This window comes from Streptococcus fermentans (assembly GCF_040888305.1).
Lineage (GTDB): Bacteria > Bacillota > Bacilli > Lactobacillales > Streptococcaceae > Streptococcus > Streptococcus fermentans.
Window position 1 is genome coordinate 1 of sequence record NZ_JBFNFG010000002.1, and the last position, 57,671, is coordinate 57,671.

Annotated in this window: 57 protein-coding genes and 2 pseudogenes (1 of these 59 running past the window's edge); 49 read left to right on the forward strand and 10 right to left on the reverse strand. The window is 38.7% G+C overall.

Annotated elements, in window-relative coordinates; translation table 11 throughout:
• Positions 1–233 precede the first annotated feature (233 nt).
• From AB2B50_RS02335 to AB2B50_RS02445, 23 genes are all read left to right on the forward strand, one after another.
• Positions 234–2,321, forward strand: coding sequence for a Cna B-type domain-containing protein (locus tag AB2B50_RS02335; RefSeq protein ID WP_320692309.1), 2,088 nt, complete (start codon positions 234–236; stop codon positions 2,319–2,321).
• A 216-nt stretch (positions 2,322–2,537) separates the two neighbouring features.
• Positions 2,538–3,245 carry a glucosamine-6-phosphate deaminase gene (locus AB2B50_RS02340; protein ID WP_049508421.1) on the forward strand — a complete coding sequence of 236 codons (708 nt, stop codon included), beginning with the start codon at positions 2,538–2,540 and terminating at the stop codon, positions 3,243–3,245.
• A gap of 603 nt (positions 3,246–3,848) precedes the next feature.
• Entirely contained in the window at positions 3,849–4,025 is a 177-nt protein-coding gene (rpsU, locus tag AB2B50_RS02345; protein WP_000048054.1) for a 30S ribosomal protein S21, read from the forward strand.
• 187 nt (positions 4,026–4,212) lie between these two features.
• The gene (gene hprK / locus AB2B50_RS02350) at positions 4,213–5,148 is read left to right on the forward strand and encodes an HPr(Ser) kinase/phosphatase (protein WP_320692310.1); all 936 of its coding nucleotides are present in this window, start codon (positions 4,213–4,215) and stop codon (positions 5,146–5,148) included.
• Positions 5,141–5,929 (forward strand): prolipoprotein diacylglyceryl transferase, encoded by a 789-nt coding sequence (lgt, locus tag AB2B50_RS02355; RefSeq protein WP_049504378.1) that lies wholly within the window; start codon positions 5,141–5,143, stop codon positions 5,927–5,929. Before hprK ends, lgt begins: the two co-directional genes overlap by 8 nt.
• 1 nt (position 5,930) lies before the next feature.
• Positions 5,931–6,314, forward strand: a complete 384-nt coding sequence (locus tag AB2B50_RS02360) for a DUF948 domain-containing protein (RefSeq protein ID WP_414168104.1) — start codon at positions 5,931–5,933, stop codon at positions 6,312–6,314.
• A gap of 15 nt (positions 6,315–6,329) precedes the next feature.
• On the forward strand, positions 6,330–6,725 hold the full coding sequence (locus AB2B50_RS02365) for a YtxH domain-containing protein (RefSeq protein WP_320692311.1): 396 nt from the start codon (positions 6,330–6,332) through the stop codon (positions 6,723–6,725).
• Between the two features lie 86 nt (positions 6,726–6,811).
• Positions 6,812–7,942 (forward strand): radical SAM family heme chaperone HemW, encoded by a 1,131-nt coding sequence (hemW, locus tag AB2B50_RS02370; protein WP_320692312.1) that lies wholly within the window; start codon positions 6,812–6,814, stop codon positions 7,940–7,942.
• A gap of 4 nt (positions 7,943–7,946) precedes the next feature.
• Positions 7,947–8,675 (forward strand): acyl-[acyl-carrier-protein] thioesterase, encoded by a 729-nt coding sequence (locus tag AB2B50_RS02375; RefSeq protein ID WP_320692313.1) that lies wholly within the window; start codon positions 7,947–7,949, stop codon positions 8,673–8,675.
• Between the two features lie 21 nt (positions 8,676–8,696).
• On the forward strand, positions 8,697–9,491 hold the full coding sequence (locus AB2B50_RS02380; RefSeq protein WP_320692314.1) for a TIR domain-containing protein: 795 nt from the start codon (positions 8,697–8,699) through the stop codon (positions 9,489–9,491).
• Positions 9,481–10,254, forward strand: a complete 774-nt coding sequence (locus AB2B50_RS02385) for a TIGR01457 family HAD-type hydrolase (RefSeq protein WP_070458355.1) — start codon at positions 9,481–9,483, stop codon at positions 10,252–10,254. Before AB2B50_RS02380 ends, AB2B50_RS02385 begins: the two co-directional genes overlap by 11 nt.
• Positions 10,244–10,867, forward strand: a complete 624-nt coding sequence (locus AB2B50_RS02390; protein ID WP_320692315.1) for a TIGR01906 family membrane protein — start codon at positions 10,244–10,246, stop codon at positions 10,865–10,867. The genes AB2B50_RS02385 and AB2B50_RS02390 overlap by 11 nt, the downstream gene beginning before the upstream one ends.
• Before the next feature lie 209 nt (positions 10,868–11,076).
• Positions 11,077–11,478, forward strand: coding sequence for a Spx/MgsR family RNA polymerase-binding regulatory protein (locus AB2B50_RS02395; RefSeq protein ID WP_000631256.1), 402 nt, complete (start codon positions 11,077–11,079; stop codon positions 11,476–11,478).
• Entirely contained in the window at positions 11,479–11,757 is a 279-nt protein-coding gene (locus AB2B50_RS02400; protein ID WP_001041984.1) for a UPF0223 family protein, read from the forward strand.
• Positions 11,747–12,514, forward strand: coding sequence for an inositol monophosphatase family protein (locus tag AB2B50_RS02405; RefSeq protein ID WP_049548254.1), 768 nt, complete (start codon positions 11,747–11,749; stop codon positions 12,512–12,514). The genes AB2B50_RS02400 and AB2B50_RS02405 overlap by 11 nt, the downstream gene beginning before the upstream one ends.
• 6 nt (positions 12,515–12,520) lie before the next feature.
• The gene (locus AB2B50_RS02410; protein ID WP_320692316.1) at positions 12,521–13,834 is read left to right on the forward strand and encodes an RsmF rRNA methyltransferase first C-terminal domain-containing protein; all 1,314 of its coding nucleotides are present in this window, start codon (positions 12,521–12,523) and stop codon (positions 13,832–13,834) included.
• A 109-nt stretch (positions 13,835–13,943) separates the two neighbouring features.
• The gene (locus AB2B50_RS02415) at positions 13,944–14,822 is read left to right on the forward strand and encodes a phosphate ABC transporter substrate-binding protein PstS (protein WP_320692317.1); all 879 of its coding nucleotides are present in this window, start codon (positions 13,944–13,946) and stop codon (positions 14,820–14,822) included.
• Complete coding sequence (pstC, locus tag AB2B50_RS02420; RefSeq protein ID WP_049509826.1) at positions 14,822–15,739, forward strand: phosphate ABC transporter permease subunit PstC; 918 nt, start codon at positions 14,822–14,824, stop codon at positions 15,737–15,739. Before AB2B50_RS02415 ends, pstC begins: the two co-directional genes overlap by 1 nt.
• The gene (pstA, locus tag AB2B50_RS02425) at positions 15,729–16,613 is read left to right on the forward strand and encodes a phosphate ABC transporter permease PstA (protein WP_045763362.1); all 885 of its coding nucleotides are present in this window, start codon (positions 15,729–15,731) and stop codon (positions 16,611–16,613) included. Before pstC ends, pstA begins: the two co-directional genes overlap by 11 nt.
• A gap of 10 nt (positions 16,614–16,623) precedes the next feature.
• The gene (gene pstB, locus AB2B50_RS02430) at positions 16,624–17,427 is read left to right on the forward strand and encodes a phosphate ABC transporter ATP-binding protein PstB (RefSeq protein WP_045763361.1); all 804 of its coding nucleotides are present in this window, start codon (positions 16,624–16,626) and stop codon (positions 17,425–17,427) included.
• 12 nt (positions 17,428–17,439) lie between these two features.
• Positions 17,440–18,198, forward strand: a complete 759-nt coding sequence (gene pstB / locus AB2B50_RS02435; RefSeq protein WP_223338828.1) for a phosphate ABC transporter ATP-binding protein PstB — start codon at positions 17,440–17,442, stop codon at positions 18,196–18,198.
• Between the two features lie 11 nt (positions 18,199–18,209).
• Entirely contained in the window at positions 18,210–18,863 is a 654-nt protein-coding gene (gene phoU, locus AB2B50_RS02440) for a phosphate signaling complex protein PhoU (protein ID WP_045763359.1), read from the forward strand.
• Positions 18,864–19,020: 157 nt separating this feature from the next.
• Positions 19,021–19,836, forward strand: a complete 816-nt coding sequence (locus AB2B50_RS02445; protein ID WP_320692318.1) for an ABC transporter substrate-binding protein — start codon at positions 19,021–19,023, stop codon at positions 19,834–19,836.
• Between the two features lie 19 nt (positions 19,837–19,855).
• On the opposite strand, the gene AB2B50_RS02450 is transcribed toward AB2B50_RS02445, so the two are convergent.
• Entirely contained in the window at positions 19,856–21,130 is a 1,275-nt protein-coding gene (locus AB2B50_RS02450; RefSeq protein ID WP_320692319.1) for an aminotransferase-like domain-containing protein, read from the reverse strand.
• 330 nt (positions 21,131–21,460) lie between these two features.
• On the opposite strand from AB2B50_RS02450, the gene budA reads away from it, so the two are divergent.
• From budA to AB2B50_RS02515, 13 genes and pseudogenes are all read left to right on the forward strand, one after another.
• Positions 21,461–22,189, forward strand: coding sequence for an acetolactate decarboxylase (gene budA / locus AB2B50_RS02455; protein ID WP_049530890.1), 729 nt, complete (start codon positions 21,461–21,463; stop codon positions 22,187–22,189).
• 12 nt (positions 22,190–22,201) lie between these two features.
• Positions 22,202–22,954, forward strand: coding sequence for a YhfC family intramembrane metalloprotease (locus AB2B50_RS02460; protein WP_320692320.1), 753 nt, complete (start codon positions 22,202–22,204; stop codon positions 22,952–22,954).
• 117 nt (positions 22,955–23,071) lie between these two features.
• Entirely contained in the window at positions 23,072–23,977 is a 906-nt protein-coding gene (gene murB, locus AB2B50_RS02465) for a UDP-N-acetylmuramate dehydrogenase (protein WP_049509777.1), read from the forward strand.
• Between the two features lie 161 nt (positions 23,978–24,138).
• A complete protein-coding gene (locus AB2B50_RS02470; protein ID WP_045763348.1) occupies positions 24,139–25,296 on the forward strand; it encodes an ABC transporter ATP-binding protein in 1,158 nt (385 codons plus the stop codon).
• Complete coding sequence (locus tag AB2B50_RS02475; RefSeq protein WP_000754116.1) at positions 25,277–26,083, forward strand: ABC transporter permease; 807 nt, start codon at positions 25,277–25,279, stop codon at positions 26,081–26,083. Before AB2B50_RS02470 ends, AB2B50_RS02475 begins: the two co-directional genes overlap by 20 nt.
• Entirely contained in the window at positions 26,080–26,853 is a 774-nt protein-coding gene (locus AB2B50_RS02480; protein ID WP_045763347.1) for an ABC transporter permease, read from the forward strand. The genes AB2B50_RS02475 and AB2B50_RS02480 overlap by 4 nt, the downstream gene beginning before the upstream one ends.
• Entirely contained in the window at positions 26,850–27,920 is a 1,071-nt protein-coding gene (locus AB2B50_RS02485; RefSeq protein ID WP_049508863.1) for an ABC transporter substrate-binding protein, read from the forward strand. Before AB2B50_RS02480 ends, AB2B50_RS02485 begins: the two co-directional genes overlap by 4 nt.
• Positions 27,921–28,083: 163 nt before the next feature.
• On the forward strand, positions 28,084–28,467 hold the full coding sequence (locus AB2B50_RS02490) for a DUF3021 family protein (protein WP_239682029.1): 384 nt from the start codon (positions 28,084–28,086) through the stop codon (positions 28,465–28,467).
• Between the two features lie 251 nt (positions 28,468–28,718).
• The gene (locus tag AB2B50_RS02495) at positions 28,719–29,204 is read left to right on the forward strand and encodes an LURP-one-related/scramblase family protein (protein ID WP_320692321.1); all 486 of its coding nucleotides are present in this window, start codon (positions 28,719–28,721) and stop codon (positions 29,202–29,204) included.
• A gap of 16 nt (positions 29,205–29,220) precedes the next feature.
• Positions 29,221–31,839, forward strand: a complete 2,619-nt coding sequence (alaS, locus tag AB2B50_RS02500; protein ID WP_320692322.1) for an alanine--tRNA ligase — start codon at positions 29,221–29,223, stop codon at positions 31,837–31,839.
• A gap of 116 nt (positions 31,840–31,955) precedes the next feature.
• Entirely contained in the window at positions 31,956–33,341 is a 1,386-nt protein-coding gene (locus AB2B50_RS02505; RefSeq protein ID WP_320692323.1) for a hypothetical protein, read from the forward strand.
• A 5-nt stretch (positions 33,342–33,346) separates the two neighbouring features.
• Entirely contained in the window at positions 33,347–34,018 is a 672-nt protein-coding gene (locus tag AB2B50_RS02510) for a hypothetical protein (RefSeq protein WP_320692324.1), read from the forward strand.
• A pseudogene (locus tag AB2B50_RS02515) lies at positions 34,000–34,179 on the forward strand (DHHA1 domain-containing protein); the annotation flags it as partial. The gene AB2B50_RS02510 and the pseudogene AB2B50_RS02515, both read left to right, overlap by 19 nt.
• Positions 34,180–34,225: 46 nt before the next feature.
• On the opposite strand, the pseudogene AB2B50_RS02520 reads toward AB2B50_RS02515, so the two are convergent.
• Positions 34,226–35,072 (reverse strand): annotated as a pseudogene (locus AB2B50_RS02520) (IS630 family transposase).
• Between the two features lie 89 nt (positions 35,073–35,161).
• Positions 35,162–36,508 (reverse strand): NADP-specific glutamate dehydrogenase, encoded by a 1,347-nt coding sequence (gene gdhA, locus AB2B50_RS02525; protein ID WP_320692326.1) that lies wholly within the window; start codon positions 36,506–36,508, stop codon positions 35,162–35,164.
• 229 nt (positions 36,509–36,737) lie between these two features.
• Here gdhA and AB2B50_RS02530 point away from each other — a divergent pair, with 229 nt between their 5' ends.
• The 6 genes from AB2B50_RS02530 to AB2B50_RS02555 all read left to right on the forward strand — a co-directional run bounded on the left by AB2B50_RS02530 (position 36,738) and on the right by AB2B50_RS02555 (position 41,816).
• Positions 36,738–37,673 carry a dihydroorotate oxidase gene (locus AB2B50_RS02530; RefSeq protein ID WP_320692327.1) on the forward strand — a complete coding sequence of 312 codons (936 nt, stop codon included), beginning with the start codon at positions 36,738–36,740 and terminating at the stop codon, positions 37,671–37,673.
• Positions 37,674–37,705: 32 nt separating this feature from the next.
• A complete protein-coding gene (gene holA, locus AB2B50_RS02535) occupies positions 37,706–38,743 on the forward strand; it encodes a DNA polymerase III subunit delta (protein ID WP_320692328.1) in 1,038 nt (345 codons plus the stop codon).
• A 69-nt stretch (positions 38,744–38,812) separates the two neighbouring features.
• The gene (sodA, locus tag AB2B50_RS02540) at positions 38,813–39,418 is read left to right on the forward strand and encodes a superoxide dismutase SodA (protein ID WP_006150800.1); all 606 of its coding nucleotides are present in this window, start codon (positions 38,813–38,815) and stop codon (positions 39,416–39,418) included.
• 151 nt (positions 39,419–39,569) lie between these two features.
• Complete coding sequence (locus AB2B50_RS02545) at positions 39,570–40,478, forward strand: LysR family transcriptional regulator (RefSeq protein WP_320692329.1); 909 nt, start codon at positions 39,570–39,572, stop codon at positions 40,476–40,478.
• A complete protein-coding gene (gene lspA / locus AB2B50_RS02550; protein WP_320692330.1) occupies positions 40,475–40,936 on the forward strand; it encodes a signal peptidase II in 462 nt (153 codons plus the stop codon). The genes AB2B50_RS02545 and lspA overlap by 4 nt, the downstream gene beginning before the upstream one ends.
• Positions 40,926–41,816, forward strand: coding sequence for an RluA family pseudouridine synthase (locus AB2B50_RS02555; protein ID WP_320692331.1), 891 nt, complete (start codon positions 40,926–40,928; stop codon positions 41,814–41,816). The genes lspA and AB2B50_RS02555 overlap by 11 nt, the downstream gene beginning before the upstream one ends.
• Positions 41,817–42,001: 185 nt before the next feature.
• Here the strand turns inward: AB2B50_RS02555 and ffh are convergent, their stop codons facing one another.
• The 3 genes from ffh to AB2B50_RS02570 are packed head-to-tail and all read right to left on the reverse strand — an operon-like array spanning position 42,002 to position 44,135.
• Positions 42,002–43,567, reverse strand: a complete 1,566-nt coding sequence (ffh, locus tag AB2B50_RS02560) for a signal recognition particle protein (protein ID WP_320692332.1) — start codon at positions 43,565–43,567, stop codon at positions 42,002–42,004.
• A gap of 17 nt (positions 43,568–43,584) precedes the next feature.
• Positions 43,585–43,800, reverse strand: coding sequence for a 2-oxoglutarate:acceptor oxidoreductase (locus AB2B50_RS02565; RefSeq protein WP_320692333.1), 216 nt, complete (start codon positions 43,798–43,800; stop codon positions 43,585–43,587).
• A gap of 2 nt (positions 43,801–43,802) precedes the next feature.
• Entirely contained in the window at positions 43,803–44,135 is a 333-nt protein-coding gene (locus tag AB2B50_RS02570; RefSeq protein ID WP_320692334.1) for a putative DNA-binding protein, read from the reverse strand.
• A 153-nt stretch (positions 44,136–44,288) separates the two neighbouring features.
• Here AB2B50_RS02570 and rnc point away from each other — a divergent pair, with 153 nt between their 5' ends.
• The 4 genes from rnc to AB2B50_RS02590 all read left to right on the forward strand — a co-directional run bounded on the left by rnc (position 44,289) and on the right by AB2B50_RS02590 (position 49,981).
• Positions 44,289–44,987: a ribonuclease III gene (gene rnc, locus AB2B50_RS02575; protein ID WP_320692335.1), complete on the forward strand. Its 699-nt coding sequence runs from the start codon at positions 44,289–44,291 to the stop codon at positions 44,985–44,987.
• On the forward strand, positions 44,978–48,517 hold the full coding sequence (smc, locus tag AB2B50_RS02580; protein ID WP_320692336.1) for a chromosome segregation protein SMC: 3,540 nt from the start codon (positions 44,978–44,980) through the stop codon (positions 48,515–48,517). The genes rnc and smc overlap by 10 nt, the downstream gene beginning before the upstream one ends.
• 87 nt (positions 48,518–48,604) lie before the next feature.
• Positions 48,605–49,264, forward strand: a complete 660-nt coding sequence (locus AB2B50_RS02585) for a trimeric intracellular cation channel family protein (protein WP_320692337.1) — start codon at positions 48,605–48,607, stop codon at positions 49,262–49,264.
• Positions 49,265–49,402: 138 nt separating this feature from the next.
• Complete coding sequence (locus AB2B50_RS02590) at positions 49,403–49,981, forward strand: HD domain-containing protein (RefSeq protein ID WP_320692338.1); 579 nt, start codon at positions 49,403–49,405, stop codon at positions 49,979–49,981.
• A gap of 225 nt (positions 49,982–50,206) precedes the next feature.
• Here AB2B50_RS02590 and AB2B50_RS02595 read toward each other — a convergent pair whose 3' ends face one another.
• Positions 50,207–50,674, reverse strand: a complete 468-nt coding sequence (locus AB2B50_RS02595; RefSeq protein WP_320692339.1) for an 8-oxo-dGTP diphosphatase — start codon at positions 50,672–50,674, stop codon at positions 50,207–50,209.
• A 333-nt stretch (positions 50,675–51,007) separates the two neighbouring features.
• On the opposite strand from AB2B50_RS02595, the gene AB2B50_RS02600 reads away from it, so the two are divergent.
• The 3 genes from AB2B50_RS02600 to ftsY are packed head-to-tail and all read left to right on the forward strand — an operon-like array spanning position 51,008 to position 54,057.
• A complete protein-coding gene (locus AB2B50_RS02600; protein WP_320692340.1) occupies positions 51,008–51,799 on the forward strand; it encodes a Cof-type HAD-IIB family hydrolase in 792 nt (263 codons plus the stop codon).
• Positions 51,799–52,617, forward strand: coding sequence for a Cof-type HAD-IIB family hydrolase (locus AB2B50_RS02605; protein ID WP_320692341.1), 819 nt, complete (start codon positions 51,799–51,801; stop codon positions 52,615–52,617). The genes AB2B50_RS02600 and AB2B50_RS02605 overlap by 1 nt, the downstream gene beginning before the upstream one ends.
• Before the next feature lie 3 nt (positions 52,618–52,620).
• Positions 52,621–54,057: a signal recognition particle-docking protein FtsY gene (gene ftsY / locus AB2B50_RS02610; protein ID WP_320692342.1), complete on the forward strand. Its 1,437-nt coding sequence runs from the start codon at positions 52,621–52,623 to the stop codon at positions 54,055–54,057.
• A gap of 39 nt (positions 54,058–54,096) precedes the next feature.
• Here ftsY and zwf read toward each other — a convergent pair whose 3' ends face one another.
• The 3 genes from zwf to AB2B50_RS02625 all read right to left on the reverse strand — a co-directional run.
• Positions 54,097–55,584 (reverse strand): glucose-6-phosphate dehydrogenase, encoded by a 1,488-nt coding sequence (gene zwf / locus AB2B50_RS02615; protein ID WP_320692343.1) that lies wholly within the window; start codon positions 55,582–55,584, stop codon positions 54,097–54,099.
• Positions 55,585–55,940: 356 nt separating this feature from the next.
• On the reverse strand, positions 55,941–56,681 hold the full coding sequence (locus AB2B50_RS02620; protein WP_049503260.1) for an amino acid ABC transporter ATP-binding protein: 741 nt from the start codon (positions 56,679–56,681) through the stop codon (positions 55,941–55,943).
• On the reverse strand, positions 56,681–57,671 hold the end of the coding sequence (locus AB2B50_RS02625) for an ABC transporter substrate-binding protein/permease (RefSeq protein ID WP_320692344.1). The gene runs 1,184 nt beyond the window's last position; only the last 991 of its 2,175 coding nucleotides appear in the window; its start codon lies beyond the right edge, outside the window; it ends in the stop codon at positions 56,681–56,683. The genes AB2B50_RS02620 and AB2B50_RS02625 overlap by 1 nt, the downstream gene beginning before the upstream one ends.

The following is a 57,671-nucleotide window of genomic DNA, read 5'->3' on the forward strand; positions in this document are numbered from 1 at the left end:
ATAATATCTATAGGGGATTTACCCACTACAAATATTATAGAGCCTTTATAATTTATTTAAGAAACCGAAAACTTTGAATAAATATAAATCTTTAAAATTAATTAAACACATAGTCAGTAATTGTACATTTTTCAAATAAGTATGGTATAATTTGATAAGACAATCAGATGTTTTCTAATCGTAAAGGAGGTTATTATGAAGCATAAATTGTCTAAATGTTTAACATTTTTTTAATGTTTTTGCTAATAGGCTTATCAATAGTTAAATTATCAAAAACAGTTCAAGCGGATTCGGTGACGGGTTATAATCTTGATACTAAGATTATTCATGAGAGATCTGGCCTTGAATTGAGTGATAATGTGGAAGTTATTGCTGGGGAACGTTTAATCGCAACTTATCAATTAACTTTTCCAGATAATCAGAATATCTCTGAGAATGATCAATTGATTTTAGATATTCCTAGAGAGCTCAGATTGATTACAAATTTGACCTTTGAAGTTACAAATAGTAAGGGTACGAAGGTTGGTGTTGCTCATACAGATCCTAGTACAGGAAAAGTTACGGTAACTTTTACAGATTATTTTTCTAAGAGACCTGAGAATAAAGAGCTTTCTTTACAATTTAATTTAACGATTAATCGAGAAGTCGTTAAGGAGAGTCAACCAGTTACTGTTACCATTGGTCATAAGACTTATAGCTTCAAGTACAAACAAGATAGTGGTGAAGCAGGCGACTATGAGATGAAATACGGTTATCAAGATGATACAGATCCAAGTATTATTAAGTGGCGTATTCTCTTGAATGCCAATCAAGATATGATTCGTGGGATGACAATTACGGATACTTTTGGTAATGGACAAACCTTAATTCCTGAATCATTTAGAGCTGTTCGTTATGATACACAACCTACAAAAATTCGTAATGAGGCTCATATTCTCACGTTAGAGCCATCAGATAACTTTTCAAACAAGGCAGTATTCACTAAAAATGCTCAAGGAGGAATCACAGGCTTTACGATTCCATTTGGAGATAACTATCATTGGGCAATGTATATTGAATACTCTACTAAATTACCAGATGGAGTTCCTGCAGGTTCATTAGTATCGAATAATTTGGCATGGTCTGCCACAAATTTTAAGACACGTAGTATGGTACGTGAAGTCCGTCTAGAGTCAGGATCAGGTTTTGGTAACGCTGAAAAATCAGAAACAGTTATCTTAAAGGCTCACAAAACTTTAAAAGGGAAAACACTAGAAAAAGATCAGTTTAACTTTGCACTTTATGATGCTGCAAACCCTAGTGAACCTCTTCAAATTGTAAAAAATGCTGAAGATGGAAGTGTAACCTTCAATGCTATTAAGTATAAAAAAGAAGGAGTTTACAACTATATCATTCGTGAAGTTCTTCCTGAAAGCACTGATAATTACGATTATGATAGCCATGAACTAAAGGTTACTGTAACAGTAACGGATGATGATGGTATCAAAATGGGAACAGTGTCTTACGGTGAAGAGGAAACTACATTTACCAATATTTACCGAGGAACTACAAGTATAAAAGGTAAGAAAATATGGGATGATGCTGATAATAAAGCTGGCATCCGTCCCGATGTTATAACTGTTCGTCTATTGGCTAATGGTAAAGAAGTAGCAAGTAAATCAGTAAAATCAGAAGAGAATTGGAACTTTATCTTTGAGCAGCTACCTAAAAATGATGCTGAAGGAAATGCAATTGTTTATACTGTAGCAGAAGATAAAGTTGCAGGATATACGACTGTTATTGATCAGAAAAACTATATTATCACTAATACACATGTCCCTAATATTCCTGATATTCCTGAAGTGACAGAATTAAAAGTCAGCAAGCTTTGGGAGGATGCTGATAATAAAGCAGGAAAACGCCCAAATAGCATTAAGGTACAACTCTATGCTGATGGAAGTAAAGTAGGGCAAGAAGTTATTTTAAACGAAGATAATAATTGGACTCATACTTTTACAAATCTTCCGAAATATATAGCAGGAAAAATGATTAGCTATACAATTAGTGAGGTCAATGTTCCTGAGGGATATGTATCAAAAACAGTTCGAGAAAAGGAAACGAACCTAGTCTTGATTAACACTTATCAACCACCAGTGCCTCCAGGTCCAGTAACGCCTCCAGGTCCAGTAACACCTCCAGCACCAGTAACATCGTCAACGCCTGAAAAGAAAAAGGCTAATGAGTTACCGAAAACAGGTGAACAGAAAACTACAGTCTTAATCGTTTTAGGAGTAGCACTTGGTTTAGTTGGATTGAGTTTGGTTGCCAAACGTAAAAAATAGTATAAGAAAAAAATCATTTTCTAAAATATAATCAGGAAGTGCTTCTGATAGAAGATTTAAGAGAGGACGTCAAACTCCTCTCTTTTTTTGCTTAAGGGTAGAACTCTTAATTGATTTGTTTAGTATATTTATATTTCCAACAAAAATAAACCGTTTTCACTTGACAAAAATTGGTCTATACCATATAATGAAATAAAGAATATGGAGGACAAAATTATGAAAGTTATTCAAGTGGAAAATCCAATTGAAGGTGGAAAAGTTGCTTTTGATATCTTAAAAGAAAAATTGGAAAACGGTGCACAAACATTAGGGCTTGCAACAGGAAGTAGCCCTCTGGAATTTTACCAACGAATCGTTGAGAGCGATCTTGATTTTTCAAATCTCACAAGTGTAAACTTGGATGAATACGTAGGTCTTGATGGGGATAATCCTCAATCATACCGTTACTTTATGCAAGAAAATCTATTTAACAAGAAACCGTTTAAAGAAAGTTTCTTGCCACGTGGTGTCAAGGATAATGCAGAAGCAGAAGTAGAACGCTACAACCAAATTCTTGCTGACCATCCAGTTGACCTACAAATTTTAGGAATTGGTCGCAATGGTCATATTGGCTTTAATGAACCAGGCACACCATTTGATAGCCAAACTCACCTTGTAGAGCTTGACCAGTCTACAATCGAAGCTAACGCGCGCTTCTTTGAGAAGATTGAAGATGTTCCAACACAAGCTATTTCAATGGGGATTAAAAATATTTTGGATGCTAAATCTATCCTTCTCTTTGCTTATGGGGAATCAAAAGCAGAAGCTATCGCTGGAACTGTTGAAGGTCCTGTGACAGAAAGTCTTCCAGCAAGCAGCCTGCAAAACCATCCAGATGTGACTATTATCGCAGATGCAGCAGCACTCAGCTTGTTAAAGAAATAAGATTTTTATCATTAAAGACCATTCGATCCTATGGATTGGGTGGTTTTTTGGTCTGGATATGTTCAAAAATGAATACAGTTTTTCTGAAAGTGGTACAATAGTTCTAATAGTAGGGTGTATGATAGATTTTCCCTTGAAAAGAAGAATATATAATCTCCATTTTTTGAGAATTATTAATTCTTGAAAAAGAAATGTTATAGGTATTGATATGAAGAAGACAAATTTGATTGTTCTGCACTTTCTGCTTTTTGTCAGTATTTAGCAAAGATAGAAGCTATCAGTTTAGCTCAACTAAAGGATTTACATTTTATTCAAGAGCAGATACTTAAACATCTTGTCTGGCATTTTGATAGTCAGGATCTGTATATCATTTCTGATTTACCGTCAGATTATGGGAAATATCTAGATTCCATTGAGTGTGAAATAAATGAATTATTTGGCCGTCTGGAATGAATTTTATAAGTTGGGAACTAGGTTAGGTGTAAGGGGTAAATTTTGTAAAAATTAAATTGAATGATTTGGGAGAATTTCATTTTTTTCTTGACAATTTTCTTTATTCCGTGTAAAATAGAATAGATCTTGAACTTGAAGGGAGTGAAAAAAATGTCTAAAACAGTAGTACGTAAGAATGAATCTCTTGACGATGCTCTTCGTCGTTTCAAACGTGCAGTTACTAAAGCTGGTACTCTTCAAGAAACACGCAAACGTGAATTCTATGAAAAACCTTCTGTAAAACGCAAACGTAAATCAGAAGCAGCTCGTAAACGTAAAAAATTCTAATTAATAAGAAAGGCTAGACTTGTCTAGTCTTTTTTTGTTAGCTTCTAAGAGTCTGTTTAATCCCTTTTGATTGTTAAAATTATAAAGGTTACTTTCTTAAATAAATACCTCAAATACTGTTAAAAACATAAACTTCCTACTACAATTTGATATAATAGTAGGGAGAACTCGATTGAAGGAGAAAATTATGTCGGTTTTAGTCAAAGAAGTGATTGATAAGCTCAGACTAGACATTGTCTATGGTGAGCCAGAATTACTTGAAAAAGAAATCAATACAGGCGATATTTGTCGTCCAGGTCTCGAAATGACAGGTTATTTTGATTACTATACCCCAGAGCGGATTCAACTATTGGGGATGAAAGAGTGGTCTTATCTGATTAGCATGTCTTCTAATAATCGCTACCATGTTTTGCAGAAATTGTTCCAACCGGAAACACCTGCAGTTATTGTTGCGCGTGGTTTAGTGGTTCCAGAGGAAATGCTAAAGGCTGCTAGAGAATGTAAAATAGCTATTTTAACGAGTCGTACAGCAACAAGTCGTCTGTCTGGGGAATTGTCAAGTTACCTAGATTCTCGTTTGGCTGAGCGTGAAAGTGTACATGGTGTCTTGATGGATATCTATGGTATGGGTGTGTTAATCCAGGGCGACAGTGGTATTGGTAAGAGTGAGACAGGTCTAGAACTCGTGAAACGAGGACACCGTTTGGTGGCTGATGACCGTGTAGATATCTATGCTAAGGATGAAATGACTCTCTGGGGTGAACCAGCTGAAATCTTGAAGCATTTACTTGAGATTCGTGGTGTTGGTATTATAGATGTGATGAGTCTTTATGGTGCCAGCGCAGTTAAGGATTCTTCACAAGTTCAGTTAGCTGTCTATCTTGAAAATTATGACACGCAAAAGACTTTTGATCGCCTAGGCAATAATGCTGAGGAATTGGAGATTTCTGGAGTATCCATTCCACGTATCCGCATTCCTGTAAAAACAGGACGTAATATTTCTGTAGTTATCGAAGCAGCAGCGATGAATTATCGTGCTAAGGAAATGGGCTTTGATGCTACTCGCTTGTTTGAAGAAAGATTGACAAATCTGATTGCAAAGAACGAGGTGAAAGATGATTGATCCAATCGCTTTTCAAATTGGTCCTTTAGCTGTTAGATGGTATGCACTCTGCATTGTTTCAGGTCTTGTTTTAGCGGTATATCTTGCCAGTAAAGAAGCGCCTAAAAAGAAGATTTTATCTGATGATATTTTGGACTTTATCTTAATTGCCTTTCCTTTATCCATCATTGGTGCTAGACTCTACTATGTTATTTTTAGATTTGATTATTATAGCCAACATCTGGGAGAGATTTTTGCTATTTGGAATGGTGGTCTTGCGATTTATGGTGGTTTAATTACTGGAGCGATTGTTCTCTATATCTTTGCTGATCGCAAATTAATCAATACTTGGGATTTCTTAGATATTGCAGCTCCGAGCGTCATGATTGCTCAGAGTCTAGGGCGTTGGGGAAACTTCTTTAACCAAGAAGCTTATGGAGCAGTCGTTGAAAATCTTGATTACTTACCTGATTTTATTAAGAATCAGATGTATATTGATGGCTCTTACCGCCAACCGACCTTCTTATACGAATCTATCTGGAATCTGATCGGTTTTGCCTTGATTGTCATTTTTAGACGCCGATTAAAGAATATCCGTCGTGGTCATATCACTGCTTTTTATCTAATTTGGTACGGATTTGGACGTATGATTATCGAGGGCATGCGTACGGATAGTCTCATGTTCTTTGGACTCCGAGTATCCCAGTGGTTGTCTGCCCTATTGATTGGCCTCGGTATTTATATCATCTTTTATCAAAATCGGAAAAAAGCACCATTTTATAATGTAAAAAAGGAGAATTAAAATGTTAGAAGTGGCTTATATTATTGTGGCGATTGCCTTGGTTGTATTTTTAGTTTATCTGATTATTACCCTTCAAAAAGTTGGTCGTGTAATTGATGAAACTGAAAAAACTGTTAAAACTTTAACATCAGATGTAGATGTAACTCTTCATCAAACAAATGAATTGCTTACAAAGGTCAACGTTCTTGTTGATGATATCAATGTCAAAGTTGCTACAATTGATCCCCTCTTTACAGCTGTTGCAGACCTCTCTGTTTCTGTTTCTGACCTAAATGAACAAGCACGTGTTTTGAGTAAAAAGGCATCATCTGCAGGTTCAAAAACATTAAAGACTAGTGCAGGCTTATCTGCCGTTCGTGTTGCAAGTAAATTTTTTAAAAAATAAAAAAGGAGTTGACTAATGGGAAAACTATCATCTATCCTTTTAGGAACAGTTTCAGGTGTTGCAGCTGCCTTGTTTCTAACAAGTGACAAAGGAAAACAAGTTAGAAGCCAAGCACAAGAATTTTTAGAAGATCTAAAAGAAGATCCTGAGTATGCTAAAGAGCAGGTTTATGAAAAATTAACGGATGTCAAAGAACAAACCAAAGAATTTGTTCTTAAAACAAAAGAGCAGATTGAATCTGGGGAAATTACTCTTGACACTGTTCTTGATAAAGCAAAATATCATGCTCAACAAGCGACTGAAGCTTCAAAAGAAACCTTGAATCATTTTAAATCACAACTGGAAGAGAAAGTAGTTGTGGAAGAAAAAGAAACTGGTCAAGAAATTGTCATCGAGCTTCAAGAAAATTAACATAGAATCACCATTTCTTGGTTTTCTAGAAAATCAAGAATGGTGATTTTTTTCTTGAGTGAACTCTTTGTGGTATAATAAATACTATGCAGAAGAAACCGACATCAGCCTATGTGCATATTCCGTTTTGCACACAGATTTGTTATTATTGTGACTTTTCAAAGGTCTTTATTAAAAATCAGCCAGTAGACAGCTATCTAGAGCATCTACTGCAAGAATTTCATTCTTATGATATTCAAAAATTGCGTACACTCTATATTGGTGGTGGGACACCGACAGCCTTGTCTGCTTCTCAATTGGAAGTTTTGTTAGAAGGATTGACTAAAAATCTGGACTTATCAATGTTGGAAGAGTTGACCATTGAGGCTAATCCTGGTGACCTGGATGCTGATAAGATTGCTGTCTTGCAAAATTCTGCAGTTAATCGTGTATCACTAGGAGTTCAGACCTTTGATGACAAAATGCTGAAAAAGATTGGGCGTAGTCATACGGAAAAGGATATTTATGAAAATATCGATCGTCTCAAACTTGCTGGTTTTGATAATATTTCCATTGACCTGATTTACGCTCTTCCTGGTCAGACTATGGACCAGGTCAAGGACAATGTTGCCAAGGCCATCGCTTTGGATATTCCCCACATGAGTCTCTATAGCTTGATTTTGGAAAACCATACGGTCTTTATGAATCGTATGCGTTGCGGGAAATTACCACTTCCTAAAGAAGAAGTAGAAGCTGAAATGTTCGAATATATCATTGCTGAATTAGAGAGTGCTGGTTTTGAGCATTATGAGATTTCTAATTTTTCTAAACCAGGATTTGAAAGTCGCCATAATCTTATGTACTGGGACAATGCTGAGTATTATGGTATAGGTGCAGGTGCGTCTGGCTATGTAAACGGTGTTCGCTATAAAAACCATGGGCCTATCCGCCATTATCTAAAGGCAGTAGAAGAAGGCAATGCTCGCATCAATGAGGAATATCTGAGTCTAAGGGAACAAATGGAGGAAGAGATGTTTCTTGGACTTCGCAAGAAGACAGGTGTTTCCATGAAACGATTCGAAGAAAAATTTGGTACATCTTTTGACAATTTATATGGTCAAGTTGTAAGAGATTTGTGTCATCAAGGTCTTTTACAAGTAGAAGGTCAACAAATACGAATGACAAAAAAAGGTCTCTTTTTAGGAGATACAGTAGCAGAACGATTTATATTGGAGTAGAATTATGGGCTTAACTTATCAAATGAAGATGAAAATTCCTTTTGATATGGCTGACATGAATGGTCATATCAAACTACCAGACGTTATCTTGCTGTCCTTACAGGTATCAGGGATGCAGTCAATTGAGCTGGGAGTGAGTGATAAGGATGTTTTAGAACAGTATAATCTAGTCTGGATTATCACTGATTATGATATCGATGTTGTACGTTTACCTCAATTTGCTGAGGAAATCACCATTGAAACGGAAGCCTTGACTTACAATCGTCTATTTTGCTACCGCCGTTTTACTATTTATGATGAAGCTGGTCAAGAAATCATTCGCATGGTAGCTACCTTTGTCCTTATGGATCGTGATAGTCGGAAGGTCCACCCTGTAGAACCAGAAATTGTCGCCCCTTATCAATCTGAGTTTTCTAAGAAACTTCTTCGCGGGCCAAAATACGCAGAGCTGGAAGAAGCGATTAGCAAAGATTACCACGTTCGTTTTTATGACTTGGATATGAATGGCCACGTCAATAACAGCAAATATCTAGACTGGATTTTTGAGGTCATGGGGGCAGATTTCCTAACCAATCATATTCCTAAAAAAATCAACCTCAAGTATGTCAAGGAAGTTCGACCAGGTGGTATGATCACTTCAAGTTACGAATTGAATCAACTAGAAAGCAACCACCAAGTCTCAAGTGATGGTGACATCAATGCTCAGGCAAAGATAACTTGGCAAGAAATATAATATAATTTTAAGGAGAAAGAAATGAGAATATTTTTAAGTTGGTCTGGATATAGAAGTAACTATTTGGCGAAGTGTTTTAAAGAATGGCTTCCCAATGTTTTACAATATGTCGAACCCTACATGTCAGAAAAAGATATAAAACTTGGAGAGAGGTGGGGGAAAAGCATAGAAGAAAACTTACGTTCTAATGATTTTGGTCTGGTGTTTATAACACCAGAAAATATAGATGCACCATGGATAAATTTTGAAGCAGGTGCACTATCAAAATCGTTGCAATCTCGATTAGTTCCGATTTTGTATGATACACAAGTTACTATTCTAAATAATGGTCCTCTTAAGCAATTTCAATCGTCAAAAGAAGTTTCAAAAGAATCCATTAAGCAGCTAATTCTGGATATAAATGAGTTTGCTGAAGAGACTGAACGTTTGAAAGAAGAACGTTTGGAATCAGCATTTGAGAAGTGGTGGGAAGATTTAGAGGAAAATTTAAATAAGACACCTGAAAATACTGAAGATAAAGAGCAAAAAATCCCTTCAAATGAGGAAATGTTAAATGTTATATTACATGAGATCAAGAATTTAAGAGAGCTTAATAGAAATCCTATAAGAAGGCTCCCTAATATATTTAATATTCCAATTGAACTATTAGATGATTTGGAAAAAATTAAGTTTGATCTTTCTAAGATGAAAGACGCAGTAGAATTTGATATTGATGAATCAAAGATTGAAACATTAGATATTGATATAGCTAAAATTTCAAAGGCTATATCTTATCTACAGAATTATAGACGAGAAACGAGAATAAATGACTTATAAAGGATATTTAATTGATTTAGACGGAACAATCTATAAGGGAAAAGATAGAATTCCAGCAGGTGAAGCTTTTGTTCATGAGTTACAAAAAAGAGAGATTCCTTATCTTTTTGTAACAAACAACACCACTCGTACACCTGAAAGTGTTCAAGAGATGCTAGCCAATCAGTTTAACATTGACACGCCTGTATCGACGATCTATACTGCAACTTTAGCTACAATTGATTACATGAATGACCTAGGACTTGAAAAGACAGTCTATGTCATCGGAGAAGCAGGCCTAAAGGAGGCCATTCAAGCAGCAGGGTATGTCGAAGATAAAGAGAATCCAGCCTATGTGGTTGTTGGTTTGGACTGGCAAGTAGACTATGAAAAATTTGCTACTGCAACCCTAGCTATCCATAAAGGTGCTCATTTTATCGGCACCAACCCAGATTTAAATATTCCAACGGAACGTGGACTTTTACCTGGTGCCGGTTCTCTGATTACTCTTCTTGAAGCAGCAACTCGCGTAAAACCAGTTTATATTGGAAAACCAAACGCGATTATTATGGACAAGGCTGTTGAACACCTAGGACTTGAACGCCAAGAAATTGTCATGGTGGGAGATAATTATCTTACTGATATTCGAGCTGGTATTGACAATGGCATTCCTAGTCTTTTGGTAACGACAGGATTTACAAAACCTGAAGAAGTAGAGGATTTGCCAATTGCACCAACTCATGTCCTCTCAAGTCTAGCGGAGTGGAATTTCGATGAAAACTAAGTTTACTTTTGTAGGAAGTATTCTCTTTCTCCTCTCGCTTGCGATTTTATTGACTATTTACCTGGCTTGGTTGATTTACCCTCTGGAGATTTCTTGGTTAAACTTGACAAATCGTGTTCATCTGCAACCTCAGACCATCCAGCATAATTTTAATGTTTTGATGGATTATTTGACCAATCCATTAAATCAAGCATTGGGAATGCCAGATTTTCCTTCATCAGCTTCTGGCATCCATCATTTTGCAGTTGTGAAGGGATTCTTCCATCTAGCGCAAGGAGTAGCGATAGTTACCCTACCGATTTTCTATCTTTTTTGGAAGCAAGTCATTCAGAAAGGTTTTCTGCCACTCTATCGTAGAGCACTCTTAATCATACTTTCTCTACCTTTGGTTCTTGGTTTAGTTGGTGTCTTCATTGGATTTGAGCAGTTCTTTACTTTGTTTCACCAAATTCTTTTTGTAGGTGATGATACCTGGTTATTTGATCCGGCAAAGGATCCAGTCATTCTTATCCTACCAGAGGACTTTTTCCTCCATGCCTTTCTTCTATTTTTCTGCTTGTATGAATTGATTTTTGGATTTATGTACCTTCAGAGTCGAAAAACAAATAGATAAGTGAAGAAAAGTATTACTGATTCCAAATAAAATGTAGGAAAAACTATCGTTTATAACATGAATATTTCTATATTTAAGCAAAACATTCATATGTGATTCCCAAAAACCTATTTTTCTTGAAAAAGTAGGTTTTTTTACGGAAATAACTAGTCAAGCGCTTTATTTTTTTGTATAATAGAAATAGAAAAGTATGTAAAGAAGAGGAAAGCATGATTACACTATTTTTATCACCGAGTTGTACATCATGTCGTAAAGCAAAGGCCTGGCTTGAGAAGCATAAAGTGCCCTTCCAAGAGCATAATATTATGACCAGCCCTTTAACGAGAAAAGAACTGCAACACATTCTTTCCTTGACCGAAAATGGTACTGATGACATCATCTCGACTCGTTCAAAGATTTTTCAAAAATTGAATATTGATGTAGAGAGTATCTCAGTATCGGAGTTGCTTCATTTAATTGAGCAGTATCCAAGTCTTTTGCGTCGTCCGATTATTATTGATGCCAAGCGGATGCAAATCGGTTTTAATGAAGATGAGATTCGTGCTTTTCTCCCTCGTAGTTACCGTAAACAAGAACTGAAAGAAGCTACATTGAGAGCTGGTATTAATTAGATGAATAAACAGTATAGTTACCCACTAGATTTGTCGTGGAGCACTGAAGAACTTGCTTCAGTGCTTTCTTTTTTTAATGATGTTGAAGCAGCCTATGAGACTAAGGTAGAAGCAAAGAAACTACTAGATTCCTACAAGGGATTCAAAGCGGTTGTTCCAAGCAAGAGTGAAGAGAAACGCTTGGGCCGTGAATTTGAATCTGCAAGTGGTTATTCCTTCTATCGAGTTGTCCAATTAGCCAAAGAACAAGGGGAAGGGAAGATTTCGCTTGGAAAATAAATTTGTATTTGCCAAAGAGATTGTCAAGGAAGCAGGAGACTATATTCTAGCTCACATGCAGGAAGAATTGCATATTGAGAGAAAATCATCTCCTACAGACTTGGTGACTCGTTTGGACAAGGAAGTTCAGAATTTTTTGGTTGATAGGATTCGTTCGCATTATCCTGATGACCAATTTTGTGCAGAAGAGGGCTGTCTGCGTGCTTCAGTTGGATATGGATCTGTTTGGGTCATTGATCCCATTGATGGTACTAACAACTTTGTCGCACAAGGTGAAGATTTCGCCATTATGGTAGCGTATTTTGAAAACGGTGTGGGTCAGTTTGGGATCATTTATGATGTCATGAAAGGTCATTGTTATCATGGAGGAGGTGCTTTTCAGGCCTGTCTCAATGAAGAACTCTTGCCGAATTTTAAGGATAAGCCCTTGCGTGATTTTCTAATTGCGAGTAATGCTGGTATGTTGGAAACAAACGCTTGGGGTGTAGCAGAATTGGCTAATGCTTCACTTGGTGTGCGAATATATGGAAGTGCAGCTATCAGCTTTTCAAAAATCCTCTCAGGTCAGCTATTGACCTATATCACCTATCTCCAACCTTGGGATTATGCTGCAGCTAGTATTATAGGAGAAAGTTTAGGGTATCAGATTGTAACCTTAACTGGAGAACCGGTGGATTTTCAGACACGACAACCAATTATGATGGTTCCAACTGACAAGTTGGCAGAAATCCAATCCTATATCTATGAAAGGAAATAAACTTACATGCAATTTCCAGAAGGATTTGTAAAAAAATATGAAGTAATATTGGGAGATGAGGCAAGAGCTTTTCTTGCCTCTTTTGATGATGAGGCAGTTTCCGCTTTTCGCATCAATCCCTTAAAAGAAAGCCAAGTTTCTTTTTCAGATGCTATTCCACATACACCTTGGGGCTATTATGGCAAGGTTTCTGGGAAATCTCCTGAGCATGTAACAGGTTTGGTCTATTCCCAAGAACCTGCTGCACAAATGGTTGCACAAGTAGCTCAACCAAAACCAGGTATGAAGGTCTTGGACTTGGCAGCGGCTCCCGGTGGTAAATCCACTCAACTTGCAGCCTATCTTGCAGGAGAAGGTCTTCTTGTTTCCAATGAAATTTCTAGCAAGCGAGCTAAGATTTTGGTTGAAAATATGGAACGGTTTGGAGCGTCAAATGTAGTTGTGACCAATGAATCTGCCGATCGTTTGGCTAAAGTGTTTAAGGGATATTTTGACCTAATTGTTCTAGATGCTCCATGTTCTGGAGAAGGGATGTTCCGAAAACAGCCAGATGCTATGGATTATTGGAGTGTAGAATATCCAAGCCAATGTGCTGACTTGCAGCGTGAAATTCTAGAGGATGCGGTCACCATGTTGGCTGATGGTGGCCGTTTGGTCTATTCTACCTGTACCTGGGCTCCAGAAGAAAATGAAGAAATTGTCCAATGGTTACTGGATAGCTATGATTTTGAATTGATCCCAGTTCAACATATCAATGGAATGGTCCCTGGGATTGACTTACCTGAAGCCGCTAGAATGTACCCACATCACTTTAAGGGAGAAGGACAGTTTGTTGCCCATTTACAATTTCGAGGGGAAAATAAAGTCTCTAAGTTCAAGCCTTCTAAATCCAACCTCTCTCGAGAACAGATTTCCTTATGGCAGGATTTTGAGAAGAAACATTTAAAAGAGAAACTGGCTGGAGTCCTACAGGTTTTTGGAGACCAACTGTATTTATTGCCAGAAGGTCTACCAGATTTAGGAAAACTAAGAATTGCACGAAACGGACTTCATCTTGGAACCTTTAAGAAAAAACGTTTTGAACCAAGTTTTGCACTTGGCCTAGCTTTGAAACCAAGTCAAGTCAATCAAGGAATTGAAATTCATCAAGAGGACTTTGTCAAATATGTATCTGGTGAAACAGTTCAATTATCTGAAACTTTGCCAAATGGGTGGTACCAAGTTTTGGTTGCTGGAAATGGTTTAGGTTTTGCAAAAGTGACAGGAAATACATTGAAGAATTATTTCCCTAAGGGCTTGAGGTTTCAGGTGAAAAACTAGTCAAAATCAGTATTCTATGTTATAGTGGAAGTATGGATTTTTTGCATAAAACATAGAAAAATAGGGCGAAATTCCAAGCTATTCATCATTATTTTCAAGGAGACAAATAGTGAAAAAATTTAAAAAACTCACACTCTCTCTTGCGACTCTTTTACTTGCTGGTTTGTTAGTAGGATGTGCAAGTTGGATAGATCGTGGGGAGTCTATGACGGCTGTTGGTTCAACTGCTCTCCAACCTTTAGTCGAGGCGGCTGCAGATGAATTTGCATCAGCTCACATCGGAAAAACAGTCAATGTTCAAGGTGGTGGTTCTGGTACAGGACTGTCGCAGGTTCAGTCAGGAGCGGTAGATGTCGGTAACTCCGATGTATTTGCGGAGGAAAAAGACGGTATTGATGCCTCAGCATTGGTCGACCATAAGGTAGCTGTTGCAGGTTTGGCTGTTATTATCAATAAAGAAGTAGATGTTGATAATCTAACGACGGATCAGCTCCGACAAATCTTCACAGGAGAAATTACCAACTGGAAAGAAGTCGGTGGGAAAGATTTAGCCATCTCTATTATCAACCGTGCGGCAAGTTCAGGTTCTCGTGCGACTTTTGACAGTGTGATCATGGATGGGCAATCAGCAATGCAAAGTCAGGAACAAGATTCAAACGGGATGGTCAAATCAATTGTTTCTCAGACCCCTGGAGCTATTTCCTACCTAGCATTTGCCTATGTTGATGATTCTGTTGGGACTATCAAACTCAACGGCTATGAACCAATTTCTGAGAATGTAACCACGAATAACTGGCCTTTGTGGTCTTATGAACATATGTATACACTTGGCGAGCCAAATGAATTAGTTGCCGAATTCCTAAACTTTGTCCTTTCAGATGAAGCTCAGAATGGAATCGTTAAAGGAATGGGTTATATTTCTGTCAAGGAAATGAAGGTTGAAAAAGATGCTGCAGGGACTGTAACAGCGCTAGAAGGGAGCCAATAATGAATCAAGAAGAATTATCTAAAAAATTGCTCTCTCCGTCAAAAAACTCTCGTCTTGAGAAATTAGGAAAAGGGCTAACTTTTGCCTGCCTTTCTTTGATTGTCATCATTGTAGCCATGATTTTGATTTTCGTGGCTCAGAAAGGGTTATCTACCTTCTTCGTCAATGGTGTTAACATTTTTGAATTTTTATTTGGACAGACTTGGAACCCTTCAGGGAAACAATTTGGTGCTCTTCCGATGATTTTAGGTTCCTTTATTGTTACCATCCTATCAGCTCTTATTGCAACACCATTTGCCATTGGGGCTGCAGTCTTTATGACAGAAGTATCACCAAAAGGGGCAAAGATTTTGCAACCTGCTATTGAACTCCTAGTTGGGATTCCTTCAGTAGTTTATGGATTTATCGGATTGCAGGTCGTCGTACCATTTGTACGTAGTGTCTTTGGTGGGACAGGTTTTGGTATTTTATCAGGGATTTTCGTTCTCTTTGTTATGATCTTGCCGACTGTAACCTTTATGACAACTGATAGCTTACGTGCAGTTCCTCGTCACTACCGTGAAGCTAGTTTAGCTATGGGAGCAACTCGTTGGCAAACAATCTGGCGTGTTACTTTGAAGGCTGCTCGTTCAGGTATTTTTACGGCTGTAGTCTTTGGTATGGCGCGTGCTTTCGGTGAAGCTCTTGCGATTCAGATGGTTGTTGGTAACTCAGCAGTTGTTCCAACTTCATTGACGACACCAGCAGCGACTTTAACATCTGTATTGACCATGGGAATTGGTAATACCGTTATGGGAACTGTTGATAATAATGTTCTTTGGTCACTGGCCCTAGTATTGCTCTTGATGAGCTTGGCCTTTAACAGTGTGATTAAATTGATTACGAAAGAAAGAGGAAAGAAAAACTATGCACGCTAAGAAATTAGATAAACTTGCTACAGCTGTCCTCTATACCATCGCAGGAATCATTGTGACCATTCTAGCTTCCTTGATTCTCTATATCTTGGTTCGAGGATTGCCACATGTTTCTTGGTCTTTCTTGACTGGAAAATCATCTTCTTACCAAGCAGGTGGAGGTATTGGAATTCAGCTTTATAATTCCTTCTTCCTTTTGGTCATCACCTTGTTCATCTCTGTGCCTTTGTCAATGGGAGCTGGAATTTACTTGGCTGAGTATGCCAAAAAAGGTCGTGTTACCAACTTCGTTCGTACCTGTATTGAAATCTTGTCATCTCTACCATCCGTCGTAGTCGGTCTCTTTGGTTACCTTATCTTTGTAGTTCAGTTTGAGTATGGATTTTCAATTATTTCAGGTGCCTTGGCTTTGACCGTCTTTAACCTTCCCCAGATGACACGTAATGTTGAAGACAGTTTGAAGCACGTTCACCATACGCAACGTGAAGCTGGTTTAGCACTTGGACTTTCTCGTTGGGAAACAGTTCTTCATGTTGTCATTCCTGAAGCCCTACCTGGTATCGTTACGGGTGTTGTCCTTGCATCAGGTCGTATCTTTGGTGAAGCTGCAGCTCTTATCTACACAGCTGGACAATCAGCACCAGCTCTTGACTGGTCAAACTGGAATGTACTCAGCGTAACTAGTCCAATCTCAATCTTCCGTCAAGCAGAAACCTTGGCCGTCCATATCTGGAAAGTCAACAGTGAAGGAACTATTCCTGATGGAACCCTTGTTTCAGCAGGTTCTGCTGCGGTGCTCCTAATCTTTATCTTAATCTTTAACTTTGGAGCTCGCAAACTCGGAAGCTACCTACACAAGAAATTAACCGCTGCCTAAAGGAGAAGCCATGTCAAAATATAATTGGGATGAAAAGCATATCATTACCTTTCCAGAAGAAAAAGTGGCCCTCTCTACTAAGGATTTACATGTTTACTACGGTAAAAACGAATCCATTAAGGGCGTCGATATGCAATTCGAAAAAAATAAAATCACGGCCTTGATTGGTCCGTCTGGATCAGGAAAATCAACCTACTTACGCAGTCTCAACCGTATGAATGATACCATTGATATTGCAAAAGTTACAGGACAGATTCTCTATCGAGGTATTGACGTTAACCGTCCTGAAATCAATGTTTATGAAATGCGTAAACATATTGGAATGGTGTTCCAACGTCCAAATCCATTTGCTAAATCAATCTATCGTAATATTACTTTTGCACATGAACGTGCAGGAGTCAAGGACAAGAAAGTTCTAGATGAAATTGTAGAAACATCTCTTCGTCAAGCTGCCCTCTGGGATCAGGTAAAAGACGACCTTCATAAGTCTGCCTTGACCCTATCAGGTGGTCAACAGCAACGTCTTTGTATCGCTCGTGCCATCTCTGTGAAACCAGATATCCTCTTGATGGATGAACCTGCATCAGCCTTAGATCCGATTGCTACAGCTCAACTTGAAGAAACCATGCTTGAGTTGAAGAAGGACTTTACCATTATCATCGTAACTCACAGTATGCAACAGGCTGCGCGTGCCAGTGATTATACAGGATTTTTCTACTTGGGTGACTTGATTGAGTATGATAAGACTGCTAATATTTTCCAAAATGCTAAGCTACAGTCAACCAATGACTATGTAACTGGACACTTTGGTTAGAAAGGGAACAGTATGACAGAACCGATTTTACAGGTTTCAGACCTGTCAGTCTATTACAATAAAAAGAAGGCCTTGAATAGTGTTTCCTTATCATTCCAACCCAAGGAAATTACAGCCCTTATCGGTCCGTCTGGATCAGGGAAATCAACACTTCTAAAGGCTATTAACCGAATGGGTGACCTTAATCCTGAAGTGACGACAACTGGATCAGTGGTTTATAACGGTCACAACATCTATAGCCCTCGTACAGATACAGTTGAATTGCGTAAGGAAATTGGAATGGTTTTCCAACAACCAAATCCTTTCCCTATGTCTATCTATGAAAATGTGGTCTACGGTCTCCGTATTAATGGAGAAAAAGACAAGCAAGTCTTGGATGAAGCTGTGGAGAAGGCTTTACAGCGTGCTTCAATCTGGGATGAGGTTAAGGACCGTTTGCATGACTCTGCCATTGGTCTTTCAGGTGGGCAACAGCAACGTGTTTGTGTGGCACGTGTATTGGCGACTAGTCCTAAAATCATCCTTTTGGATGAACCAACTTCAGCCTTGGACCCTATTTCTGCTGGTAAGATTGAGGAAACCTTGTATGGTCTAAAAGACAAATACACCATGCTCTTGGTCACTCGTTCTATGCAGCAAGCATCTCGAATCTCTGATAAGACAGGATTTTTCCTCAATGGAGATTTGATTGAATTTAACGATACCAAGGAAATGTTCCTCTATCCTCAACATAAGGAGACAGAGGACTACATTTCAGGTAAATTTGGATAAGGAGTGAGAAGATGTTACGATCTCAATTTGAAGAAGATTTAGAGAAATTGCATAATCAGTTTTATGCTATGGGACAAGAAGTTCTTTCCCAAATCAATCGTACCGTACGTGCTTTTGTAACGCATGACCGTGACATGGCTAAAGAAGTCATAGAGGAAGATGCAGAAGTAAACGAATACGAAGTGAAACTTGAAAAGAAATCATTTGAAATGATTGCCCTACAACAGCCAGTTTCACAAGACTTACGTACAGTTTTGACAGTTTTAAAAGCTGTCTCAGACCTAGAACGTATGGGAGACCATGCAGTATCTATCGCAAAAGCAACGATTCGTATGAAGGGTGAGCAACGTATCCCTGCAGTTGAAGAAGAAATTAAAAAAATGGGTCGTGAAGTAAAAAACTTTGTTGAAGCCGCTTTAGAACTTTATTTGAATGGTTCTGTGGATCAAGCCTATGAAGTTGCAACTATGGATGAAAATATCAACCATTACTTTGATAACATTCGAGACCTTGCTACAGAGGAAATCAAAAAACATCCAGAAGCTATCGTCACAGGTCGTGATTATTTCCAAGTTATTTCTTACTTAGAACGCATCGGTGACTATGCCAAAAATATCTGTGAATGGGTTGTTTATTTTGAAACAGGTAAGATTGTTGAATTGTAAGATTGATTAATTATGCAAAAAAAGGAGCTTTTTAGTAAGTAAAAGCTCCTTTTTTGAAACAAAAATTGAAAATATTTCATAAAAATTTAGAATATGCTTGACAAACAAAGTTTATAGAGTTATAATTATACAAAATTAACAGAGAGGTTGTTTATTTATGAAATTTAAAAAATTGATATTTGTCTTATGTAGTTTTCTTGCAAGCTTCTTTTTAGTAGCTTGCCAATCGTCTAGCTCAAGCTCACAGTCTGCAGTGGAGGCCATCAAGCAAAAAGGGAAATTAGTGGTCGCAACTAGTCCAGACTATGCTCCTTTTGAGTTTCAATCCCTTGTAGATGGTAAGAACCAAGTCGTAGGTGCTGATATTGACATGGCGCAAGCAATCGCTGATGAACTTGGAGTGAAATTGGAAATTTCAAGCATGAGCTTTGATAATGTCTTGACTAGTCTTCAGACAGGTAAGGCTGATTTGGCCATTGCGGGAATCAGTGCAACTGAAGAAAGACAAGAAGTCTTTGATTTCTCAATTCCTTACTATGAAAATAAAATTAGCTTCCTTATCAGAAAATCAGATCTTGAAAAATACAAGGATTTGGACTCTCTAGCAAGTGCTAATATTGCAGCTCAGAAAGGAACTGTTCCTGAATCTATGGTTAAAGAGCAACTTCCAAAGGCACAGTTGACATCTTTGACAAACATGGGCGAAGCAGTCAATGAGCTTCAATCAGGTAAGGTTGATGCTGTTCATATGGATGAACCAGTTGCTCTAAGCTATGCTGCTAAGAACTCAGATTTGGCAGTTGCTACAGTAAGCTTGACTATGAAAGAAGGCGAAGCAAATGCTGTAGCTATCAAAAAAGGTAACTCAGATTTGAAAGAAGTAGTTGATAAGGTCATCCAAAAACTGAAAGATGACGGAACTTACCAAACTTATCTTGAAAAAGCTGCTAAGCTAACAGAAGTAGAACAATAAAAAATAACAGAGTTGGATTTCAGTCCAGCTCTGTTTTTAAATAGCTTAGTGTTTCTTCAATATTTTCTAGGGGGACTTTTGCAAAGTGATAAGGGCAGTTCGCTAGATAGGAAGATTCAAAGAAGTCGAGTTCTAGAGGACTATGTTTAAGACTAGCGATGCTAGGATAGTTCCTGAGATCAAGCAAAAGCCCATCATGAAGTGGATAGCTCGGTAGGGAAATAGGATAGCTTTGTAAGAGCTGTTGGATGTGCTCTTGACTTTTTTCTTGCAGTGCCAATCGTGCTAGTCTGTTTTTCTCAAAGAGTTGACTATCAATATAGAGTGACAGGGCCTTTTGCATGATAAGGTTGTTGTCATAGTCGAGAATGTTTTTATAGGTTACAAAAGCTTTCTTGATCGCATTAGGAAGAAGTAGGGCAGTAATCCGAAGGGCAGGAAATAGACTGGTAGAAAAGGACTTGATGTAGATGACCAAATCATGTTGGTCTAAATAATGAAAGGTTTGTCCCATTTTAGGATCCAAGTCCCCCAGATAGTCATCCTCAACGATATAAATCTGATATTTTGCAGCTAAGTCAAGGATAGCAAGTTTTTCCTCTTCAGAATAAGAATGGCCCAGAGGATAGTGGAAACGAGGAATGGTATAGAAGAACTTAATCTTTCCGCTTTTAAACTGTTCCTCAAGTTCTTTCAGGTCAATGCCGTCCACTCGACGTTCAATGGTTTGAAAGGGAAGATTTTGAGCTAGTAGCAGCTGGTTCATTCGATGATAGGTCGGTTGTTCAACCAGTATTTCCTGAGCTTGACCTGGAAAATCGATCTGAGAAAGAATAAACAGTGCTTGTTGGGTTCCAGACGTCAAGACCAACTGGTCTGCCTTACTATAAATGGCTTGATCAAAGAGCAATGTCTGTACAGACTGACGTAATTCTTCTAAACCTTCTTGATGTTCATAGTAGTTGTAGAGATAATTTTCTCGCCCAATCAAGCTCTCATTGACACACAGACGAAAATCATCATAGGCAGCTGCGTGTTCATCATTGACTGAGATAATTAGATCTTCATGACTGGTTTGTTGCTCCAATACATAATAACCACTTTGAGGTTTGGAGTAGATATATTTCTGGTATCGGAGTTCTAAGAGTGCGCGCTGTATGGTGTCTTTGCTACAGTGAAAATCTTGACTAAGTTTTCGGATAGATGGTAGGCGACTTCCAGTTGGAAATCTACCTGATTCTATCTCATTTTTTAGATAGTGAACGACTTGTTCATACTTGCTTTCTTGCTTCATCCCAGACCTCTCATGATTTTGTTACATTGTACCTTTTTTTTAGAAGTTTGGCAATGTTATACTCTTCGAAAATCTCTTCAAACCGCGTCAACGTCGCCTTGTCGTAGGTATGGTTACTGACTTCGTCAGTTCTATCCACACCCTCAAAACAGTGTTTTGAGCTGACTTCGTCAGTTCCATCTACAATCTCAAAGCAGTGCTTTGAGCAACCTGCGGCTAGTTTCCTAGATTGCTTTTTGATTTTCATTAAGTATTAAAAGGCAGTCTAGCATTCAATTCTAATCAGAAATGTGATATACTTAGTAAGTAAAATTTTCAAAGAAGAGTGAGATGATGAAGGTGCAAGAACCAGTTAAATTATTCCAATACAATACCTTGGGAGCCTTGATGGCGGGACTTTACGGTGGAACCATGACCGTTGGTGAATTGCTTGAACATGGTGATTTAGGATTAGGAACCCTGGATTCTATCGATGGAGAATTGATTGTCTTAGATGGGAAAGCTTATCAGGCTAAGGGATCAGGTGAGAAACCTGAAATTGTGGAAGTTTCACCAGATGCCTTGATCCCCTATGCAGCAGTTGTACCCCACCAGGCAGAAGTTATTTTCCGCCAGCGTTTTGAAATGACTGATCAGGAACTTGAAAAACGTATTGAGTCCTATTATGATGGAGAGAATCTTTTCCGTTCCATCAAGATTCATGGTGATTTTAAGCATATGCATGTTCGTATGATTCCAAAATCAACAACTGAAACGAAGTTTGCTGAGGTTGCGACGCATCAGCCTGAATATAGCTGCGACAATGTCTCAGGAACTATCGTCGGATTCTGGACACCTGAAATTTTTCATGGCGTCAGTGTAGCAGGCTATCATTTGCACTTTATCTCAGACGATTTAACCTTTGGTGGCCACGTTATGGACTTTGTTATCAAGGAAGGAATTGTTGAGGTAGGAGCTGTTGACCAGCTGGATCAACGTTTCCCTGTCCAGGATCGTCAGTACCTCTTTGCTAAGTTCAATGTTGATGAGATGAAAAAAGATATCGATCAGGCTGAATAAAAGGAGAAAAGTATGAAAATTCATGTAATAATTACTATGATAGCTTTAGTTGTATTTCTTATAGCAGCCATTTGGTATGCAAAAAAGAAATACAAGATTAACCTTTCGGTACTAGGTCTTGGGGCAGTGGCATTCTTTGTTTCTTCTCAAGTCTTGGAGAAAATCGTTCACCTTTTGGTACTTCATCCACAAAAAGATGGAACCATTTCGCTCATGCAGGAGCATCCTTTTTTATATGTCCTTTATGGAATTGCTATGGCAGCTATCTTTGAAGAAACGGCTCGCCTTGTCTTCTTTAAATGGTTAGAGAAGAAGAGAAGCTTAGAAGATTCAGATGCCTTAGCTTATGGGTTGGGGCATGGAGGTTTGGAGTTGCTCTACCTCGGAATGGGAAGTTTGATTAGTCTTTTGATCCTCCTTTCATTATTAGAGTCTTCAAATCCCGATGTAGCGAATCTCCTTCCAAAAACTACACTCGAAACAGTTCAATCTCTATCTGCTTGGCAGGTTTATTTACTAGGTGTTGAACGTATACTTGCTCTGGTGATGCAAATTGGTCTCTCTTTCTGGGTTTATCAAGCAGTTCGCCAAAAGAAATGGATTTACCTAGTAGCGGCTTATGGTTTGCACGCCCTATTTGATTTGGCTCCGAGCCTATCTCAAGTTGGTTGGTTGTCAAATCCACTTCTCGTAGAAGGATTGTTAGCAGTGGAAGTTATTATTTTTATTTACTTTACAAAAACGATCTTTTATAAAAAGCAATAATACAAAAAAGAGGTTCATCCTCTTTTTAGTTTGAGCTTTTGAAAAAGCTAACCAAATCATCGATAATTAGAGCTAAAAATGGTATAATGGAATGAATTTTATAAAAGGATTAGAAAAATGACAGTGTTAGATAAACTAAAAGAAACCCTAGAAGGAATCGATATTCGATTCGATGAACCGCTAAAAACTTATACCTATACCAAAGTTGGAGGGAAGGCAGATTATTTAGTTTTTCCACGCAATCGCTATGAGATGGCTCGTGTGGTAAAATTTGCCAATCAGGAAAACATTCCTTGGATGGTTCTTGGAAATGCAAGTAACATTATCGTCCGTGAGGGTGGAGTACGTGGCTTTGTAATCATGTGTGACAAGCTCAATAATGTTTCTGTTGATGGTTACACTATTGAGGCTGAAGCTGGAGCTAACTTGATTGAAACCACTCGTATTGCCCTCCGTCATAGTTTGACTGGTTTTGAGTTTGCTTGTGGAATTCCAGGAAGCGTCGGTGGTGCTGTCTTTATGAATGCTGGCGCTTATGGTGGCGAGATTGCTCATGTTCTCCAGTCTTGTCAAATCTTGACTAAGGAAGGTGAAATCGAAACCTTGTCTGCTAAAGACTTGGCCTTTGGTTATCGTCATTCAGCCATTCAAGCATCAGGAGCAGTAGTCCTATCTGCTAAGTTTGCCTTAGCTCCAGGTAATCACCAAGTCATCAAACAAGAGATGGATCGCTTGACCCACCTTCGTGAACTCAAGCAACCTTTAGAGTATCCTTCTTGTGGATCAGTCTTTAAACGTCCGGTAGGTCATTTTGCGGGACAATTGATTGCAGAAGCGGGTTTGAAAGGATATCGTATTGGTGGCGTAGAAGTTTCAGAAAAGCACGCAGGCTTTATGATTAATGTTGCTGATGGAACTGCTAGAGATTATGAAGACTTGATTGAGTCTGTCATTGAAAAGGTTAAAGAACACTCAGGTGTTACTCTCGAGCGAGAAGTTCGTATCTTGGGTGAACATGAGTAATTACTAGAAATAGCTTAGCTGCTACTAACTAGAATGTCGAGGGGGTGAAAGCCTATCGGTAGCGAAGATGCATGCAGGAGGTCTAACTCCCTGCAAGAGGTAGTGGCGGCCTGACAGAGCCCTGATCTGTTAATCTATGAAAAAGAAGGAATTTATGCCAATTGAAAAAACCAATTATCGAATTCAAAAACGTTTCTAAAGTTTTTGAAGATAGCAACACCAAGGTTCTCAAAGATATTAATTTTGAGTTGGAAGAAGGGAAATTTTATACACTGCTAGGAGCATCTGGTTCAGGAAAATCAACCATTCTCAATATCATTGCTGGTTTGCTGGATGCAACCACTGGAGATATTTTACTGGATGGCGTGCGAATCAATGATATCCCAACTAATAAGCGCGATGTTCATACAGTCTTCCAATCTTATGCCTTGTTTCCGCATATGAATGTCTTTGAAAATGTTGCCTTTCCATTGCGTTTGCGTAAGGTCGATAAAAAAGAAATCGAACAACGTGTATTAGAAGTTCTCAAAATGGTACAGTTGGAAGGTTTTGAAAAACGTTCAATCCGTAAGCTTTCTGGAGGACAACGCCAGCGTGTAGCTATTGCGCGTGCGATTATCAACCAGCCTCGTGTGGTACTCTTGGATGAACCTTTGTCAGCCTTGGACTTGAAATTGCGAACAGACATGCAGTACGAACTGCGTGAACTGCAGCAGCGATTGGGCATTACCTTTGTTTTTGTTACCCATGATCAAGAAGAAGCCTTGGCTATGAGTGACTGGATTTTCGTTATGAATGACGGTGAAATTGTTCAGTCAGGAACACCAGTTGACATCTACGACGAGCCAATCAACCACTTTGTTGCAACCTTTATCGGTGAATCAAACATCTTGCCTGGAACTATGATTGAGGACTACTTGGTCGAGTTTAACGGCAAACGCTTTGAAGCGGTCGACGGTGGGATGAAACCAAATGAACCGGTTGAAGTCGTGATTCGTCCAGAAGACTTGCGCATAACACTTCCAGAAGAAGGCAAGCTCCAAGTTAAGGTCGATACTCAGCTCTTCCGTGGGGTTCACTATGAGATTATCGCCTATGATGAACTGGGTAATGAATGGATGATTCACTCAACTCGTAAGGCTATTGTGGGCGAGGAAATCGGTCTGGACTTTGAACCAGAAGACATCCACATCATGCGTCTCAATGAAACAGAAGAAGAGTTCGATGCTCGTATCGAAGAGTACGTAGAAATCGAAGAGCAAGAAGCAGGTTTGATTAACGCTATTGAGGAGGAAAGAGATGAAGAAAACAACCTCTAAACTCTTTGTAGTGCCCTACATGCTTTGGATTGCACTCTTTGTTTTGGCACCCTTGGTCTTGATATTCGGGCAATCCTTTTTCAACATCGAAGGCCAGTTCAGTTTAGAAAACTATAAATCCTATTTTGCGTCACAAAATTTAACCTATCTCAAAATGAGTTTTAACTCAGTCCTCTATGCTGGGATTGTAACTCTGGTGACGCTTCTTATCAGCTACCCAACAGCTCTCTTTTTGACTCGTCTCAAGCACCGTCAACTTTGGCTCATGCTCATCATTTTGCCAACTTGGATCAACCTTCTCCTCAAGGCCTATGCCTTTATTGGGATTTTTGGGCAAAATGGCTCTATCAACCAATTCCTTGAATTTATCGGAATCGGTTCGCAGCAGTTGCTCTTTACGGATTTCTCATTTATCTTTGTCGCAAGCTACATCGAGCTTCCATTTATGATTTTGCCCATCTTCAATGTCTTGGATGATATGGATAATAATCTCATCAATGCCAGCTATGACCTAGGTGCGACCAAGTGGGAAACCTTCCGTCATGTCATCTTCCCTCTGTCTATGAATGGGGTGCGAAGTGGTGTCCAATCTGTCTTTATCCCGAGTTTAAGTCTCTTTATGTTGACCCGTTTGATTGGAGGGAACCGAGTCATTACCTTGGGGACTGCTATCGAGCAGAACTTCCTAACAAACGATAATTACGGTATGGGTTCAACTATCGGTGTTGTTCTTATCCTAACCATGTTTATCACCATGTGGGTGACTAAGGAAAGGAGAGAACGATGAAAAAATTATCGAATCTTTACCTAGCCTTTGTCTTTATCGTCCTTTATTTGCCAATCTTTTACTTGATTGGTTACGCCTTTAATGCTGGGGATGATATGAATAGCTTCACAGGCTTTAGTTTGTCTCACTTTGAAACCATGTTTGGTGACGGAAGACTCATGCTAATCTTGGTTCAGACCTTTTTACTAGCCTTCCTATCAGCCCTGATTGCGACTGTTATTGGGACTTTTGGTGCCATTTACATCTACCAATCACGAAAAAAATATCAAGAAGCCTTCTTATCTCTTAATAACATTTTGATGGTTGCACCAGACGTTATGATTGGTGCCAGCTTCTTGATTCTCTTTACCCAACTCAAGTTTTCACTCGGTTTTCTGACTGTTTTGTCTAGTCACGTAGCCTTCTCGATTCCAATCGTAGTGCTTATGGTCTTGCCTCGATTAAAAGAAATGAATGGAGATATGATCCATGCAGCCTATGACCTTGGAGCTAGTCAGTTTCAGATGTTCAAGGAAATTATGCTTCCTTACCTAACACCGTCTATCATTGCAGGTTACTTCATGGCTTTCACCTATTCCCTAGATGACTTTGCCGTGACCTTCTTTGTAACGGGGAATGGCTTTTCAACCTTGTCAGTTGAGATCTACTCTCGGGCTCGTAAGGGAATTTCGCTAGAAATCAATGCACTCTCAGCCTTGGTCTTTCTCTTTAGTATTATCCTAGTTGTCGGATATTACTTCATTTCACGTGAGAAGGAGGAGCAAGCATGAAACGACTCTATTCATTTTTAGCAGGAATTCTAGCCATTATCCTTGTTTTGTGGGGAATTTCTTACCATCTTGACAGTAAAATCAATAGTCGCGATAGTCAAAAATTGGTTATCTACAACTGGGGAGACTATATCGCCCCTGAACTTCTGGAAAAATTTACAGAAGAAACAGGAATCCAAGTCCAGTATGAGACCTTTGACTCCAACGAAGCCATGTACACGAAAATCAAGCAGGGTGGAACGACTTATGATATTGCCATCCCAAGTGAGTACATGATTAACAAAATGAAGGACGAAGACCTTCTAGTTCCACTGGATTATAGTAAGATTGAGGGCATTGAGAATATTGGTCCAGAATTTCTAAACCAGTCCTTTGACCCAAACAACCAGTACTCTATCCCATACTTCTGGGGGACCTTGGGAATCGTCTACAATGAAACTATGGTGGAAGAAGCGCCTGAACATTGGGACGACCTTTGGAAGCCAGAGTATAAAAACTCTATCATGCTCTTTGATGGGGCGCGTGAAGTACTTGGTTTAGGTCTTAACTCGCTAGGCTATAGCCTCAACTCTAAAGATCCACAGCAGTTGGAGGAAACGGTAGATAAGCTCTATAAGCTAACACCTAATATCAAGGCTATTGTGGCGGATGAGATGAAGGGTTACATGATTCAGAATAACGCTGCCATCGGTGTGACCTTCTCTGGTGAAGCCAGTCAGATGCTAGAGAAAAATGAAAATCTTCGCTATGTCGTACCGACAGAGGCCAGCAATCTCTGGTTTGACAATATGGTCATTCCCAAAACAGTTAAAAACCAAGACGCAGCCTATGCCTTTATCAACTTTATGTTGAAGCCTGAAAATGCTCTGAAAAATGCGGAGTATGTCGGCTATTCAACACCAAACAATGCTGCTAAGGAAATGCTCCCTGAGGAGACAAAAGAGGATAAGTCCTTCTATCCTGATGCAGATACTATGAAACACCTAGAAGTTTATGAGAAGTTTGACCATAAATGGACAGGAATTTACAGCGACCTCTTCCTACAATTTAAGATGTATCGGAAGTAGGAGATTTCCAACTATCGGAAATAACAATTAAATAAAAATAAAACCTAGCCATAGAAAATTCAGCATGTTATGGCTAGGTTATTTATTAAAATAGATCATGAATTAGTAGAAAAATATACTTAATCATGCTATAATTTCGATAGAGTTAAAGGATTTTATGCTTATGATTGAGGTAGTAGCTATGATAAAAAAAGCTATTTTTAGAGGAATGATTCCTTTTGTCATTATGACCAGTTTAGCAATTTTTATGACACTTCAAGGGATCGATGTTTTTCAAGTTAAAAGTACATTTTTGGTTGGCGTCATTGCTACCTCGATAGCATCAGCATCGGTAATTTATGAAATTGAAAAATGGTCGCTATTTAAACAATCTATTATACATTTTATCATCATGCTTTTTACTGTTCTTCCCTGTCTTCTATTTAGTGGATGGTATAAGTTGGTCTCAATTTTGGATTATCTCATTGTTTTAGGTCAATTCTTATTGGTTGGAAGTTTCTTGTGGTCTATCGCCTATATAATATTTGGTAAACTGTTAAAAAAATAAGTTTTACTTCATGGTTATTAACCTTGACTCAAACTCAAAAAAACGGTATAATACTAGAGTTGAGAATTGATTTTCTCTCCATCTTAGTTCAGAGAATTGGCGGTGCTGCGAGCCATCTAAGATAGAAAATCATGCTACTCAATTCAACAATTGCATAAGAATCAAAGAATGACAAGTTCATTGAATGAAGGTGGCACCGCGGTTTTTCGCCCTTCGTGATATGGATTTGTCTTTTATTTTTGGAGGTGTTTATGAGAACATTTCTTGTCAAACAAAAATTTCGCCTAAGTGGTGAACGCTTTGATATCAAGGATGAGTTGGGCAATGTCGCCTATCAGGTTGAAGGTTCATTTTTTAAGATTCCTAAAACTTTTACCATCTATGATGTTGCTGGTGAGCAGGTCAGTGAGATTAGTAAGGAAGTCTTAACTTTCCTACCTCGTTTTGAGATTCAACTCAGTAATGGAGATCATTTTTATATCCGAAAGAAGTTGACTTTCTTCAGAGATAAGTATGAGTTTGAAAATCTCGGTCTTCGCATCGAAGGAAATGTATGGGATTTGAATTTTAAATTGCTGGATGATCGTGACCAAGTGATTGCTGAGATTACCAAGGAACTTTTCCATTTAACCTCTACCTATACTGTAACAGTCTATGACGAATCTTATGCAGACCTAGTCATTTCCCTCTGTGTCGCTATCGACTATGTGGAAATGCTAGAAAGCCAATCAAATTAGTAAAAAGGAGATACATATGAAACAATTATCTAGTGCACAAGTCCGCCAAATGTGGCTTGATTTCTGGGCAACCAAAGGTCACTCTGTAGAACCATCCGTTAGCTTGGTTCCAGTAAACGACCCAACACTTTTGTGGATCAACTCAGGGGTTGCCACTCTTAAAAAATACTTTGATGGAACCATCATTCCTGAAAATCCACGTATTACCAATGCTCAAAAGGCTATCCGTACCAATGATATCGAAAACGTAGGGAAGACTGCTCGTCACCATACCATGTTTGAAATGTTGGGGAACTTCTCAATCGGGGATTACTTCCGTGACGAAGCAATTACATGGGCATATGAGCTTTTGACAAGTCCTGAGTGGTTTGACTTCCCTAAAGACAAACTTTACATGACTTATTATCCAGATGACAAGGATTCATACAACCGCTGGATTGAAGTGGGAGTAGATCCAAGTCACTTGATCCCAATCGAAGACAACTTCTGGGAAATCGGTGCGGGACCTTCTGGACCTGATACAGAAATCTTCTTCGACCGTGGAGAAGCCTTTGACCCTGAAAATATTGGTCTTCGTCTTCTTGCAGAAGATATCGAAAACGACCGTTATATCGAAATCTGGAACATTGTATTGTCACAATTTAACGCAGACCCTGCTGTTCCTCGTAGCGAGTACAAAGAATTGCCACACAAGAATATTGATACGGGCGCTGGTTTGGAGCGTTTGGTGGCGGTTATCCAAGGGGCTAAGACAAACTTTGAAACTGACCTCTTCATGCCAATCATCCGTGAAGTGGAGAAATTGTCTGGTAAGGTATACGACCAAGATGGCGACAACATGAGCTTCAAGGTCATTGCAGACCACATCCGTTCTCTTTCATTTGCTATCGGTGATGGTGCCCTTCCTGGAAATGAAGGTCGTGGTTATGTCCTCCGTCGTCTTCTCCGCCGTGCCTCTATGCATGGTCAAAAATTAGGCATCAACGAGCCTTTCCTTTACAAACTCGTTCCAACTGTTGGAAAAATCATGGAAAGCTACTATCCAGAAGTGCTTGAAAAACGTGACTTTATCGAAAAAATCGTTAAGAGCGAAGAAGAGTCATTTGCTCGTACTCTTCACTCAGGTCAACACTTTGCCCAAGGTATCGTAGCAGACTTGAAAGAAAAAGGTCAATCTGTCATCGCCGGTCAAGATGTCTTTAAACTCTATGATACATACGGATTCCCAGTGGAATTGACAGAAGAAATCGCTGAAGAAGCTGGTATGACTGTAGACCGTGAAGGCTTCGAAGCAGCCATGAAGGAACAACAAGAACGTGCGCGTGCATCTGCTGTCAAAGGTGGATCTATGGGTATGCAAAATGAAACCCTTCAAAACATCACTGTTGAGAGTGTCTTCAACTACAATGCTAGTCAATTGTCTTCTAAGTTGGTTGCTATCGTAGCGGACAATGCTGAAGTAGAAGCTGTATCAGAAGGAACTGCGTCACTTATCTTTGCAGAGACACCTTTCTACGCTGAAATGGGTGGACAAGTTGCGGACCATGGTCAAATCTTGGATGCTGCAGGAAATGTCGTAGCGACTGTAACAGACGTTCAAAAAGCACCAAACGGACAAGCATTGCACACCGTTGAAGTTCTTGCTCCTCTTGCATTGAACCAAGAATACACTTTGGCTATCGATAGCAATCGTCGTCATCGTGTCATGAAGAACCACACAGCCACTCACTTGCTCCATGCAGCTCTTCATAATATCCTTGGCCACCATGCAACTCAAGCAGGTTCACTTAATGAAGTAGAATTCCTTCGCTTTGACTTCACTCACTTCCAAGCTGTCACTCCTGAAGAATTGCGTGCTATTGAGCAACAAGTCAATGAAAAGATTTGGGAAGCCATCGCAGTGGAAACAGTTGAGACTGATATTGACACAGCTAAAGAAATGGGAGCTATGGCCCTCTTTGGTGAGAAATACGGTAAGGAAGTTCGTGTAGTCACTATCGGGGACTATTCAGTAGAGCTTTGTGGTGGTACTCACGTTGGCAATACTTCTGAAATCGGTCTCTTCAAGATTGTCAAAGAAGAAGGGATCGGATCAGGAACTCGTCGTATCTTGGCAGTGACTGGTAAAGAGGCCTTTGAAGCTTATCGTGACCAAGAAGATGCACTGAAAGCAGTCGCAGCAACCTTGAAAGCTCCTCAACTCAAAGAAGTACCTCACAAGGTGGAAGGACTTCAAGAGCAACTCCGTCAATTGCAAAAAGAAAATGCAGAATTGAAGGAAAAAGCAGCAGCGGCGGTAGCAGGTGATGTCTTCAAGAATGTTCAAGAAGCAAACGGACACCGTTACATTGCCAGCCAAGTATCTGTATCAGACGCAGGTGCCCTTCGTACCTTTGCGGATAACTGGAAACAAAAAGACTACTCTGATGTCCTTGTTCTTGTCGCAGCCATTGGTGACAAAGTCAATGTCCTTGTAGCCAGCAAGACAAAAGAGGTACACGCAGGTAATGTGATCAAAGAATTAGCTCCAATTGTCGATGGACGTGGTGGTGGTAAACCAGACATGGCCATGGCAGGAGGAAGCAATCAAGCGAAAATCCAAGAATTGTTGGATGCAGTAGCAGGTAAATTGTAAGAAAGAAACTGGAAATCGAAGTAAATTTAACTATTATTTTTGAAAAAAAGTTTAAAGTGAGTTAATTGCTATACTTTAAAGATTTCTATATAACCTTTTAAAGAAAGGGGTTTACAATGAGAATTAAAATTGATAAATTTGCGAATATCAATAATGTCGATTTAGAATTTAGTAATCAAATGAATATTTTGATTGGAGATAATGGAACTGGAAAGACTTTATTGCTAGAAGCATATAGTAAGATTAACGATACAGTTATTTCACATTTAGATTCAAAATATAATTTTATTTCGAGTATAATTGATCAGGCCAACCTAAATATAAATAGAATTTCTAAAGAAGGTAATAACAGTTATAAATATGAACTATCTTTCAGTGATGTTTTAGAAGTGGAAAATCTATTTAATGTTGGAATACAAAAATTAAAAGACGAAATTGAGGATAGGTTGAAATCTGATGTATTGAACGAAAACCTATCGATGGATGGTTTGTTAATAGAATTTAAAGATATTAATAAGCTAATCAATTTTTCTGATGAAATTACAGTAAGTATTAAATCTTTTTCAAATAACTCTGATAATAATTATATTAATATTGAAGATACAGAAGACTATTATATAGAGTTTGAGAACAAAGATATTAACCATGTTAGATTCTTAACTGAAAGTAATTTAAAGGAAATCATAAAATCAATGAATACGGACCCATTTAAGTATTTATTAGAATCCTTTAAATTTATGATATCTGAAATCATTGAAAAGAAGTTTATAATCATTAATAATATTTTTAATATTACTTATATCCCGTCAGAGCGTGTATATTCAATGAGCAAGAATCTTGAAAAAATCTTTTCAGAAACTCCGTTTTTACGTTATAGTGAACAGAAATTTATGAAAGACTATGAGGAAGCTAAAGAATCCAAACGATTTATGGCTAAATTCTTGGAAGAAGATGATTTTACTTCAGATGAATTTAAGGAATTAATTGGGGGCACTCTAAATTTTGATGATGGTGAGGTAATTTCTTTAACAGATGATTTAGGTGTAGAAATCCCACGTGAGTTATTTTCTACTAAACAAAATAAATTACAGAGTTTACATATTTTAGAACAATATCAAAGGTTTCCTAGAAGGTCAATGAAATCTGTTAGTCGTCGATTGTTAATCATTGAGGAGCCAGAGGCTCACCTCTCGATAAAGAGTATTTTAGGAATGTTTAAATATTTAAAACATCTTTCAAAGCATTATAGAATTGTTATTGCAACCCATAGTGATATTATGTTGACACTTGTTAATAATTGGTATTTGGCTAGTCCTAGTAATAATACAGTAGGTGGATGGGAGCTTCTTGATTTAAAATCTGAGAACAATTCTAAGTATATGTTTACTAAATTGGAACTGGGTAATTATGGTTTAATTTCAGAATTTATGAATGAACAATTGTTATTACTGCAGGAACAGACTCAAAAAAGTCAACAAAACTTAATTTATTTGGAAGAGTGATTATATTGAGAAATACAAAATTAATAAATTGTGATTTCATTGAAGAAATTAATACGTTTCAGACTATCATTTCTGAAAAACAAAATAATTTTGAAATGAATTTGCATTTATCTTTTCCACAAAAGGGAAGGTTATATAAATTAGGAAAGCATAATCCGGATAATAATGGGATGAATACATTATTTTCTCAAAAGTTTTGTGATGGAATCATTTTATGGTTTGTGGATAACATTGTATCAGTTTATATAATAGAATTGAAAAAAACTGCTACATCGTATTTAGAAAAAATTCCTGTGCAATTTCATACATCAGTTTTGAGAGCTCTATCTGATATTGCTATCATTGGATCTCCACTGAATTATAAAAAAGAACCAAACAGAAACTTTAAAATACAATATAATTTTATTATTGGAATGGTTGAAGAGGCACCTTTACCTAGCAAAATAGAAGGAACATTGAAATATAAGAATTTGCCTGGTTCTCCGAGTAAAGATTCTCCTATACTTGAAAATTATTATAAAAATATTGTATTATATAATTGTAGTTTAATTGAGAATCAAATTCTTTTTGAATTTGAAAAATTTGTATTTAATAAAGTTTCCCAAAAACAAAATTGTACAGTTTATGAGTGTAATCAAGAAATTCCATGGATTGTGAAGACAAAGTATATGTTTTAGTAGTCAGAAAGACAAAAGACCTTCATGCAGGAAACCTTGTCAAAGAATTGGTACCAATCGTCGATGGACGTGGTGGTGGTAAACCAGACATGGCCATGGCAGGAGGAAGCAACCAAGCGAAGATCCAAGAATTGTTGGATACAGTAGCAGGTAAATTGTAAGAAAATAAAGATCTATCCAGTAGGGTAGGTCTTTTTTATTGTATAGTTATTTAGTTTTAAAAAAGCACTCTAAACATTCAAAGATATTTGGGATTTCCCTTAATAAATTTGTCACTTTCTTTTTCAAGACAGCCCAAGCTTGCTCAATGGGATTCAAATCTGGTGAATAAGGTGGTAGAGGTAAGAAAAAGTGTTTATCTTTGACGCAAAGTTCATCCAAAATCTTCTTGGGATGAAAACTAGCATTGTCCATGACAATGACATGAGGTGTCTTCAAAGCAGGCAGGAGTTGCGTTTTGAACCACTTCACAAAGAAGTCGCTCGTCATGCTTTCCTTGTAAATCATAGGAGCTATAAACTCTCCATCTACTTGTCCTGCAACAATTGAAGTCCGCTCAAAACGCCGTCCATTAATCTTTTCATAGACTTTCTCTCCTCTAGGAGCCCGTGCATGAGAACAATAGAGGTAGCGGTCGATTCCTGTTTCGTCAATATATACGACTGGTAAATCTTTTAGATTATCCAAAATATCAAGAAATTCAGCGACTTTCTCTGGATCTTGTTCCTTAAAGCTAGTCGTCTTTTTTTAAAGTGACATTGATCTGCGTTAAAGCTGCCCATACTGAAGGAACAGCACAATCAAAATGTGCCGCAATTTCCCGTAAAAAAGTATCTGGATGAGCCTCTACAAAGGCCATCAACTCCTCCAAAGGAATCTTTCGGCTTTTGGCGACTCTCTTTTTCCGCTCTAAGTGCCCTTGTTCACGTAATTTCTTTTCCCATGTGAAGAGAGTTCTGACGCCAACATCAAAAACTTTGGATGCCTCGACATGGCTGTGTCCCTCTTTGATGTAATTTAATGCTCGTTGTTTAAAATCTGTACTATATGCCATAGCTTTATTATAACATGTATTTTATAAACTAAGTAACTATATAAGAAAAAACTCCTCACAGGAGTGAGGAGTTATATAGTTACTAGGAATTAAACAATCCCTTGTGCGATCATAGCGTTTGCTACATTTTCAAAGGCTGCAATGTTAGCACCTGCAAGGTAGTCAGTTCCAAGACCGTAAGTTTCTGCAGTTGTTTTAGCTGTGTTGAAAATGTTATTCATGATATCTTTCAAACGACCGTCCACTTCTTCACGTGTCCATGAAAGGCGAAGGCTGTTTTGGCTCATTTCAAGAGCAGATACAGCTACCCCACCAGCATTGGCAGCTTTGGCAGGTCCGTAAAGGATTTCATTTTCCTTGTAGACTTTGATAGCTTCAAGGTCGCTAGGCATGTTAGCTCCTTCAGATACACAGATAACTCCTTGAGCAACCAAGCGTTTCGCAGCTTCACCATTGATCTCATTTTGAGTAGCACATGGAAGAGCGATATCGTAGCTACCAGTGTAAGTCCATACAGAACCTTCATAGTAAGTAGCAGTTGGTTTTTCTGCAGCATACTCAGTTAAACGAGCACGGCGTTTTTCTTTAACGTCTGTAAGAAGTTCAAAGTCAATACCATTTTCGTCGATGACATAACCGTTTGAGTCAGATACTGAAATAACAGTTGCACCAAGTTCAGTTGCTTTTTGAAGAGCGTATTGAGCTACGTTACCAGAACCTGAAATCACAACTTTCTTACCAGCAAAGCTGTTGCCGTTAGCTTTAAGCATTTCTTCAGTGTAGTAAACCAAACCGTAACCAGTTGCTTCTGGACGAATCAAGCTACCACCAAATCCAAGAGGTTTACCAGTCAAGACACCGGCATCAAACTGGTTAAGGCGTTTGTATTGTCCGTAAAGGTAACCAATCTCACGTCCACCAACACCGATATCACCAGCAGGTACGTCAAGAGATGGTCCGATGTATTTTTGCAATTCGGTCATGAAGCTTTGGCAGAAGCGCATCACTTCAGCATCAGTTTTGCCTTTAGGGTCAAAGTCTGATCCACCTTTACCTCCACCGATTGGAAGTCCAGTCAAAACGTTTTTAAAGATTTGTTCGAAACCGAGGAATTTCAAGATCCCTTGGTTTACAGTTGGGTGGAAACGAAGTCCGCCTTTATATGGTCCAACAGCTGAGTTGAATTGAACACGGTAACCACGGTTAACTTGAACTTTTCCATCACGGTCAACCCAAGGAACACGGAAAGAAATTACGCGTTCTGGCTCAGTGATACGTGCCAAAATATTTTCTTCAATATACTCAGGGTGTTTTTCAAAGACAGGCTCCAAAGTGCTGAAGAATTCTTCAACCGCCTGGAGAAATTCAGCCTCATGCCCGTTACGAGCTTTTACAGTTTCAAACACGCTTTGGATATATTCTTTAGCAGATGTCATATCGTTCTCCTTTTTGTTGTCATATTTTATTACATGAGTCATTATAGCAGAAAATTTTTTCAGTGTAAAGAAAAAAACACAAATTTTCTAAAAATTCTTTCAATTTGATACAACTGATTCAAAACTTGCTAAAAAACGAACATTTTCTATGGAAATGGTTTTATTGAAAAGCAAAAGTCAAAGTATGGTATAATATTAAACATAAAAAGGAATCTGGAGGAACAGAATCATGGTATCAACTAAAACACAGATTGCTGGTTTTGAGTTTGACAATTGCTTGATGAATGCGGCAGGAGTTGCTTGTATGACAGTTGAGGAGTTGGAAAGTGTCAAAAACTCAGCAGCAGGAACCTTTGTCACTAAAACAGCAACCTTGGAATTTCGTCAGGGAAATCCTGAACCACGTTATCAAGATGTTCCACTCGGTTCAATCAACTCTATGGGTCTACCAAATAATGGTTTAGATTATTACTTAAACTATCTATTGGAATTGCAAGACAAGGAACCAAACCGTACCTTCTTTTTATCATTAGTTGGAATGTCTCCAGAGGAAACTCATGCCATCTTGAAAAAAGTTCAAGAGAGTGATTTTCGTGGCCTAACTGAGCTCAATCTTTCATGTCCAAATGTTCCAGGTAAACCTCAGATTGCCTATGACTTTGAAACTACTGATCGTATCTTGTCAGAAGTCTTTGAGTATTTTACAAAACCATTAGGAATTAAGCTTCCACCTTATTTTGATATTGTTCATTTTGATCAAGCTGCAGCGATTTTCAACAAATATCCGCTCAAGTTTGTCAATTGTGTTAACTCTATCGGAAATGGTCTTTATATTGAAGACGAGTCGGTCGTGATTCGTCCTAAGAATGGCTTTGGTGGGATTGGTGGAGAATATATCAAACCAACAGCCCTTGCAAATGTCCATGCTTTCTATCAACGCTTGAATCCAGAAATTCAAATCATCGGAACTGGTGGAGTATTAACAGGACGTGATGCTTTTGAACATATCCTATGTGGTGCCAGCATGGTGCAGGTAGGAACTACCCTACATAAAGAAGGTGTGGGTGCTTTTGAACGTATTACTAAGGAACTCAAAGAAATTATGGCGGAAAAAGGTTATGAAAACCTTGAAGATTTCCGTGGTAAATTGAATTATATTGATTAAATAAAAGAGAAACTAAAAAGAAAGGAGAAATGATGCTAGCAATAGAAGAAAGCCAAAAGCTATCTTTATCAAATTTACCTAGTTTGACCTTGTTTACAGGCCCTGATCAAGGACAGTATGAAATCATGAAAACTCAGGTGCTAAAGCAAATCGGCTACGATTCTGCTGATTTGAACTTTGCTTATTTTGATATGAAAGAAGTAGACTACAAAAGCTTGGAACTAGAGCTGGTCAGTCTTCCTTTCTTTGCGGATGAAAAAATTGTAATCCTAGATCACTTTGTGGATATTACAACTGCTAAAAAACGCTATCTATCTGATGATGAGCTTAAGGCTTTTGAAGAATATTTGGAAAACCCATCTCCGACGAGTAAATTAGTTGTTTTTGCTGAAGGTAAACTAGATAGCAAGCGACGTCTAGTTAAAATTTTAAAGAGGGATGCCAAGATTTTTGAAGCCATCGAGCCAAAAGAACAAGAGATGCGATCCTATTTTCAAAAGTGGTCTCAAGAACAAGGACTGACCTTTGACGGGAAATCTTTTGAACAGTTACTTATCAAATCTAGTTTTCAATTCAGTGAAATTCAGAAAAATCTACTCTTCTTACAGTCTTATAAGGATGATGACCGAATTACCGAAGAAGACATTGTTGAGGCCATACCAAAGACTTTGCAGGATAATATTTTTGATTTAACTCAGTTAATATTGACTAAGAAAATTGATCAGGCACGTGATTTAGTGAAAGATTTGACTTTGCAGGGAGAAGATGAGATTAAACTGATTGCCATTATGTTGGGGCAGTTCAGACTCTATACACAAGTGAAAATTTTGCAAGAATCTGGTCAGACAGAGTCCCAGATGGTCAGCAGTTTGGGTCACTATCTTGGTCGCAATCCGAATCCCTACCAAATCAAATTTGCCCTTCGTGATTCTCTAAGACTATCCCTTGATTTTCTCCAGAATGCTATTCGTTATCTCATCCAAGCTGATTACCAAATTAAGACAGGAGTTTATGAGAAAGGCTACCTGTTTGAGAAGGCTTTGTTGCAGATTGCTAGCCAGTCAAATTGAGCAAATAACTTGAAAAAATAGGATGATTGCGTTATCATCATTATATAGAAAGAAAAAGAGGTATTACAGATGGCTATTATCTTACCAGATCTTCCATACGCTTACGATGCATTAGAACCATACATCGATGCTGAAACAATGCACTTGCACCATGACAAACACCACCAAACTTACGTTAACAATGCAAATGCAGCTCTTGAAAAACACCCTGAAATCGGTGAAGACCTTGAAGCTTTGCTTGCTGACGTAGAATCTATCCCAGCTGATATCCGTCAAGCACTTATCAACAATGGTGGTGGACACTTGAACCACGCTCTTTTCTGGGAATTGATGACTCCTGAAAAAACAGCTCCTTCAGCAGAACTTGCAGCAGCAATCGATGAAACTTTTGGTTCATTCGAAGAATTCCAAGCAGCCTTCACTGCAGCAGCAACAACTCGTTTTGGTTCTGGATGGGCTTGGTTGGTTGTTAACAAAGAAGGTAAGCTTGAAGTAACTTCAACAGCAAACCAAGACACACCAATCTCAGAAGGTAAAAAACCAATCTTGGGCTTGGACGTTTGGGAACATGCATACTATGTGAAATACCGTAACGTTCGTCCTGACTACATCAAAGCTTTCTTCTCAGTTATTAACTGGAATAAAGTAGACGAACTCTACGCAGCAGCTAAATAATATTGAACATAACACCTTTTGGTTAGAATTTCATCTAACTGGAAAGGTGTTTTTTAGTTGCTTTTCTTAGAAGTGATTGTCTTATGATTTTCCTTTGTTGGATAGGCTTGATTTATGGTATAATGATAAGATAGAAATCGAAGGAGAAATCATGAATATTCAACAATTACGCTACGTTGTAGCTATTGCTAATAGTGGTACTTTTCGTGAAGCGGCTGAGAAAATGTACGTTAGCCAACCCAGTCTATCTATTTCTGTAAGAGACTTGGAAAAAGAGCTTGGCTTCAAGATTTTTCGTAGAACCAGTTCAGGAACTTTTCTTACACGTCGCGGGATGGAATTTTATGAAAAGGCACAAGAGTTGGTTAAAGGATTTGATGTTTTCCAAAATCAGTATGCCAATCCCGAAGAGGAAAAAGATGAGTTTTCAATTGCCAGCCAGCACTATGATTTCTTGCCACCAACTATTACAGCTTTTTCGCAACAATATCCTGACTATAAAAATTTCCGTATCTTTGAATCTACAACTGTTCAGATTTTAGATGAAGTAGCTCAAGGACATAGTGAGATTGGAATTATCTACCTCAACAATCAAAACCAAAAGGGAATTATGCAACGGGTTGAAAAGTTAGGACTTGAAGTGATTGAGTTGATTTCTTTCCAGACGCATATCTATCTGCGTGAAGGACATCCTTTAGCCAAGAAAAAAGAGTTGGTTATGGAGGATTTGGCAGATTTACCAACAGTTCGATTCACGCAAGAAAAGGATGAGTATCTTTATTACTCAGAGAACTTTGTAGATACAAGTGCTAGCTCTCAAATGTTTAATGTAACTGACCGCGCTACCTTAAATGGGATTCTTGAAAGAACAAATGCTTATGCGACTGGATCTGGATTCTTAGATAACAATAGTGTGAACGGGATCACCGTTATTCCGCTAAATGATAATCTCAATAATCGCATGGTTTATGTGAAACGTGAGGAAGTAGACTTGAGCCAGGCAGGGACTTTATTTGTAGAGGTTATGCAAGAGTATTTTGATCAGAAGAGGAAGTCATGAAAAAAAGAGGAATAGTAGCAGGAGTCATAGCACTCTTAATAGTGTTAGACCAATTGGTAAAATCTTATGTCGTTCAGAATATTGCTCTTGGTGAAATTAAATCATGGATCCCAAATCTGGTCAGTTTGACTTATCTGCAAAATAGGGGGGCAGCCTTCTCTATGCTTCAAGATCAACAGTGGTTTTTTGCAGTGATTACTTTAGTGGTTATGGTTGGAGCTATCTGGTATCTGCATAAGCATATAGAGGATTCCCTCTGGACAGTCTTTGGATTGGTTCTGATTATTGCAGGTGGTCTGGGAAACTTCATTGATCGCATTAGCCAAGGATTTGTCGTGGATATGTTTCACTTAGACTTTATCAATTTTGCCATATTCAATGTGGCTGATAGTTATCTGACAGTAGGGGTTATCGTACTAATGATTGCAATGCTAAAAGAGGAAATGAATGGAAATTAAAATTGAAACAGGTGGACTACGCTTAGACAAGGCTTTGTCAAATTTGACAGAACTGTCGCGAAGTCTCGCCAATGAACAAATCAAATCAGGCCAAGTCTTGGTCAATGGTCAGGTCAAAAAAGCCAAGTATACGGTCCAAGAGGGCGATGTCGTTACTTATCAGGTGCCAGAACCAGAAGTTTTGGAGTATGTAGCTGAGGATATTCCTCTAGAAATCATTTATCAAGATGAGGATGTAGCAGTAGTCAATAAACCTCAAGGAATGGTTGTTCATCCAAGTGCTGGTCATACCAGTGGTACCTTGGTTAACGCCCTTATGTATCATATCAAGGATCTCTCTGGAATCAACGGTGTGTTGCGTCCAGGGATTGTCCATCGTATTGATAAAGATACATCTGGACTCTTGATGATTGCTAAAAACGATGATGCCCATTTAGCCTTGGCTCAAGAATTGAAGGACAAAAAGTCTCTTCGGAAATATTGGGCCATCGTTCATGGGAATCTTCCCAACGACCGTGGAGTCATTGAGGCGCCGATTGGACGTAGCGAAAAAGACCGCAAGAAACAAGCTGTAACTGCAAAAGGGAAACCAGCAGTGACACGCTTCCAAGTCTTGGAACGCTTTGGTGACTATTCTTTATTAGAGTTGCAACTGGAAACAGGACGAACTCATCAAATCCGTGTGCACATGGCTTATATCGGTCATCCTGTCGCTGGTGATGAGGTATACGGTCCTCGTAAAACCCTAAAGGGACATGGACAATTTCTCCATGCCAAGACGCTAGGATTTACCCATCCAAGAACCGGTGAAACTATGGAATTTACTGCTGATATTCCAGAAATATTCAAGCAAACCTTGGAGAAACTTAGAAATAACTAAAAAAGAGGCTAGGACTTTTGTCCCAGCCTCTCAATTATCTTTGGATTGTTGAGCAAGACGCAGTGGTTGAGTGGGGTCTACTACGCTGATTTCATCAGCTTTTACAGCCCTACTCAACTTTGCGGAGGTGGGACGACGAAATCGAATTCTCACGAATTACCGATTTCTGTCCCACTCTCCTTTTTTTATTTGCGTTTTTTCTTAGCTTTTTTCATTTTGTTGGCCATGCGTTTCATGGATTGCTTCATGGCAAATTCACCGATTTTACCCTTGAGACCTCCACCGAACATCTGGCTCATATCAGGCATTCCTGCTCCTCCAAGAGCTGACAGGTCAGGCATACCGCCTTGTCCCATCATACCTTCAAGGGCTGACATATCCATGCCACCAGGCATGTTTTTAGGAAGGTTGTTAGGGTTAATACCCATTTGCTTCATCATCTTGTTCATGTCACCAGACATGACACCTTGCATGAGTTGTTTGGCTTGGTTAAAGTCTTTGATGAACTTATTAACATCGATAAAGGTATTACCAGAACCAGCTGCGATACGACGACGACGGCTTGGAGTGAGCAAATCTGGATTTTCACGTTCTTCAGGAGTCATGGATGAGACGATGGCACGTTTGCGAGCAATCTGTTTTTCATCCACCTTCATATTTTGAAGGGCAGGATTGTTGGCCATACCTGGAATCATCTTGAGCAAATCTTCCATTGGCCCCATATTTTGTACCTGATCCAACTGATCGATGAAATCGTTGAAATCAAAGGTATTTTCTCGCATCTTTTCAGCCATTTCAAGGGCTTTTTGCTCATCGTATTCTTGGGAAGCTTTCTCAATAAGAGTCAGCATATCCCCCATACCGAGAATACGGCTGGCCATGCGGTCTGGGTGGAAGGTTTCAATGTCGGTAATCTTTTCACCAGTACCAGTGAATTTGATTGGTTTTCCAGTGATGTGACGAACAGAAAGGGCCGCACCACCACGAGTATCACCGTCAATCTTTGTAAGGATGACACCAGTAACTTCTAATTGAGCGTTAAATTCTCGCGCAACGTTAGCAGCTTCTTGACCAATCATGGCATCGATGACGAGAAGGATTTCATTTGGTTGAGCAAGTGCTTTAACATCACGAAGCTCATTCATGAGAAGCTCGTCAATTTGCAAACGACCAGCAGTATCGATCAAGACATAGTCGTTATGGTTGGCTTTAGCTTGCTCCAAACCTTGACGAACAATCTCCACTGCAGGAACTTCAGTTCCAAGAGCAAAGACAGGAACATCAATTTGTTGTCCGAGAGTTTTAAGCTGGTCAATAGCAGCAGGACGATAGATGTCGGCCGCGATCATTAAAGGACGAGCATCCTCTTCCTTTTTGAGTTTGTTAGCGAGCTTTCCTGCGAAGGTTGTTTTACCAGCCCCCTGCAAACCGACCATCATGATAATGGTTGGGATTTTTGGTGACTTGATGATCTCAGCTGTGTCCGAACCAAGAACTGCTGTCAACTCTTCATTAACAATCTTGATGATTTGTTGGGCTGGATTGAGGGTATCAATGACTTCATGCCCAATGGCACGTTCACGAACCTTCTTGATAAAATCCTTGACAACTGGCAGAGCAACGTCGGCTTCTAAAAGAGCCAGACGAATTTCTTTGGTTGCCTCTTGGATATCACTCTCTGTGATTTTTCCTTTTTTACGTAGATTTTTAAAGACGTTCTGCAAACGTTCTGTTAAATTTTCAAATGCCATTTTTTTCTCCTATTTATTCAATTCAGTGGAAATCGTCCAAAATGTTGAAAACACTCTAGTTCTTCGGGTGTGACTTCTTTCATGATTTCATTTGGATATCCCCAAAAGCTAAAGCCTATTTGCATAGCTTTGGAGATATCATTGGGCGAGATAATCTGTAGTCTTGCAGGAAATGGTTTCTCTGCAGCTAATAGTTTGCAAGGTATCCCTTTATAGACAACAAGATTTTCCATGATTACTCCCTATTATCAATACTGGTCAAAATCTCAATTTGCTCTTGCAGAAAAGCATCCTCTGGATAACGATCCAAAATCTGATCAAAAATTTGACTGCGAACAATGTAGTCAGAGTACATATGGAGTTTCATCTCATAGTCTTCCAGAATCTTTTCAGTTCGTTTGATATTATCATAAACGGCCTGGCGACTGACACCGAATTCTTCAGCGATTTCAGCTAAACTATAGTCATCAGCATAGTAGAGTTCGATATAGTTCATCTGCTTATCAGTCAAAAGGGCTGCATAAAATTCAAACAGAGCATTCATTCGATTGGTTTTTTCAATTTCCATAAGAATTATTATACCAAAAAAAAGCCTAATCCGCTAGCTGGGGGCTGATTTTAGCTAGAAGTTAGAAAATAAGCTTTTCACTGTTCTTTTCTGACTATGAAGCCTTTTTTTGATATAATGGATAGGATTATAATGATTTAGAAAGAGGTAGTCATGAAAGAATTAGAATCAGTGTTACAAGACCGTTTTGAACTTGTTTTTACAGATAAAAGCTTACTTGAAACAGCTTTTACCCATACCAGTTATGCCAATGAGCACCGCCTCTTAAAAATTTCACACAACGAACGCTTGGAATTTTTAGGAGACGCTGTTCTGCAATTATTGATTTCAGAATATCTGTTTAAAAAATACCCTAAAAAACCAGAAGGGGACCTGTCAAAACTACGAGCTATGATTGTCCGTGAGGAGAGTTTGGCTGGTTTTGCCCGTGATTGTCAGTTTGACCAGTTTATCAAGCTTGGTAAGGGTGAGGAAAAATCGGGAGGCCGTAACCGAGATACGATCTTGGGGGATGCCTTCGAAGCCTTTTTGGGTGCCCTGCTTTTAGATAAGGATATAAAAATTGTTAAAACCTTTATCTACCAAGTCATGATTCCAAAGGTTGAAGCTGGCGATTTTGAGATGATCAAGGATTATAAGACTCACCTGCAAGAATTGCTCCAAGTTAATGGAGATGTTGATATTCGTTATCAGGTGATTTCAGAGATTGGGCCAGCCCATGATAAGATGTTTGAGGTTGAAGTCCTTGTTGAGGGGCAAAGTCTAGGTTCAGGTAAAGGACGCTCTAAAAAATTGGCCGAGCAGGAAGCCGCTAAAAATGCAGTTGAGAAAGGGCTGGATTCATGTATTTAAAGGAAATTGAGATCCAAGGGTTTAAGTCCTTTGCTGACAAGACCAAGGTTGTTTTTGACCAAGGGGTGACGGCGGTTGTAGGACCAAATGGCTCTGGGAAATCAAATATCACTGAAAGCCTCCGTTGGGCACTTGGTGAATCTAGTGTCAAGAGTCTGCGTGGTGGGAAGATGCCTGATGTCATCTTTGCAGGAACAGAAAGTCGGAAACCTCTAAACTACGCTTCTGTTATTGTTACTTTGGATAATAAAGATGGCTTTATTAAGGATGCAGGCCAGGAAATCAAAGTTGAACGTCATATCTATCGTAGTGGAGATAGTGAGTACAAGATAGACGGGAAAAAAGTTCGTCTCCGTGATATCCATGACCTTTTCTTAGATACTGGACTCGGACGTGATTCTTTCTCCATCATTTCCCAAGGAAAGGTCGAAGAAATCTTTAACTCCAAACCTGAAGAACGGCGGGCTATTTTTGAAGAAGCGGCGGGAGTTTTGAAGTATAAAACCCGTCGAAAAGAAACTGAAAGCAAACTTCAACAAACTCAAGATAATCTAGACCGCTTGGAAGATATCATCTATGAGCTGGACAATCAAATCAAGCCCTTGGAAAAACAAGCGACAACTGCACGCAAATTTATAGAATTAGACGGTCAACGAAAAGCCATCTACTTGGACGTTTTGGCTGCTCAGATTCAAAACAATAAGGCTGAATTGGATCTAACAGAAGAAGAATTAAACCAAGTCCAAGAACTTTTAACCGGATATTATCAAAAACGTCAAGACTTAGAAGAAGAAAATCAAGCTCTCAAAAAGAAACGTCATGATCTACAGGCTGAGATGGCAAAAGACCAGTCAAGCTTGATTGATTTGACTAGTTTAATCAGTGATTTAGAACGTAAGTTAGCTTTATCTAAACTAGAAACTGAGCAAGTTGCCCTCAATCAACAAGAAGCGCAGACCCGTTTGGCTAGTTTGGATGAAAAGAGAAAGGCTCTCATTCAGGAGAAGGAAGAAAAAGAAGCAAATCTCAGTCAGTTAGAAGAAAATTTAGTGGTCAATACTAAGGAACTCAATCATCTAGAAGCTGAGTTATTAGCTTTTTCTGATGATCCAGACCAAATGATTGAGCAATTGCGTGAACGCTTCGTTGCCTTTCTGCAAGAAGAAGCTGATGTGTCCAACCAATTGACACGGATTGAAAACGACCTTGAAAATAGTCGCCAACAAACTCAAAAGCAAGAAGAACAATTAGAATCCTTGAAGGAACAATTGGCTTCTGCCAAGTTCAAGGCTAGTGAGCAAGAAGCTGCCCTTAAATCAGCTAAAGAAGAAGTACAAAGCTTACTTGCTGACTATCAGACCAATGCCAAGCAAGAAGAAGCACAAAAGCAGGCTTATCAAAGTCAGCAAAATCAACTCTTTGACCGTTTGGATAGTCTGAAAAACAAACAGGCCAAGGCGCAAAGTTTGGAAAACATTCTTAAAAATCATAGTAATTTCTATGCTGGTGTTAAGAGTGTCTTACAAGAAAAAAATCGTTTAGGTGGCATCATAGGTGCAGTCAGTGAACATTTAACCTTTGACGTTCATTATCAAACCGCTCTTGAAATTGCGCTCGGTGCAAGTAGCCAACATATCATCGTTGAAGATGAACAGGCAGCAACGAAGGCTATCGATTTCCTAAAAAGAAACCGTGCTGGTCGCGCTACCTTCCTGCCTTTGACAACCATTAAGGCACGTAGTATTTCAGGTCAAAACCAAGATGTGATTGCCTCAAGTCCTGGTTTTCTTGGCATGGCAGATGAATTGGTTACTTTTGATGCCAAGCTTGAAGCTATCTTTAAAAATCTGCTAGCTACCACAGCTATTTTTGATACAGTTGAACATGCGCGTGATGCAGCTCGTAAGGTGCGTTATCAAGTTCGAATGGTAACGCTAGATGGTACAGAATTGCGAACAGGTGGTTCTTATGCTGGTGGTGCTAATCGTCAAAATAACAGCATTTTCATCAAGCCTGAATTGGAGCAGTTGCAAAAAGAGATTGCTCAAGAAGAAAAGCTTCTTCGTCAAGAGGAAGAAAATCTGAAATCAGTTCAAGAAGCCTTGAACGAACTTAGTCAAACTTTGGAGACTATTAAGTCCAAAGGGGAACAAGCTCGTATAGAAGAACAAGGCTTGTACCTAGCTTATCAACAAACTAGCCAGCAAGTCGAAGAACTCGAAACACTCTTAAAACTTCAGGAGCAAGAATTAACTAATCTCAGATGTGGAGATTGGCAAGCTGAAAAAGAAAAATGCCAAGAACGTCTCGCAGTTATTGCAACCGAAAAGCAAAAGCTGGAATCTGAGATTGAAGAAATCAAGTCCAATAAAAATGCTATTCAGGAACGCTATCAAAACTTACAAGAAAAACTTTCTCAAGAGCGTCTGCTCAAAACAGAAATGCTTGGACAGAAGCGTTATGAAGTTACCGATATTGAACGGATTAATAATGAACTTGAGAACCTCAATATCGAGCAAGAAGAGATTGAACGTCTTTTGCAAGAAAAAGTAGACAATCTTGAAAAAGTTGATACAGAACTTTTGGCTAAGCAGGAATCAGAAGCTAAGAGTCAAAAGGAAGAAATTCAACAAGGATTGATTCGTAAGCAGTTTGAACTAGATGATATTGAAGGTCAATTGGATGATATTGCTAGTCATTTAGAACAAGCTCGTCAGCAAAATGAAGAATGGATTCGTAAGCAAACACGAGCAGAAGCGACTAAAGAGAAGATTACAGACCGCCTTCGCTATCTTCAAGGTCAACTGACTGAAGAATACCAGATTAGTTATACGGAAGCATTAGAACAAGCCAACCAATTGGAAGACTTGGCTGTCGCTGAACAAAAGGTTAAGGATTTGGAAAAATCCATTCGTTCACTTGGTCCGGTTAACTTGGATGCCATTGAACAGTTTGACGAAGTACACGAACGCTTGGAATTCTTGAATACTCAACGAGATGATATTCTTTCTGCTAAGAATTTGCTTCTTGAAACCATTACAGAGATGAACGATGAAGTGAAGGAACGATTTAAATCAACCTTCGAAGCTATTCGTGAGTCCTTTAAGGTGACTTTCAAGCAGATGTTTGGAGGTGGACAAGCAGACCTAATTCTGACAGAAGGTGATTTATTGACAGCAGGAGTTGAAATCTCTGTTCAACCACCAGGTAAAAAAATCCAATCTCTCAATCTCATGAGTGGTGGAGAGAAGGCCCTGTCAGCTCTGGCTTTGCTCTTCTCAATCATTCGGGTCAAGACCATCCCATTTGTTATCTTGGATGAAGTAGAAGCTGCACTCGATGAAGCAAACGTTAAACGCTTTGGGGATTACCTCAATCGATTTGATAAGGATAGTCAGTTTATCGTTGTTACTCACCGTAAGGGAACAATGGCAGCGGCAGACTCTATCTATGGAGTAACCATGCAAGAATCTGGTGTATCAAAGATTGTCTCTGTAAAACTAAAAGATTTAGAGAATATGGATGCTTAGTCAGTGCTCGTTACAAACTTTCAGCTAAGCATTTAGAATGACCTTTAAGAAGTCAGAAGGGTTACAAAAATAATTTGAGGAGCTTATATGGATTTTGATCTATTCCTAATGATCTGTAATTATATTGGGACTATAGCCTTTGCGGCGTCAGGAGCCATCAAAGGATTTGGTAAACGTTTAGATATTTTTGGAATCAGTTTATTGGCAATTGTAACTGCAGTAGGCGGAGGAATCCTAAGAGATTCCATTATTAGTCGCTTTCCAGCTTCTCTAGCAGATCCTAGCCCCATTTATGTCTCTATCCTGGTAGCGGTTATTATGTATGTCTTTGTAACTTCAAAACAGGCCAATGCTAGTCATGATAAAAAGTTCTATAAGTGGTTGAGGGAAGCCTATCTCATCTTTGACTCTATTGGGCTGATTATTTTCTCCTTGATTGGAGCGACAGCCTTAGTGGATAGTAAGCTAAATTTGATGTCTGCAGGTCTTTTAGCCTGCTTAACAGGAGCCGGTGGTGGTATTATCCGAGACCTATTAATCAACGAAGTTCCGAGTGTTCTTAAAGAAGACATTTATGCCCTTCTATCTTTCGTAATCGGAGTTATTTATTACTGGTTGGCCTTTGTCCTTCACTTTCCAAGAATTACTGCCTTTATCATTCTCTCAATAGTTGGCTTTGTGATTCGACTTTGTATTATTAAGTTCAAGCTCTCTTTGCCAAATATGGACAAGAGAACCTTGAATTGATGTATAAGCGAGAGTTATTTTATCAGCGTCTAATTTCATGTGGATTAGGCGTTATTTTTTTGCAAATACGGGAAATTAATGATGTAAAGATTAATTTTTGCTAATATATTTGTAATTTCGAATTAGATAGGAGCAATAATGAGTAATTTGAAACATTCTGTTGATTTTATTAAAGAAATAGAGAAATTAAAGTCAGTGACAAGATTTAATAGAACTCTTGATGGCAGATTTGAAAATAGTGCTGAGCATTCCTGGCAGGGTGCCATAGCTGCGATGGTTCTTCAAGATTATTATCCTAAGAAATTGGATATGGAAAAAGTGATTCCTATGTTATTGATTCATGATTTAGGTGAGATTTATGCCGGAGATACTTGGGTTTTTGATGATGAAAAAAAGCTTCATTCTCATGATAGAGAACTAGCATCTATAGAAAAAACAATGAGTATCCTTCCAGAAGAAAAATATTTGAATATGAAAAATTTGTGGTTGGAATTTGAAAAAGGGCAGAGTGCTGAAGCAAGATATGCAAGAGTAATCGACGCCTTGGTACCGCTGATTAATCACTTGGAAGTGTCAGAATTCAATTATAATCCTGATAATATCAGTGCAGACATGGTATTAGAAAAGAAAAAGTTCATAAAAAGTGAATCAGAAGAATTATGGAAACTGACGGAAGACTTGATTCAGGAAAGTGTGGAAAAGGGCTTATATTTTTAATAACAGTTAGCCCAATAGAAGATAGAATTTTAACCGGAGAATGGAAATATATATGATTAAACTTGTCACAACTGAAATCGGAATAAGGAAATTGATACAATAAAATACAAAGACAGCCTTGGAATAAGCTGTTTCCAAGGCTTTATAGCTATCTATAGGTAGAAGGAAAAAATTGCTAGAGTAGATGATTTTTATTAGATACCCTTGATTATACCGTAGAGAATATTAGTCAAATAAAATTGTTTTGTTTTCACTAATGCATTTCTTATTATCATCCCAATAGTTAATACTTTCAAAGTTTCCTTTTCTTAAATAAAGTGGTAGCCTTTTTCTTATTTCATCTTGCATTGGTATTTTATCAATATCTTTTAGATTCCACCATTTTGGCTCACCTTCAGCAGATGTACTTAGTTCACCAGTAAACTGAGTACATAAAAAGTCATAGAAGACAAATCTCTCATTACCAATTGAATTAGTAAAGCCTGAAATTCCTTTTAATTCAAGATTTAATGCAGTGAGTCCAGTTTCTTCCTTAAGTTCCCGTAATGCAGCTTCGAAAAAACTTTCAGGGAATTCAACTTTTCCCCCCGGTGGAATCCAGCCAGGAAAATTATCGTGCTGCCTATTAAGTAATAAAATTTCTTGATTTTTCAAAACGCAAATATTAACCCAGTTTTTGATTTTTTCAGTCATATGATCAACCTCCAACAAGTATTTTTTCATATGCAAGATTATATGTCAAGAACTATATGCTATTTATGATTGTGACAAATGTATCTCAGACAAAGATTGATAATTTTTACGCAATAGCTGATGAACTTTCAGAATAGACTTCAATCAAGAACTTTGGCTGAAAAGTGTTGGGAGGTTGGATATAAAAGAAAGTAAGCAAATCAGCCTGGCCTTTAAATTGCCCTTACGGATTAATTTTTAGAAGACAAAGACGTGTCAATTCAGCACGTCTTTTTTTACTTTTTCTATGGTATAATAGAAGGTAGATTTATTAATTGGAGTATGAAGAATTTTATGATTAAATTAGTAGCAACGGATATGGACGGTACTTTTTTAGATGGTGCCGGTCAATTTGATATGGAGCGTCTGAAAAAGTTGCTCCATTCTTATAAAGAAAAAGGAATCTATTTTGCTGTTGCATCTGGTCGTGGGCTTTTGTCACTTGAAAAGCATTTTGCGGATGTCAAAGATGAGATAATCTTTATTGCTGAAAATGGTAGTTTGGTTCGTTTTCATGGAGAGGACCTTTATGAAGCAACCATGCCTCGTGATTTTTACCTATCAACATTTGAAAAGCTAAAGACTTCACCTTATTTTGATGAGAAGAAAATGCTCTTGACTGGCAAAGAGGCTTGCTATGTCTTAGATACAGTAGATGAAATCTATCTTATGTTTAGTCATCATTACAATGAAAATATCAAAAAAGTAGCCAGTCTTGAAGATATTACCGATGAGATTTTCAAATTCACAACTAACTTCACTGAAGAAACGGTTGACGCTGGAGAAGCTTGGGTCAATGAACATGTGCCTGGTGTTAAGGCTATGACGACAGGCTTTGAATCCATTGACATCGTTTTAGACCATGTTGACAAGGGAGTTGCAATTGTAGAGCTAGCAAAAAAATTGAATTTGGATATGGACCAAGTGATGGCCTTTGGTGATAATCTTAATGACCTGCACATGATGCAAGTTGTAGGGCACCCGGTAGCACCTGAAAATGCTCGTCCAGAGATTTTAGAACTAGCTGAAACAGTTATCGGACATCACAAAGACCAATCAGTTATTGCTTATATGGAGGGATTGTAATGGCAGATATTAAATTAATTGCCCTAGACTTAGATGGGACTTTGCTGACGACAGACAAGAAGTTGACTGATCATACCAAGGCAACTTTAAAGGCTGCGCGTGAACAGGGAGTCAAAGTGGTACTGACAACTGGACGTCCTCTCAAGGCTATGGATTTCTTCCTCAAAGAGCTTGGAACAGACGGCCATGATGACGAGTATACTATCACCTTTAATGGTGGATTGGTTCAGAAAAATACAGGTGAGATCCTCGATAAGACAGTATTCTCTATTGATGATGTGACACGTATTTACGAGGAAACTGAAAAACTAGGCATTCCTTTAGATGCCATTTCAGAAGGTACAGTTTACCAAATCCAATCAGATCAAGAAAGTCTTTACGCCAAGTTTAACCCTGTTTTAAACTTTGTTCCAATTGACTTTGGAGATTTGTCTAGTCAGCTGACCTACAACAAGTGTGTGACCGCTTTTGCCCAAGAACCACTGGATGCCGCAATTGCTAATATTTCACCAGACTTGTTTAACAATTATGAAATTTTTAAATCTCGCGACATGCTTTTGGAATGGTCACCAAAGAACGTTCATAAGGCTACTGGATTAGCTAAATTGATAGACCATCTAGGAATTGACCAAAGTCAAGTGATGGCTTGTGGAGATGAGGCTAATGACCTTTCCATGATTGAATGGGCAGGACTCGGTGTTGCTATGCAAAATGCTGTGCCTGAGGTCAAGGAAGTTGCAAATGTAGTAACCCCTATGACCAATGACGAGGAAGCTGTTGCCTGGGTCATTGAAAAATATGTACTGAAGGAGAACTAAAGAATGGGATTATTTGACCGTTTATTTGGGAGAAAAGAAGAACCAAAAATCGAAGAAGTCGTTAAAGAAGCTTTGCAAAACTTGGATCTGACAGAACCTAGCGAGGAAGTTGAAGCACTTGAAACTGAAGAAGTTGAAGTGAAAAATACTGAGGAAATCGATCATAGTTCAGAAGTTGAAGAAACTTATTCTAAAGAAGCTAGTGAGTCTGCAGAACCAGAGGCAGAAACTACTCTAGAAACAGTTGAACCAGAAGCAACTCAGTTTGAAGAAGAAACTGAGTGTCATTGTTGTCAGGAAGAGTCAGAGTCAACAGAAGTTGAAGAAACTGAAGAAAGAGCTCAAGAGGTAGCAGAGTTTGTTGCAGAAGAACCTGAGTCACCAGTCGAAGGAGTACCTTCAAGTGATAGCGACGATGAAGAAGCTGATCAAGTTCAACCAGACGAGACGGAGTCAGATACTTCTGAAGAAGAGGAAGAAGATCTAGTAATCGAAGAAATTCCTCAAGTTCAAGAGACTGTACAGGAAAAATATGACCGTAGTCTCAAGAAAACTCGTACGGGCTTTGGAGCTCGTTTGAATGCTTTCTTTGCTAACTTCCGCTCTGTTGATGAAGAATTCTTCGAAGAACTAGAAGAACTCTTAATCATGAGTGACGTTGGTGTACAGGTAGCTTCAAATCTCACTGAAGAATTACGCTATGAAGCAAAACTTGAAAATGCCAAGAAACCAGATGTCCTCCGTCGTGTGATCATCGAAAAATTGGTAGAGCTTTACGAAAAAGATGGACAATACAATGAAAGCATTAACTTCCAAGATGGTTTGACAGTCATGCTCTTTGTAGGTGTTAATGGTGTCGGGAAAACAACTTCAATCGGTAAATTAGCTCACCGCTACAAACAAGCTGGCAAGAAAGTCATGCTTGTTGCTGCGGATACCTTCCGTGCTGGTGCGGTAGCTCAGCTAGCAGAATGGGGCCGTCGTGTAGATGTTCCTGTGGTTACTGGACCTGAAAAAGCAGATCCAGCTAGTGTTGTCTTTGATGGGATGGAACGAGCAGTAGCAGAAGGTGTTGACATTTTGATGATTGATACAGCTGGCCGTTTACAAAACAAGGAAAACTTGATGGCAGAGTTGGAAAAAATTGGTCGGATCATTAAACGTGTTGTGCCAGAAGCTCCGCATGAAACCTTCCTAGCACTTGACGCCTCAACAGGACAAAACGCTCTTGTACAAGCCAAAGAGTTTTCAAAAATTACTCCTGTTACAGGAATTGTCTTAACCAAGATTGATGGAACTGCCCGAGGTGGTGTTGTTCTGGCTATCCGTGAGGAACTTAATATTCCTGTTAAGTTGATTGGTTTTGGTGAAAAAATCGATGATATCGGTGAATTCAACTCTGAGAACTTCATGAAGGGCCTTCTAGAAGGTTTGATATAAACGAAAATCCTGCAAGAATTCTTGCAGGATTGTTTTTGATTATTCTAAACGACCATCTTTACGATAGGCGATATCTGGTTGCCAAGTCCACTCAGCACCGTATTTTTCAAGGAGATCAAAGCTAGCTTGAGGTCCCATGCTACCAGCCTTGTAGTCATGAAGTGGAGCCCCGTTTTCAGCCCAAAGCTTTTCAATACGGTCAATCAATTTCCATGATGCACTCACTTCATCCCAGTGGCTAAAGTTAGTTGAGTTATTGTTCAAAACATCATAGATGAGTTTTTCATATGGGTCTGGTGAAGCACCTGTTGCAGTCGCATCTGTTCGATAGTCAAGCGAGTTTGGCGCAAGGCTAAACTCTTCCCCGACCTTTTTACCGTTAAGACTGAGAGAGAATCCTTCGGTTGGTTGGATGTAGATGGTCAGAACATTCGGTGCTAGTGGTTCTCCAAAGATTGAATCCATTTGTTTGAAGACAATGTTCACGTGTGTTCCTTTTTCAGTTAGGCGTTTACCTGTACGGAAGAAGAATGGAACACCACGGAAACGGTCACTCTCAACAAAGAAGGCACCTGAAGCGAAGGTTTCTGTCATTGATTCTGGGTTGACATTTGGTTCGCTGCGGTAAGAAATGTACTTCATACCATCGACTTTACCTGAACGATATTGACCACGGATGAAGTGTTCTTTAAGTTCCTCATCTGTTGGGTGGTAAAGGTTCTTGAAGACCTTGATTTTCTCTGCGCGAATGTCATCCTTTGTAAAGCTTGCTGGTTTATCCATAGCTAAGAGCGACAGGAGTTGGAGTGTATGGTTTTGAACCATATCACGAAGGGCACCAGACTCATCATAGTAGCCACCACGCTCTTCAACACCTAGACGTTCTGCAAAGGTAATTTGAACATTATCGATGTGTTCACGATTCCAAACATTTTCAAAAATCATATTAGCAAAACGAATGGCAAATATGCTTTGAATCATTTCCTTACCAAGATAGTGGTCGATACGATAGATTTGCTCTTCGTTAAAAGTAGCTAGGAGTTCTTCGTTTAGTTTGCTTGCAGTCTCATAGTCTGTTCCAAAAGGTTTCTCAACGATCAAACGTTCAAAGCCTTTACCATCAACAATTTGCTCAGACTTGAGATGTTTGGCGATGGTACCAAAGAACTGAGGTGCCATTGAGAGGAAGAAGAGTTTGTTGTGTTCAGTTTGATATTTTTCATTTAACTCAGCCTGAAGCTTACGTAATTCGATATAGTGCTCAGTGTCATTAACATCGTGACTTTGATAGTAAAAATGACTAGCAAAAGCTTGAGCCTCTTCTGCGCTATCTGCCAAGTCTAAAATAGATTCGACAACGACAGATTCGAAATACTCTTTACTCCAAGGTCTACGAGCAGTTCCAATAACAGCAAAATGATCAGAAAGATTACCTGATTTATAAAGTCTAAAGAGTGAAGGGTAAAGCTTGCGTTTAGCCAAATCTCCACTAGCACCAAAAATTGTAACAATAACTTTAGATGACATCTAGCTACCTAATTTCTATTTTGTTTCCTAGTTAAACTAGGCATGAGGAGTCCCCATTTTTCATATCCTTTATTTTATCATAATTTTCTAAAAAATCCAAAAATCCAATACGTCTATACTAAGAGGTTAGGCAAAACTCAATTTCATACTCTTCGAAAATCTCTTCAAACCACGTCAGCGTTGCCTTACCGTACTCAAGTACAGCTTTCGGCTAGCTTCCTAGTTTGCTCTTTGATTTTCATTGAGTATTAGGAGAAACCGAAGTAAATCTTTCCACAATAAAACGCATAATATCAAGTTTTTAATACCTGATACAATGCGTTTTTTTTTGATTATAAAGATTTTTAGCCCTGCCTCTAGGCGTTTAGAACCTTGTCTAAAAATTCTTTAAGACGCGGATGTTGTGGGTTATCAAAGATTTGATCGGGTGTTCCGTCCTCGAGGAATTCACCGTCAGCAGTAAAGATCACACGATTGGCAACCTTGCGGGCGAATCCCATTTCGTGGGTTACGATGATCATAGTCATGCCTTGTTCAGCCAATTCCTTCATAACGTTAAGAACGTCGCCGACCATCTCAGGGTCAAGGGCAGAAGTGGGTTCGTCAAAGAGCATGATATCAGGGTTCATGGCTAGACCGCGAGCGATAGCCACACGCTGTTTTTGACCACCTGATAGGCTTTCAGGATTTGCATTAGCTTTATCAGCCAATCCAACTTTTTCAAGGAGTTCCATTCCCAATTTCTCAGCTTCGGCCTTAGTCATCAACTTATGCTCTACTGGTGCGAAAGTGATATTTTCCAATACGGTCATATGTGGAAAAAGATTGAAGTGCTGGAAAACCATTCCGACATTTTCACGAACGTGGTCCACGTTGGTTGCTTTATCCGTCAAATCATAACCATTAACCGTGATATGACCTTTTGTACCTTCCTCAAGGAGATTCAAGCTACGCAAGAAAGTTGATTTACCTGAACCAGAAGGTCCAATGATACAAACAACATCTCCTTCGTAGAATTTTGCTGAGATTCCTTTAAGGACTTTGTTTTTACCATATTGTTTATGTAAATTATCAACATCGATTTTTAATTTAGCCATTATTGAATCCTCTTTTCTAAGCGTTTTGCAAGTCTAGTAAGAAGAGTGATAATCACAAGATAGAAGACTGCGAGAATTGCATACATTTTGAAACTTTGGTAGTTACGGGCGATGATAATCTTACCAGTCTGGAAGAGCTCTACTAGCCCGATTGCAGACACGATAGTTGTATCTTTAAGTGCGATAACAAATTGGTTGACGAAGTTTGGAAGCATGAGTTTGGTTGCTTGTGGCAAGACAATCTTACGCATGGTTTTACTGTAAGAGATACCAAGGCTTCGACTGGCTTCCATTTGTCCGATAGGAACAGCCTTAATACCACCACGAACAATTTCAGCGATGTAAGCAGCTGAGTTTAGAGACAGTGCAATTGTTCCAGCGACAAAGTCATTGATTGGACTCTGTTGTCCTGTAAGAGATTCGATAAAGTTGGGAACTCCCCAGAAGATAAAGGCAGCAAGAATCATCAATGGAATACCACGAATCACATCGACAAAGATTTCTGAAATGAGACGAAGTGATTTATAGGGACTAACGCTGAACATACCAAAGATAATCCCGATAACAATCGCAATTGCAAAGGAAATCAAAGCTAGGGAAAGGGTAATTCCAAGTCCACTTAGGAGTTGTTTGTAGTTGTTTTTCAACAAGCCCCAGATAGTAGTTTCGTCAACAGTTGATGATTCACTTGTTGAATCAGTTGCAAGGTATTTATCAAGAATCTTTTGGAATTCACCACTTGCTTTAAGATTTGCAAGACCGTTGTTGAACATTTCAATCAATTCAGGATTGCTTCCCTTTTTAACTGCAAAAGCAGTTTCACCGATTGGAGTACCTTCGATTGGTGTTTTTAATTTTTGACCTTGACTGATAGAGTATTTAAGAACTGGTTCGTCATCCATCACAGCGTCAATTGAACCAGTGTTGAGGCTGTCATACATAGATGAACCGTCTGCAAAGGTTTTAATTGTATAACCATATTTGCTTTGA

Coding starts and splice junctions, on each gene's coding strand:
- AB2B50_RS02335 (WP_320692309.1), top strand. CDS start 234: ATGTTTTTGCTAATAGGCTTATCAATAGTTAAATTATCAAAAACAGTT.
- AB2B50_RS02340 (WP_049508421.1), top strand. CDS start 2,538: ATGAAAGTTATTCAAGTGGAAAATCCAATTGAAGGTGGAAAAGTTGCT.
- rpsU (WP_000048054.1), top strand. CDS start 3,849: ATGTCTAAAACAGTAGTACGTAAGAATGAATCTCTTGACGATGCTCTT.
- hprK (WP_320692310.1), top strand. CDS start 4,213: ATGTCGGTTTTAGTCAAAGAAGTGATTGATAAGCTCAGACTAGACATT.
- lgt (WP_049504378.1), top strand. CDS start 5,141: ATGATTGATCCAATCGCTTTTCAAATTGGTCCTTTAGCTGTTAGATGG.
- AB2B50_RS02360 (WP_414168104.1), top strand. CDS start 5,931: ATGTTAGAAGTGGCTTATATTATTGTGGCGATTGCCTTGGTTGTATTT.
- AB2B50_RS02365 (WP_320692311.1), top strand. CDS start 6,330: ATGGGAAAACTATCATCTATCCTTTTAGGAACAGTTTCAGGTGTTGCA.
- hemW (WP_320692312.1), top strand. CDS start 6,812: ATGCAGAAGAAACCGACATCAGCCTATGTGCATATTCCGTTTTGCACA.
- AB2B50_RS02375 (WP_320692313.1), top strand. CDS start 7,947: ATGGGCTTAACTTATCAAATGAAGATGAAAATTCCTTTTGATATGGCT.
- AB2B50_RS02380 (WP_320692314.1), top strand. CDS start 8,697: ATGAGAATATTTTTAAGTTGGTCTGGATATAGAAGTAACTATTTGGCG.
- AB2B50_RS02385 (WP_070458355.1), top strand. CDS start 9,481: ATGACTTATAAAGGATATTTAATTGATTTAGACGGAACAATCTATAAG.
- AB2B50_RS02390 (WP_320692315.1), top strand. CDS start 10,244: ATGAAAACTAAGTTTACTTTTGTAGGAAGTATTCTCTTTCTCCTCTCG.
- AB2B50_RS02395 (WP_000631256.1), top strand. CDS start 11,077: ATGATTACACTATTTTTATCACCGAGTTGTACATCATGTCGTAAAGCA.
- AB2B50_RS02400 (WP_001041984.1), top strand. CDS start 11,479: ATGAATAAACAGTATAGTTACCCACTAGATTTGTCGTGGAGCACTGAA.
- AB2B50_RS02410 (WP_320692316.1), top strand. CDS start 12,521: ATGCAATTTCCAGAAGGATTTGTAAAAAAATATGAAGTAATATTGGGA.
- pstC (WP_049509826.1), top strand. CDS start 14,822: ATGAATCAAGAAGAATTATCTAAAAAATTGCTCTCTCCGTCAAAAAAC.
- pstA (WP_045763362.1), top strand. CDS start 15,729: ATGCACGCTAAGAAATTAGATAAACTTGCTACAGCTGTCCTCTATACC.
- pstB (WP_045763361.1), top strand. CDS start 16,624: ATGTCAAAATATAATTGGGATGAAAAGCATATCATTACCTTTCCAGAA.
- pstB (WP_223338828.1), top strand. CDS start 17,440: ATGACAGAACCGATTTTACAGGTTTCAGACCTGTCAGTCTATTACAAT.
- phoU (WP_045763359.1), top strand. CDS start 18,210: ATGTTACGATCTCAATTTGAAGAAGATTTAGAGAAATTGCATAATCAG.
- AB2B50_RS02445 (WP_320692318.1), top strand. CDS start 19,021: ATGAAATTTAAAAAATTGATATTTGTCTTATGTAGTTTTCTTGCAAGC.
- AB2B50_RS02450 (WP_320692319.1), bottom strand. CDS start 21,130: ATGAAGCAAGAAAGCAAGTATGAACAAGTCGTTCACTATCTAAAAAAT.
- budA (WP_049530890.1), top strand. CDS start 21,461: ATGATGAAGGTGCAAGAACCAGTTAAATTATTCCAATACAATACCTTG.
- AB2B50_RS02460 (WP_320692320.1), top strand. CDS start 22,202: ATGAAAATTCATGTAATAATTACTATGATAGCTTTAGTTGTATTTCTT.
- murB (WP_049509777.1), top strand. CDS start 23,072: ATGACAGTGTTAGATAAACTAAAAGAAACCCTAGAAGGAATCGATATT.
- AB2B50_RS02475 (WP_000754116.1), top strand. CDS start 25,277: ATGAAGAAAACAACCTCTAAACTCTTTGTAGTGCCCTACATGCTTTGG.
- AB2B50_RS02480 (WP_045763347.1), top strand. CDS start 26,080: ATGAAAAAATTATCGAATCTTTACCTAGCCTTTGTCTTTATCGTCCTT.
- AB2B50_RS02485 (WP_049508863.1), top strand. CDS start 26,850: ATGAAACGACTCTATTCATTTTTAGCAGGAATTCTAGCCATTATCCTT.
- AB2B50_RS02490 (WP_239682029.1), top strand. CDS start 28,084: ATGATTGAGGTAGTAGCTATGATAAAAAAAGCTATTTTTAGAGGAATG.
- AB2B50_RS02495 (WP_320692321.1), top strand. CDS start 28,719: ATGAGAACATTTCTTGTCAAACAAAAATTTCGCCTAAGTGGTGAACGC.
- alaS (WP_320692322.1), top strand. CDS start 29,221: ATGAAACAATTATCTAGTGCACAAGTCCGCCAAATGTGGCTTGATTTC.
- AB2B50_RS02505 (WP_320692323.1), top strand. CDS start 31,956: ATGAGAATTAAAATTGATAAATTTGCGAATATCAATAATGTCGATTTA.
- gdhA (WP_320692326.1), bottom strand. CDS start 36,508: ATGACATCTGCTAAAGAATATATCCAAAGCGTGTTTGAAACTGTAAAA.
- AB2B50_RS02530 (WP_320692327.1), top strand. CDS start 36,738: ATGGTATCAACTAAAACACAGATTGCTGGTTTTGAGTTTGACAATTGC.
- holA (WP_320692328.1), top strand. CDS start 37,706: ATGCTAGCAATAGAAGAAAGCCAAAAGCTATCTTTATCAAATTTACCT.
- sodA (WP_006150800.1), top strand. CDS start 38,813: ATGGCTATTATCTTACCAGATCTTCCATACGCTTACGATGCATTAGAA.
- AB2B50_RS02545 (WP_320692329.1), top strand. CDS start 39,570: ATGAATATTCAACAATTACGCTACGTTGTAGCTATTGCTAATAGTGGT.
- lspA (WP_320692330.1), top strand. CDS start 40,475: ATGAAAAAAAGAGGAATAGTAGCAGGAGTCATAGCACTCTTAATAGTG.
- AB2B50_RS02555 (WP_320692331.1), top strand. CDS start 40,926: ATGGAAATTAAAATTGAAACAGGTGGACTACGCTTAGACAAGGCTTTG.
- ffh (WP_320692332.1), bottom strand. CDS start 43,567: ATGGCATTTGAAAATTTAACAGAACGTTTGCAGAACGTCTTTAAAAAT.
- AB2B50_RS02565 (WP_320692333.1), bottom strand. CDS start 43,800: ATGGAAAATCTTGTTGTCTATAAAGGGATACCTTGCAAACTATTAGCT.
- AB2B50_RS02570 (WP_320692334.1), bottom strand. CDS start 44,135: ATGGAAATTGAAAAAACCAATCGAATGAATGCTCTGTTTGAATTTTAT.
- rnc (WP_320692335.1), top strand. CDS start 44,289: ATGAAAGAATTAGAATCAGTGTTACAAGACCGTTTTGAACTTGTTTTT.
- smc (WP_320692336.1), top strand. CDS start 44,978: ATGTATTTAAAGGAAATTGAGATCCAAGGGTTTAAGTCCTTTGCTGAC.
- AB2B50_RS02585 (WP_320692337.1), top strand. CDS start 48,605: ATGGATTTTGATCTATTCCTAATGATCTGTAATTATATTGGGACTATA.
- AB2B50_RS02590 (WP_320692338.1), top strand. CDS start 49,403: ATGAGTAATTTGAAACATTCTGTTGATTTTATTAAAGAAATAGAGAAA.
- AB2B50_RS02595 (WP_320692339.1), bottom strand. CDS start 50,674: ATGACTGAAAAAATCAAAAACTGGGTTAATATTTGCGTTTTGAAAAAT.
- AB2B50_RS02600 (WP_320692340.1), top strand. CDS start 51,008: ATGATTAAATTAGTAGCAACGGATATGGACGGTACTTTTTTAGATGGT.
- AB2B50_RS02605 (WP_320692341.1), top strand. CDS start 51,799: ATGGCAGATATTAAATTAATTGCCCTAGACTTAGATGGGACTTTGCTG.
- ftsY (WP_320692342.1), top strand. CDS start 52,621: ATGGGATTATTTGACCGTTTATTTGGGAGAAAAGAAGAACCAAAAATC.
- zwf (WP_320692343.1), bottom strand. CDS start 55,584: ATGTCATCTAAAGTTATTGTTACAATTTTTGGTGCTAGTGGAGATTTG.
- AB2B50_RS02620 (WP_049503260.1), bottom strand. CDS start 56,681: ATGGCTAAATTAAAAATCGATGTTGATAATTTACATAAACAATATGGT.